Raw genomic sequence first — 57,671 nt, 5'->3', positions numbered from 1 at the left:
GCAGAATTTTTTGAGAAAATTAGACAGACGCAAGGTGGAACTCTTTTCGGGATTATGAATATGTTTAGCGGCGGTGCCATGGAACGTTTAACCATTTTTGCTTTAGGCATTATGCCTAATATCTCTGCTTCCATTATCTTACAGTTGCTTACAGCAGTAATTCCTTATTTTGAGAAATTAGCAAAAGAAGAAATGGGTAGAAAAAAGATTGTCCAATATACACGCTATGGGACGGTGCTTTTGGGTATAATCCAATCTTTTTTTATAAGTTTGTGGTTAGAAAACCCCGCGCATTTTCAAGGTATGCAGATTGTTCCTCATCCTGGTTGGGGTTTTCGTTTTCTTACTTTAATAACTTTGACTACCGGAACTATATTCCTTATGTGGTTAGGAGAGCAGATTAGCGACCGTGGGATAGGTAACGGCATTTCTTTGATTATTACCGTTGGTATAACTTCGCGTATTCCTACCGCCGTATATCAACTTTTTCTTCTCCTTTCACCATTTTCACCAACGAGAAGACAGCTCCAACCGATTGTATTGGTTATAATGGCAGTGATGTTGATTGCAGTAACTGTAGCGGTTATTGTAATTACTCAGGCACAGAGAAAAATACCCGTCCAATATGCAAAGAGGATTATTGGTCATCGTATGTATGGAGGGCAAAGTACTTATTTGCCTTTAAGAATAAACCAGGCAGGAGTTATCCCTATCATTTTTGCTCAATCAATAATCCTTTTCCCTGCGACCTTAGCAGGGTTTATCCCTAATCCAAAATTTCAGGCATTAGCCGCACAACTTTTGCGTGGACATTGGTTATATACTATTCTTTATACTCTATTGATAATTTTCTTTAGTTATTTTTATACAGCAGTAACCTTTAATCCTATAGAGATATCGGAGAATATGCAGAGGTTTGGTGGTTTTATCCCTGGAGTAAGACCGGGGAAAAGTACTTCTGATTATTTGGATTTTATAATGACGCGTGTTACTTTGGCAGGGGCAATATTTTTAGCAGGTATTGCAGTTTTTCCAGACCTTATTGGTGCCTGGCTTAAGGTGCCTTATTTAATTGCCAGTTTTTTTGGAGGGACTGCTCTATTGATTGTTGTAGGTGTGATATTAGATACGATGCGTCAGATTGAATCACACCTTCTTATGCGTCATTACGAAGGTTTTATGAAGAAGGGTAAAATACGCGGAAGACGATAGATGAGGTTAATATTACTAGGGCCACCGGGGGCAGGAAAAGGTACACAGGCAGATTTGCTTAAGAATAAATTAGGGATTCCTCATATTTCTACCGGAGACATTTTGAGACAGGTTTTAAAAGAAGATTCTGACTTAGGTAGGCGGGTGAGAAAGATTGTGGAAACAGGTGAACTTGTGCCAGATGATATCATCGTCGAAATCATGTATAACCGTTTAGCATATCCAGATACAAAGAATGGTTTTATCTTGGATGGTTTCCCACGGACAATAAAACAAGCTGAGCAACTTGATGTGCTGTTGGAAAGATTAGATAAAAAGATTAACTTGGTTTTATATTTCTCTACCTCTACGAGTAAGATAATTGAACGGTTATCAGGAAGGCTTGTTTGTTCAAATTGTGGTATGAACTACCATATAAAGAATATGCCTCCCAAAAAAGAAGGTGTTTGCGATGGATGCGGTGGCAAATTATATCAGAGAGAAGATGACCGGGAAGAAACCGTGCGTCGCAGGATAGATGTATATTTGAAACAGACTGCGGAATTAATAGATTTCTATAAATCAAAAAAGATTTTGCATACAATAGATGCTAACAAGGACGCACAAGAGGTGTATAAGGACCTCCGTCTTCTTTTTGAGAAAGAAGGGTTTAGCATAAAAAATAATGATTTCCATAAAGTCACTGAAAGAACTGAGCCTCATGCGTGAAGCGGGAAGAATTGTCGCTCGGGTAATTGAGGAATTGGCTTCCATGGTAAAAGAAGGAATTTCTACATATGAACTGGGAGAAAGAGCAGAAGAAATTTTTGAACAATTCGGAGCTATTTCTGCATTCAAGAACTACCGTGGTTTTCCAGGAGTGATATGCACTTCGGTAAACGAAGAACTTATCCATGGTATACCGAGGAGAGAAAAAGTTTTAAGAGAGGGAGATATCCTGAGTTTAGACGTAGGGGTAAAATATAATGGTTTTTTTGCAGACGCGGCGGTTACTATAGGTTTGGGTAAAATCAGTGTAGAAGCAGCTAAGCTTATAGAAACCACGCGGAATGCGCTCTATACAGGTATAAGATTAGCCAAATCCGAGGTGCATCTCGGAGATGTTTCACATGCTATCCAGCAGTATGTAGAGGAACATGGTTTTAGCGTGGTGAGGGAATTTGTGGGACACGGGATTGGGAGTGGAATGCACGAAGAACCCGAAATTCCTAATTTTGGTGAGCCTGGGTATGGTCCAATCTTAAAGAAAGGGATGACCATTGCTATAGAACCGATGGTTAATTTGGGTAGGCCGGAAGTAGAGATATTGTCTGATGGATGGACAGTGGTGAGCAAGGATAGAAAGTTAACCGCCCATTTTGAACACACTATTTGTATAGATGATAGGGAACCAATTATTCTGACTTCTCATCATCTATCCTAAATATATGGCTAAAGAGGAGCCCATAAAAATTGATGGAATAATAAGAGAGACATTACCCAATGCGATGTTTAAAGTAGAGATAGAAGGTGGTCACCTTGTATTGGCGCATGTGTGTGGGAAAATGCGGATGAATTATATAAAGATTCTTCCCGGCGATACAGTTGTTTTGGAACTTTCGCCCTATGATTTAACGCGGGGAAGGATTATTTATAGGAAAAAATAAATCTAAGTATTGTAAATAATCTAAAAAATTTAAGTGGTATAAGGATAGGATTAAAACAAATCATAATGAAATGAAAGTAAGGCCTTCAGTAAAGAAAATTTGTCCAAGATGTAAGATTGTAAGAAGAAAGGGAGTAGTTAGAGTTATTTGTGCTAATCCTAAACATAAACAGAAACAGGGGTAATTAGTTTCTTAAAATAGTTAAATGATTAAATAGGAAAAGTGAGGGAAAAATGCCAAGGATTTTAGGATTAGATATACCCAAAGAAAAAAAGATAGAGATAGCTTTAGCCTACCTTTATGGTATTGGGAGGTCTTTAGCTAAGCGCATATTAAAAGAGGCCCAGATTAACCCTAATATTCGTGCTAAGGATTTAAGCGACGAACAGATTTCCAAGATCACTAATATAATCCAGAAGAATTATAAAGTTGAAGGAGATTTGAGAAGAGAAATTTCCCAAAATATAAAACACCTGATGGAAATAGGTTGCTATCGAGGCTTGCGTCATCGCAAAGGATTACCGGTAAGGGGGCAGAGGACGCGTACCAATGCTCGCACCAGAAAAGGCCCTAGTAAAGGGGTGGGTATGCGTAAGAAAAAGACCGTAACACCCGTAACAAAAGAGGTGAAATAAATGGCTAAGACAAAACGAACGAAGAAAAAGAAGATTATCCGCACAGTAAGTAAAGGAATAGCCCATATTCAGGCAACTTTTAATAATACTATTATTACGATAACTGATGCCAGAGGTCAGGTTGTTTCTTGGTCAAGTGCAGGTTCTGTTGGTTTTAAGGGTTCGCGTAAATCTACACCATTTGCTGCACAGATAGCCGCTACCGATGTAGCAAAAAAGGCTTTGGAGTATGGGGTAAAAGAGATAGATGTTTTAGTAAAGGGTCCCGGTTCGGGAAGAGAAACTGCTATAAGAGCATTACAGGCTTCGGGATTAAAGATAAATTCTATAAAAGATGTAACCCCTATTCCCCATAATGGGTGTCGACCACCCAAACGAAGGAGAGTATAGTTTAAACAAATTAGCAGCAAACTGTAAATTCCCGATTTAGAGGAGGGATAATGGCAAAATATAAAGGACCAGCATGTAGATTGTGTCGCAGAGAAGGGATAAAGTTATTTCTCAAAGGTGAACGTTGTATGAGCGATAAATGCAGCATTTCTCGTCGCCCCTATATCCCTGGTCAGCACGGAAAAACTAAGCCGAAACTTAGTGAATACGCTCTCCAACTCAGAGAGAAACAGAAAGTTAAACGGATGTATGGCATATTAGAGAGACAATTCAAGAGTTATTTTCGTAAGGCTTCACGGGCAAAAGGAGTGACAGGTGAAATTCTCTTACAGTTCTTGGAGAGGAGATTAGATAGTGTTATTTATAATTTAGGTTTTGCAGTTGCAAGACCACAGGCGAGACAAATAGTTAAACACGGACATGTGCGGGTTAATGGTCACAAAGTAGATATTCCTTCATACATGGTTAAACCGAACGATGTGATAAATTTAGTTGGTAAAGAATCTTTTGTTAATTCTATAAAACAGAATCTTGAAATATCGAAAGAAAGGGCTATACCACAGTGGTTAGAATTATCAGCAGATAAATTAGAAGCAAAAGTATTACGTTTACCTCTGCGGAGCGATATTGTGCTTCCTGTCAAAGAAGCGCTGATTGTAGAGTTATATTCTAAGTAAATATTATTTAGTAATACAATTAACCCTTGAAGGAGGGTAGAAATATGGGGATTAAATGGCGTGATTTTGAGATGCCCAAGAAACTGGTATTTGATGAGAAAACATATACCGATTTCTATGGAAAATTTATTGCTGAACCTTTTGAGAAGGGTTATGGAGTGACTATTGGTAATTCTTTACGTAGAGTTTTACTTTCCTCCATCGAAGGAGCAGCGGTTACCAATGTCAAGATAGAGGGAGTATTGCATGAGTTTTCTACCATTCCCGGTGTTTTGGAAGATGTTCCCCAAATTCTTCTTAATATAAAGAATTTGGTAGTCAAAACAAATACTCGAACCCCCCACACCATTACTCTAAAGCGGGAAAAGAAAGGTGAAGTCACTGCTAAAGATATTGTTACTGATGAAACAGCAGAAATTATTAATCGCGATTTATATATCGCCACCCTAACCAAGGATACTAAATTTTTTGTAGAGATGGAAGTATCAAGGGGTAGAGGATATGTTCCTGCGGAGAGAAATAAAAAAGAAGAACAGCCCATTGGGATAATACCTATTGATGCCATATTTAGCCCGGTGAGAAAAGTGAATTTTGAAGTAGAGAATACACGCGTGGGGCAGATGACGGATTATGACAAATTGATTCTGGAGATATGGACTAATGGTTCTATGACTCCAAAAGATGCTCTGCTTTATGCAGCTAATATTCTTCAGAGACATTTGGATATATTTGTCAATTTCGGAGAATTGCCTGAAGAAGAAATTCATGAGGAAGAAGAGGCAGAGACGGAATTGTCAGATAAGCTTAATACGCCCATAAGCGAGCTTGAACTTTCGGTAAGGAGTGAGAATTGTCTTAAGGAAGCAAATATTAAGACGATAGGCGATTTGGTGAAGTGCACAGAACAAGACCTGTTAAGGTATCGTAACTTTGGAAAGAAATCTTTAGCGGAGATTCAGGGTATACTTAAAGGGATGGGACTTTCCCTGGGAATGGGTGGGGACAAGAATAAGAAATCTTCTAAGAAAGAGGAGAAATGAGACACAGAAAAAAACATCGTCGTCTTTCTCGTTTTGGCAGTAGTAGGAAGGCTTTATTACGGAGTATGGCGAGGGCTTTTTTCAGTTGTGAAAAGATAACTACTACTTTAACCAAGGCTAAAGAAAGCCGGCGTATTTTTGATGAACTTATAAAGTTGGGTAAGAAGAATGATTTTAACAGCAAACGCTCTGCCTTCAGAATCTTACAGGATAGAGATTTGGTAGATAAGTTGTTTAAAGACATTGCTCCTCGTTTCAAAGACGTCGATTCTGGATTTACACGCATTGTTCACTATAAAAACAGAAGAGGAGACGGTGCTCCCTTAGCGATTATTGAATTAACCATCCAAAAACCAAAAGAGAAAAAGAAGATGCCTCCTAAGAAAAAGAAGAAAGCCACAGCCGATTTAAAGAGAGAAAAAGAGGAGAGATTAGAAAAAGAAATTTCTCCTCAAGAGGCAGAAAAAGATAAGGAAGTATTACCTAAGAAAGAAGTTAAACCAATTCAGAAAGAAAAAGAGATAAAAGAGATTAAAAAAGAAGAACCTGCCCCAGCTCTTCGAGAAGAGAAACCCAAGAGTTTCTTGGAAGGAATTCGAAGTCTGTTTAAAAGAAAAAAAGATAAAAAAGAGCTTTAAACTCTATAAATTTTTCTTTGAAATTTAAATGGGTCAAACAATAAGCGAGAAGATATTTTCACGCCATAGTAGAAAAAATGTTAAATCCGGCGATATTGTTATAGCAGATGTTGATTTTTCTTTTAGCCAGGATGGAACATCTCTTCTTGTTATAGAGAAGTTCAATTCATTAGGAAAAGAATCTCCTGCCAAGAATAGGGCTTTTGCGATGGTCATAGACCATAGTTCTCCCAGCCCGAATCAGAAGATTTCTGAAATTCATAATGTAATGCGTAATTTTTGTGACGGAAAAAGAATACGGCTTTATAATATCGGCGAAGGGATTTGCCATCAGGTTATACCCGAAAGTGGTTTTGTCATGCCAGGTGGTTTAGTTTGTGGAGCGGATTCTCACACCTGTACCTATGGAGCATTGAATGCCTTTGCCTCTGGAATGGGATCCACTGACATCGCCATAATTTTAGCGTATGGAAAGAACTGGTTCCTAGTGCCTGAGTCCATAAAATTCATTGTTGAGGGCAACCTTTCTTTTGGTTGCTTTGCTAAGGATGTTATTTTATATATTATTGGTAAGGTTAAAGCAGATTATGCTAACTATAGGGCAGTGGAGTATACGGGTAATGTAATAAGCGGGTTAAGCATGGATGGCCGTTTTACCATTGCCAATATGTCCGTGGAGATAGGGGCAAAGGCAGGGATTATGCTTTTTGACAAAAAGACAGAAAATTGGCTTAAAGATAAAACCAAGAAGAAATTGAATCCTGTTTTACCCGATAAAGATGCAAAATACCTCGAAGTGAAAGAATTTGATATTTCTAAAATTGAGCCACAGGTTGCTTGTCCTCATAGCGTAGATAATGTCAAGCCTATTTCAGTAGTAAAAGGTACAGTTATTAATCAAGCTTTTTTAGGTACCTGCACCAATGGTAGATTAGAAGATTTAGAAATTTCTGCAAAAATTTTAAGAAACAAGAAAATTCATCCCGAAGTTAGATTTATTGTAGCTCCTGCCTCGAAGAGAGTATTCCTAGAAGCATTGAATAAAGGGATAATAGAAGTGTTTATTAAAGCAGGGGCAGTAGTTATTTCTCCGGGTTGCGGTCCTTGTGTGGGTACCCATGCAGGAGTTCCTGCAGATAATGAAGTGATTATCTCCACCGCCAATAGGAATTTTAAAGGAAGGATGGGAAATCCCAATGCAGAGATATACTTGGCTTCTCCGGCAACGGTTACTGCTTCTGCAATAGAAGGGAAAATCACCGATCCAAGAAAGTATCTTTAATAATATGCAGGGAAAAGCACATAAATTTGGCAATGATATAAACACTGATTATATCATCTCAGGAAGGTATAAATTTTCTATTACCGACCCAAAGGAATTGGCAAAACATATATTTGAGGATATTTCCCCCGGTTTTTTTCAGAAGATTAAAGATGGAGATTTTGTTGTTGCAGGGAGGAATTTTGGTTGTGGTTCTTCTCGGGAACAGGCTCCTTTAGCCATAAAGGTAAGTGGTGTTAAGGCGGTGCTTGCCAAGAGTTTTGCACGGATTTTTTACCGCAATGCCATAAATTTAGGGCTTATGCTTATTGAAGCGGATACCTCAAGAATAGATGATAGCGATGAATTAGAAATAGATTTAGAGAGTAATAAAATAAGGAATATTACTAAAGATATAGTGATAGATATAAAACCTTTGCCCTCTTTGATGCAGGAGATTCTTAGAGCAGGGGGAGCGATAGAATATTTTAAAAAACACAAAATATAATAGATAAAATTCGAAAGCCAAATATTGAAATTCTAAATTTATTTAATTAGAATTTGTTCCAAAGTTAGGAGGCGGCACTTTTATTTTTTTTAAATATGTCCTACAAGGTTACTTTAATTCCGGGAGATGGCATAGGTCCAGAAGTAATTTCTGCGGCGAAGATGTGTATTTCTGCCACCGGAGTTAAAATTGATTGGGAGGAACACGTTGCAGGAGAAAAAGCGATAGCGAAGTATGGCACCCCGCTTCCAAAAGCAGTTTTAGAATCTGTACGCAAGAACAAAGTTGCTCTAAAAGGTCCTATCACTACACCTGTAGGTAGTGGTTTTCGGTCGGTAAATGTTGTTTTGAGACAAGAACTCAACCTATTTGCCTGTATAAGACCTTGCAAATCATATCCAGGAGTAAGAACGTATTATAAGGATTTAGGGATTGATTTAGTGATAATTCGGGAAAATAGCGAAGACTTATATGCCGGTATAGAACTTAAAGAAGGGGATGAAGAAACCATAAAATTGATTGAAGAGATAGAAAAATTTACAAAGAAAAGAATAAGATTTGATTCCGGGATAAGCATAAAACCTATTTCCCGTTTTGCCTCTAGACGTATTGTGCGTTTTGCTTTTGAATATGCTCTACAGAATAAACGCAGAAAAGTTACCTGTGTACATAAAGCAAATATTATGAAATTTACTGACGGTCTTTTCTTAAAAACAGCAGAAGAATTGTCCCAAGAATATAAAGGAAAGGTTGATTTTGATTCTGTCATTGTGGATAATCTTGCCATGCAGCTTGTTCAAAGACCGGAAAATTTTGATATTCTGGTTTTACCTAATCTTTATGGAGATATTATCTCTGACTTATGTGCAGGGCTTGTGGGTGGTTTAGGGTTGGCTCCGGGAGCCAATATCGGAGAGGGTATTGCTCTTTTTGAACCCGTTCATGGTAGTGCTCCTAAATACACTGGTCAGAATAAGATAAATCCTAGTGCGACTATCCTTTCGGGAGTATTAATGCTTAGGTACTTAGGAGAAATGGAAGCTGCGTCAAAATTGGAACAGGCAGTAGCCAAAGTTATTAAGGAAGGAAAGTTTGTAACCTATGACTTAAAACCTCAGCGGAATGACCCTACTGCTGTAGGTACACTGCAGATGGCGGAAGCAATTTGCCGAGCTATCAAATAATTCATCCAATTTCCTTGACCATCCCGATTCCTTTATGTTAAAATTCCTCTATTAGAAATAATTTAATAATTTACGATGGAAAAGACAAAAATTTCAATTATCGGCGCAGGTAATGTAGGGGCACAAACCGCAATGCGTATTTTGGAACTTGATTTAGCAGATGTTGTTTTATTAGATATCCAAGAAGATTTAGCGAAAGCAAAGGCTTTTGATTTAACGGATGCAGGTGCGATTATGGGCTATAGAGCAAAAGTTACTGCAACGGGAGATTACGCAAACATAAAAGATTCAGATATTGTGATAATTACCGCAGGGTTTACGCGCAAACCAGGGATGGCCCGAGAGGAACTTCTGGAAAAGAATGCCCAGGTAATTAAGGAAGCAGTATCCGGAATAAAAGAGTATGCAAAAAATTCTATCATCATCGTCGTAACCAATCCCCTTGACATTCTTACGCATCTTACTCTAAAATTAAGCGGTTTTTCCTCAACACGGGTAATGGGAATGGCAGGGGTATTAGATTCTGCACGGTTTTCTGTCCAATTAGCAGATTTTATAAAGACTCCACCTCGAGATATAAAAAGTGTAGTTTTAGGTAGCCATTCAGATAAAATGCTTCTTCTTTCGCGTTTCTGTAGGTATAAGAAGAAGGGGATAATTAATATCTTAAGAACTGAAGATTTAAAAACTGCAGAAGAAAGAACAAGAAGACGCGGTTCGGAGATTGTAGGATTACTTAAAGGAGGCAGTGCTTTTTTTGCTCCTTCTGCTGGAGTTATGAGGATGGTTGAAGCAATTGTCAAAGATAAAAAAGAGATTATGCCTGTTTGTTGTTATTTGGACGGTTATTATGGTTTAAAGGATGTTACCTTAGGCAATTTAGCAAGGATTGGGAGGAAGGGAATTGAGGAAATAATTGAATTGGATTTAACTTTTGAAGAAAAAAAATTACTTCAAGAACAGGCAGAAGAAATTCGCTTTTCTATACAAAAATTATCAATTTAGTAGTTTAACAACTTAGTTATGCAGGGATACGATGTTGTTGTTATTGGGTCAGGACCAGGGGGATATGTAGCGGGTTTGCGTTCAGCGCAGAAGGGTTTTAAAACCGCAGTTATTGAGCAAGATAAGGTAGGAGGAGTTTGCCTTAATCTTGGTTGCATCCCCACGAAAACCCTTTTGGAATCCGCCCGTCAGATTGACTCTCTTCGCAAAGCAGATGAATTTGGGATAAAGGTCAATCAATTTGAAGTAGAAAACGCAAAAATATGGGAGCGTAAAGAACGTGTAGTTGACAATTTGCGTAAAGGCATAGAGTATCTTTTTAAATTAAAAGGAGTAGATTTGATTAAAGGAAGAGCAAGACTGGTTAACGAGGAAACGATAGCGATAGAAGAGTGTTCGGAGGAGGTAAAAGCAAAAAACATTATTCTTGCCACGGGCTCTTTGCCTCTCGAGTTACCCCATTTAAAATTTGACCATAAAACAATTCTTTCAAGTGATGATATTTTGGAGAAAGGTAGTTTGTTTTCTTCTCTTATTATCGTGGGGGGAGGAGCCATAGGTTGTGAATTTGGTTCTTTATTTAATTCTCTGGGAGTAAAGGTTACAATAGTGGAATTATTAGAGAATATTCTTCCTCATGAAGATTGGGAAATATCTCATGCTTTAGAATTAAGTTTTAAGAAAAGAGGGATCAATATTTTTACTGGACGGAAAATAGAGGAAGTTAATTTCGGAAAGGAAGAGGTTAAAGTATCTCTTTCTGATGGCAAAAGTATTGAGGCGGAAAAAATACTCGTAGCTGTGGGAAGGATTCCAAACTCTCGCAATCTGGGGCTTGAAGAATTAGGAGTTTATTTAAGGAAAGGATGGATTGTTACAGATGATTATTTAAGAACAAGTGTCCCAAACATCTTTGCTGTTGGTGATGTAATTGGCGAGGTTCTGCTGGCTCATGTAGCTATGTTTCAGGGAGAAAGGGTTGTTGAGAATATTGAAGGTAAAAACATAAAGATTGATTATAAAATAGCACCAAACTGTATTTATACTTTTCCCGAGATTGCTAGCGTAGGGATTAAAGAAAGTGATTTAAAGAAGATGAATTTTGATTACAGCGTTGGAAAGTTTCCTTTTCGTGCATTAGGAAAGTCCCATGCTAGTGGAGAAACGGAGGGTTTTTTGAAATTAGTAGTTGATAAAAAAGAAAATATTATTTTGGGTGCTCAGGCTATTGGCCCTGATGTTACAAATATTATTTCTGAATTGGTACTTGCGATTAAGAACAGGATTAAAATTAAAGACATTTTAGAAACCATTCATCCCCATCCCACTTTTTCTGAAATAGTCCCCGAGACAATTCTTGCTTCTTTGAACTTTTCTCTACATCTGGTATGAAGATAAATTTTATTGATTTGGGTCTAAGAAAATTTAATGAAGTTCAATCAATCCAGGAGGATTTCTTAAAAAAAAGAAAAGATAGTTTGTGTGGAGATGTTGTTTTATTCAGCCAATTTTATCCGGTGATTACACTGGGCAGAAATGCTAAAGAAACCGATATTCTTGTTGCTAAGAAGACATTAGAAGAAAGGGGGATTGATATTTACACTCTTAATCGGGGTGGAGGAGTTACCTTGCATCTTCCCGGCCAATGGGTAATTTATCCTATTTGGAATTTAGAGAACTGGAAAAAAGATATTAGTTTTTATCTTAAATTTTTGCAAAATTGGGTCGTAGATTTCCTGGATTGTTTTAAACTTAAAGCAACAGTTGATAGGAAGCTACCCGGTGTTTGGATAGGAGAGAAAAAAATTAGTTTTATCGGCATTGGCATAAGTAGATGGGTTACTTTTCACGGATTAAGTATTAATATCAATCCTGATTTAAAACTCTTTGAATATATAATTCCTTGTGGAATAAAAAATCTCAAAGTTACTTCTCTAAAAGAAGAGATTAAGAATCTTTCTTCTGAAGAGGTGATGAAAAAAAACCTATTAATGGCTTTGATAAATTTGATGAGAAAGGAAAGGTTTAGTTATGAAATTTTGCCAGTATCCTCATTGGCTGGTCAAACGTTTTTACAATACGAGAGAATTTAATCAGGTTAGACTAATTTTAAGAAAGTTTAATTTAAGGACTGTTTGTGAAGAGGCACGTTGTCCAAATATGAGTGAGTGTTTCTCTAAGAAAAGATTCACTCTCCTTATTTTAGGAAATAAATGCACCAGGAATTGTCGTTTCTGTTTTGTTAAAAAAGGTAAGCCCATCTTATTTTACGAAGAAGAAGTGGACAATATTTGTCAGGCAGTCATTTGTTTAGGAATAAAACATCTTGTGCTTACCTCGGTCAGTCGTGATGACTTACCCGATAAAGGCGCAGAGCATTTTGCACGGATAATTAGGAGGATGAAATTTCTACAGCCCTCGGTTGTCGTAGAGGCATTAATTCCCGATTTTGGGAGTAAAGAGGCACTTATTGAATTGGTTGTAAAAAGTGGTTTAGATGTGCTCAATCACAATATCGAAACCGTTCCCCGTCTCTATCCCCAAATAAGACCAGATGCAAACTATCATACCTCATTGAAAGTCTTGAAAATAGCGAAAAAATTTGGTAGTTTAACTAAATCCGGTCTTATATTAGGTTTGGGGGAAAAGAAAAAGGAAGTGAAGCGAGTAATGAATGATTTATCTAAAATAGGAGTGGATATTCTTACGTTGGGACAATATCTAAGACCAGGAGAAAACAGTTTAGAAGTTAAGGAGTATATTAATCCCCAAACATTTAGTTACTATCGAGAAATTGCCGAGGGAATTGGTTTTAAATATGTTCTAGCAGGTCCTTTTGTAAGGAGTTCTTATTTGGCGGAAGAGATTTTTACAGCAATAAAGGATAAATTTAGAAGCATCTGAATATTTTTGTTTTTTAAAAAAGGAGGATAGAATGCCTGAAATAATCTTACCTGAATTGGGAGAAGGAATCACACAAGCAACTATCTCTTACTGGTATTTTGAAGAAGGAGAACATGTTGAAGAGGGGGTAGATTTAGTGGAGCTGGCTACAGAGAAGACGACTTTTAATTTGCCTACACCTTGTTCAGGAATATTAAAAAAAATTTATGCCAACGTAGGAGAAATTGTTAAAGTTGGTGATCTTTTGGCTATTATTGAATAGTGATGAATAAGAAGAGAATTCTTTTAATGTACATTACTCCCAATTCTGGGCACCACCGCGCAAGTCTTGCAATTGAGAAGGCCTTGCGTGAATTTACTTCTGATAAGGTTGAGATATTTAATATTGATGCTTTTACCTACACTAATCCCATACTTGCACGGATTATTAACCGCACATATATGTCGTTGATAAAAAACAAGCCCGAAGTTTGGGATTATCTTTACGATAACCCTAAAATTGTGAAAAACACCCAGAAATTTAGAGAGATTATTCACCGTTTTAATTCTGGGAAACTAAAAATTCTCTTGGAAGATTTCCGTCCCCATGCAGTGGTTTGTACACAGGCTTTTCCTTGTGGTATGATTGCAGATTATAAAAAAACCTATGGTTTTAATACCTCTCTGATTGGGGTTTTGACGGATTACGTTGCTCATTCCTATTGGTTGTATGATTCAGTAGATTTCTATGTTGTTCCTTCAGAAGATACTGCTCATCGTTTAAAAAGTGAAGGGGTACCTGGAGAAAGAATAAGGATATTGGGCATTCCGGTGGCTCCTGAATTTAGAAAAGAAAAAGACAAGAGTAAAATTTTTGAGAAGTTAAATCTTAATCCACAATTACCCGTTATACTTATTATGGGTGGGAGTCAAGGGTTAGGGCCCATAAATAAAATAGTAAATATAATTTCTCATCTCCCCACTCCTTTACAGATGGTAGTTATTTGTGGTAGGAACAAATTTCTTTACAAAAAACTTTCCCTAAGGAAAAGAAATGTTAAAAAACCCTTGCTTATTTTAGGCTATATAGACAATATTGACGAGCTAATGGAGATATCTACTGTCCTCATCACGAAACCAGGAGGGTTGACTACCGCAGAAGCGCTGGCAAAAGGAATTCCTATGGTTATTATCCGTCCACTTCCTGGACAGGAGGCAAAAAATACCGATTTTTTGCTTAAGGCGAATGTTGCCCTTAAGGCAAATGATGAGTTGGAAGTGGGGATACTGCTTAGAGAATTACTTACTAATCCTTTAAAATTAGAACAAATGCATCGTGAGGCTATTCGCTATGGTTATCCCGACTCTTCATTGCAAATAGCGAAATTGATTATTGAGAACGCTTTGTAGTGATGAAAAATCAATATTTTTTTTATAGACTGGCTCAAGATTTAAGTATCGGGTTGCCACGCGGTTGTGCTTATAGAATTGCTTCTTTTATTGCAGATATTTATTACATCTTTTACTGTAGAGAACGCAAAGCTTTAAGGCATAATCTAAAAATTATAGGAATTAAGGAAAAAGATATTGATGAATATAGCCGTCAAGTTTTTCGCAATTTTGCTAAGAACTTGGTAGACTTTTTTAGGTTCGGTCTAATAGACAAGCGTTTTTTAAGAGAAAAAGTGCGCATCGTCGGTTTAGAGAATATGGACAATGCTTTTAAAAGAGGTAAAGGCATTTTGGGGCTTACTGCGCATTTGGGTAATTGGGAGCTTGGCGGTATAATTATGGCGCAAAAGGGATATCCTGTAAATGCAGTTGCTTGGGAACACAATGACCCGCGTATAAATAAGATATTTATCTATCAGCGACAGAGAAAAGGGATTAGAGTTATTCCCTTAGGTATTGCTTTACGTCGCTGTTTTGAGGCACTGAAGAATAACGAAATGGTAGCGATGTTGGGAGATCGTGATTTTAGTCCCCATGGTAATAAGACGGAAATCAATTTCTTAGGTAGGCCTTTTCGGGTTCCCCGTGGTCCCGCTACCTTATCTTTAAGAACAGGAGCAGTAATTGTTCCTGGTTTTACCATTAGAGAGAAAGACAATACTTTTACCCTTTATTTAGAAAAGCCGATTCAATTTACTCCCTCAGGAGATTACGAGAAGGATATTTTGAGACTTACCCAGGATATTATGGATATTATAGAACAATATGTAAGAAGATATCCCGAGCAATGGTTTATGTTCAGGGAATTCTGGGAACAACAAAAGATTTTAAATGTTTAACCAATTAATTAGTATGCATATCGGAATTCTTGGAGACGGGGGATGGGGGACTGCTTTAGCAATCCTTCTCGCTAAAAAAGGATATTCTGTAGGTTTATGGGGTGTTTTTCCTGAATATTTAGAAATTCTTGAAAGGAAGAGAGAAAATATTAAATTTCTTCCGGGGAAAAAGATTCCTTCTTCAGTCAGAATAATCAAAGATAAGGAAAAGATTATAAACACTTCTTCAATAATTGTCGTTGCCATTCCTTCAAAATACTTACGTTCTACTTTACAAGAATTTTCTCATTTTGATTTTAGAAATAAAATCATCTTAAGCGTGGTTAAGGGAATAGAAGAAGATACTTACTTAAGGCCATCGGAGATTATTGACCGTGCTTTAGGTATGGTAAATTCGGCAGTTCTTTCCGGACCAAGCATTGCCCAAGAGGTTGCAGGGGGAATTCCTACTGCAGTAGTTATTGCCTCTTCTGATTTAGAATTGGCAAAGAAACTTCAAGAAATATTCTCTACAGAAAACTTTCGGGTATATACTTCTTCTGATGTGATTGGCGTAGAATTAGGAGGGGCGTTAAAAAATATTATTGCTCTTGCCTGTGGGATAAGCGATGGCTTAGGATTTGGAACAAATACAAAAGCTGCTCTGCTTAATCGGGGATTAGTAGAAATGATTCGTTTAGGGACTTGTTTGGGAGCAAGACCAGAGACCTTCTGGGGTTTGAGTGGTTTAGGAGATTTAATTACTACCTGTTTCAGCCCTTATAGTCGAAACCGTGGGGTAGGAGAGGAAATCGGAAAGGGAAGGAAACTAAAAGAAATCATAAAAAGAATGGAGATGGTTGCCGAAGGCATTTTGACCACACGCGCGGTTTACGAATTGGCAAAAAGAAGAAATATTGAAATGCCCATTACTGAGCAGGTATACAGAGTCATCTATGAAGACAAATCCCCCAAAAAGGCTGTTAAGGAACTTATGACCCGTGAGCTTAAAGAGGAAGTTGTAAGCCGCAATCCTTAAATCGTAATAAGTAATATACTGCTCCCCATTAAGAAATAGGTGCAAATTAGGAGAAAATTTCAGTAAAATGATTATAGCACTTAACAAAGGGGGAGCCAATGAAATACCGTAAATGGGATCCAAAAACAAAATTAAACATAGTCTTATAAGGTTTACAAAACAAGATCCCTTTAGCCCAACTTTGTAATCATTATCAGATAACACAAAGTATGTTTTATTACTGGTTAAACGAACTACAATCTAAAGGTCATAGAATCTTTGAATCCGAAAAACAGTCTAAGAAAGAACAAAGGCTAATACAAGAGGACGAAAAATTAAAAAAGATTATTGCTGAACTTACCATTGAGTTAAAAAAACCGAATTAGAATTAAAAGAGCTAAATCCATGAAGATAAAGCTAAAAAATAAAGAACTCCTTGAACAAATCCAAAATCTAAAACTTGAACATCCTTTTTGGGGTTACAGGCGCGTCTGGGCATATCTAAAATATCGCAAAGGCTTAGTTGTCAATAAAAAGCGTATCTACTGGCTGATGAAAGAGAATAATTTCTTGATTGTGCCTAACACAAAGCTCAAAGCCTTGAGAGCAAAATATCTAAATAGAAGTAAGCCTAAGGCTATAAGGCCTAACCAATTCTGGGGTATCGATATGACCAAACTCTTACTTAAGTCCTTTGGTTGGCTGTATCTTGTGATTGTCCTTGACTGGTTTACCAAGAAAATCATCGGCTATTCTCTTAAGATGCATTCTAAAACTCAAGATTGGCTTGAAGCTTTAAATAACGCAGTTAATAACCAATTTCCCCAATGGATATTGTCAAAGAGCCAGGAACTTTTCTTAATCTCGGACAATGGTTCACAACCAACCTCAGAAAAATTTATGCAAGCCTGTTCCGTCTTAGAAATTAAACAGATATTCACCTGCTATGATAATCCCAAAGGCAATGCCGGTACCGAAAGAGTTATCCGGACATTAAAAGAAGACTTAATCTGGTTAAGACAAGAACAATGGGAGACACCCTTTGATGTCGAAGAAGACCTTAAAGTCTGGATAGAGCGTTATAATACAGATTATCCACATTCTTCTTTAGGTTATAAAACATCAGTTCAATATGAGAAAGAGCAGTTGTTACTCACTACTAAAATTTAGCTTGACAAATGGGGGTCAGTACAAAAAACACTTGACATAAACATTCTTTTTTAGTATATTAAATACCAAACCTGTAATTTGCCTTACTCTTACAATTTGCGAATTGGGGTTTATTTTTATATAATCTTTCTTTCTTTCTTTCAGACTTCAGATAATGAGCCGAGAAAATTATAAATGCGGGTTGTTTTTTCTCATTTTTATTCTAGTTATTTCTTCTTCTGCTTTTACCTCAAATAGTCCTTCAGATAAAAAAGATTTTTTCCGAGATTATCAAAAAATTGAATTTAATCTTCCCCGTCGAGAAGCAGATTTGGTTTATCTAGGTTTAAAAGGGTTAAACAATAGAACCTTTAAACTTAGCGAGATAAATGCCAAGGTGGTTATCCTGGAGATAGTTACTGCCTATTGCCCTTATTGTAGTGGAAGTATTCCTGAGATAAATGGATTATGTGAACTTATTAAGCATTCTCCTTATGCTCAGCAGATTAAATTATTGGGTATAGGGATGGCAAATTCAGAAGAAGAAATTGAAGCCTTTAGGGATAAATATGCGATTTCCTTCCCGGTTTTTGCCGATGAGGATAACAAAATTTATAAGGTTATGGGGAGAATAGATTTACCTTACTGGACAGTGCTTTATCACAATCCCCAAGGAGTATGGGAAGAGATTTATGCTCAGAGCGGGAAATTGCCGGAAGCGGAAAAACTTCTAGATTTAGTCTTGGAAAAAACAGGCTTGTCCCGTAACCAATAAGGACTATTTGCTCTGAAGAAGTTAAGTAAGGATAAGCGGTTTTTAAAATTTTTTACCGAAAGTGGGGGTAGAAGAGGAACAAGAAACATATTACAGCTTGCCATATTTTTCGCTACGCACAGGGATGTAAATTTATTCAAGTAGCGAAAAGGGCTTTAAATAAAGTAATTAGTTTGATTAAAATTTAAGAAAGGAGGGATAAATGAAAATAGGTGTTGTTATTTTATGCATCTTGTTAGCATTTGCTGTCCTACCTTCTCTTGCTTTTGCAAGATGTTGGGGTGGGAAATGCGCAGAGGAGCCAGTGGTGGTTGGGGAAAAAGCCAATGTCTGTGATACCTTCACTTTTGATGCTACTGCATCCTATGACCCAGGCAAAAGGAAACTTTCCTATCTCTGGGATTTTGGTGATGGTGAAACCAGCGAAAAGCCAATAGTTACGCACACTTACAAAAAGTCAGGAACTTATCGAGTTACCCTGACGGTAAAGAATGACTCTGGGTTAGATTGCGATACCGCCATAACCACTACCACCGTGAAAGTAAATACCGCTCCTCAGGTAGTATTTACTGCTCCTGATGAGGTCTGTAAGGGAGAAAACATTGTTTTTGATGCTAGTGGAACTACCGACAATACTCCCGAAAAATTAACTTATTATTGGGATTTCGGTGATGGTACAAAAGGAGAAGGCAGAATAGTAAACAAGTCTTATGACAAAGGTGGTACATATAAGGTTCTTTTGGCAGTAGATGATAATGAAGGAACTTCCTGCAGTAAAGGAGTATTTTCTAAAATGGTTTCCGTAAATAGCGCTCCTGTAGCCAATGCAGGAGAGGATATTGCGCTTACTTTTAATGCCAGCCAGGAATACAGAGTTAATTTGGATGGCAGTAAATCCCGTGATCCTGACGGCGATACGCTTACCTACCGTTGGGATTTTGGAGACGGAGAAAGTGCTACTGGTGCAAGAGTTACGCACGTGTATAAAAAGGGAGGAACCTATACCGCACGTCTAACCGTAGATGATGGCAAAGGTTCGCGTTGTAGTTTAGATACGGATACAGTAAATATTTCCCTGAAGAAAGCGCCTTTAGCAGATGCTGGTCCAAATTTAGTTTGCTGTGTGGGTGTAGAAAATATTTTTGATGCCTCTAATTCCTATGACCCCGATGGGGATGCTTTAAGTTACTCCTGGGATTTTGGTGATGGGGATAAAGCAGAAGGCATTAAAGTAAAGCATACCTATACTAAATCAGGAACTTATACGGTTACGCTTACGGTAAAAGATAGTACAGGACTTACTTCGGTTGATTCCTTTGTGGCTACAGTAAGCAGTGGCCCAGTTCCTGATTTGAAAGTTAGGTAATAAACTAAGTTTGGGAATATTGTGTTGAAAAAAAAAGAAACCCCGTTAGGTTTTTTGGCTGACGGGGTTTCTTTTTTATAAATTACTTGACATCTAAATTCTATTTGTGATAATATTTTGCAACAGAGATGTGCAGAAGGAGAGTTTGTGTTTTAATAGTTTTATTTTTATTATTTCTTTCTTGGTCCATCCCTTTATACGCCGAGGAGAGTTTCTTCTCTGAAGAGGTCAAGGAGTATCGTAAGGCAGGTTATAAGGCTTACAGAGAAGGCAATTTAGATAAGGCATATCAGTTTTTTAAAAAAGCAGTTCTTCTAGACCCAGAGAATTCTCTTTTACATAATGACCTGGGTATAGTTTACGAAAGGCGGGGGTTGAAAGAATTAGCCATAAAAGAATATCTGGAGGCAATAAGAATTAACCCCCAGTATCCTGCACCTTACATGAATCTCGCCCTTTTGTACCGTGAGTTAGGAGAAATAGAGAAGGTAATATTTTATTTAAAAGAAAGAGTGAAGTTAGGAAAAAGCAGAGACCCTTGGTATAAAAAAGCTTTGGCGATGTTAAAAAGCTATGAAGAAAATGTTCTTTTTGTCGAGGAGAAGAATGAAGAACCTATGGTCGTTGCTGGCGAAGAGCTTTTAAATAAAACCCCAAAAACTTTTTTATTAGAGAAAGATGAGAAAATGCGTCGAGAAGAAACTTTTGAAACAAATGAGGTAAATGAAGTTGAAAAAATATATCAGGAAGGGAAAAATGCTCTTTCCGGAGGTAATTTTGGTTTGGCGGTTGAGAAGATAAATCAACTCCTTATGCTTAATCCTTTATACAAAGCAACTGAGGAAGTTTTGATAAATGTAGAAAAAGACCGATTGATGCAAGAGACACGGGAGGAAGAACCTATTGTATTATACATTCCCTGATTTAAATATCCATTTCTAAAAAGAATGGGAGAGATGTTCAGGAAATTAAGAGAATATAGATTACTTTTTGTGTTAACAGTGGGAATGCTCTTCTGTGCGAGTCTCTGTCAGGCTCAAGTTCTTCAAAAAGAGGCAGTAGAATATCGTAACCGTGGTTATACTGCTCAACAGAGCGGGGATATTGAAACTGCACTTGTCTACTATCAGAAGGCGGTCTCTCTTGACCCTTATTATGCGGTTGCCTATAATGATTTGGGGATAATTTATGAGATTAAGGGATATGTAGATAAAGCCGAAGCCGCTTATCTTAAAGCCGTCTCCATTAATCCTAATTTTGCTGAAGCGCATTCTAATCTTGCCTTTTTCTACGAAGCAAGAAAAAAATATGATAAAGCGGTAGCCCATTGGGCGAGGAGGATTGAATTGGGTAATAAAGATGATTTCTGGACCCAGAAATGTTGGGAGAAGATGTGGCAGTATGCTCCAGATAAAGCAAAAGAATTAGAAGCAAGACTCCTTGCTCAGGAAGTAGCGATTCAAATGGAAAAAGATAAGGAAGTGCGGATAGTTAAAGCAAAAAGGTTATACCAAGAAGCAATGGTATTTTACAATAAAAGAGATTATTTACAGGCACTTCCTCTTTTCCAAGAAGCTTATGAGCTTTTACCCAACGACCCAGAACTTTCCCAGATGTATCAGGAAGTTTTTGCTAAAACCCGAGAGATGAATATCTGTCTTCACTTTGAACAGGCAATGACCTATTATCGGCAAGGAAATTACGCTCTTGCAAAAGAGGAATTTGAAAAAATCCTTGGGCTCATTCCCCAACAATAGAAAAATACCCATTAAGCATCAATTCACAATAATTGCATAAATTCCTTGTTCATTCAAGACCATAATACTTATTATTAATGGAAAAAGAAAGGTTATTTATTCTTGATGGAAACTCTTTTTGTTATCGCGCATATTATGCCATAAAAGGACTTTCTACCTCTAAAGGTATGCCGACAAATGCAATTTATGGTTTTGTTAACATGTTGAATAAAATAATCAGGGAAGAAAAACCTCAATACTTAGCAGTGGCTTTTGATATGAAAGGTCCAACCTTTAGGCATAAATTATTTGAAGATTACAAAATTAAACGACCGCCTATGCCCAATGACCTGGTGGAGCAGTTGGTTATCATAAAAGATATAGTACAGGCATATAACATTCCTATTTTTGAAAAAGAAGGATACGAAGCAGACGATATTATTGCAACTATCGTGAATAAATTAAAAAATAACCCGCTTCTTATTTTTATAGTTACTGCGGATAAAGACGTGTTGCAACTGGTGGAAAATGGAATCTGTGTTTACAACCCTTACAGTAAAGATAATCCGATTTATGACCTTAAATATGTACACGAGAAATTTGGAATTATGCCTCAATTTATACCTGATTTTCTTGCCTTAACCGGTGATGATACCGATAACATTCCTGGGATTAAGGGAATTGGGGAAAAAACCGCAAGGCAACTTTTGGATAAATTTCATTCCCTCGATAATCTTCTTTCTCAAAGCAATAAGATAGCTAATGATATTCTGCGTAAAACAATAGAAACTGAGAGAGAAAGAATCGTTTTAAACAGGAAGCTTGCTCTTTTAAATAGAGACGTTCCTTTAGAATTCAACTTTGAAGAAATGAGGGTAAGTTCCCCCGATAAAAATAGACTCTTATGTATTTTTAAAGAATTGGAGTTTAAAAATTTACTTAAGGAATTAATAAAAGATGAAGTCCATAAACCAGAAGCAGAGATTTTGGAAATAACAGATAGAAAAGGTTGGAATTCTTATTTGAATATTATCAGAGAAAAAGGAAAATTCTCCTTTATCCTGGATATGGAAGAGCATTCTGTTTTGGGTGGCGTCTATGTTTATTATGGAGAAAAGATATTATTTATAAATCTAGATAAGAAAAATTCAGAGCTTACCATTGAAGATATTTCTTGTATTTTTTCCGATGCTTCTTTAGTTAAGATATGTCATGATTTAAAACGAATAAAACCCTCTCTTGAGGGAAACGGTATTTTGATAAAAGGTTATGTGTTTGATATTATGCTTGCGAGTTATCTTTTGAACCCTTCAGCTAGTGATTACACAGTTGAAAATATTGCTTTAGATTATTTAAATGTTTTGCCTCCTTTGGCTTCGCAAAAATTTTCAGAAGGAATTTATAGCAAGGAAACAACAAAGATTATCTTTGCACTTTTTGGTATATTAGAACAACAACTTAAAGAAAAACAGCTTTTAGACCTTTATTTAAACCTGGAACTTCCCCTTGTAGATGTTTTGTGTTCTATGGAGAATAAAGGAGTTTTTATAGACCTTAATTTCTTGCAGAATCTTTCCCAGGATTTAAGGAAAAGAATTGAAGAAATAAAAAGAGAAATTTTTCACATTGCGGATGAGGAATTTAATCTTGATTCTCATTTGCAGTTACGTAAGATTCTTTTCGAAAAGCTTAAACTTCCGGTAATAAAAAGAGTTAAAACTGGCCCTTCTACCGATGAAGAAGTTTTGGTTAAGTTGTCTGATACTCATCGGCTTCCCCAGTTAATTTTAGAATACAGAGAGGTTGCCAAGTTGAAATCGACCTATGTAGATGGTTTTTTCGCCTCCATAAACCCCAAGACGGGCAGAATACATTCTAACTTTAGCCAAATAAATACTGAAACAGGGAGATTGAGTTCGAGTAACCCTAACTTACAGAATATTCCTATAAAAACCGATTTTGGTCGCCAGATTCGCAGAGCGATAACAGTTCCGGACAAGGAATATTTGCTTCTGTCTGCAGACTATTCTCAGATAGAATTGAGAATCTTAGCGCATCTTTCAGGGGACAAAACCTTGGTAGATGCTTTTAATAATGGAGTAGATATCCATACTCATACTGCTTCCACTATTTTTTCTCTTCCCATGGATAAAATTACTTCCCAGATGCGTAGTTTTGCTAAGACAATCAATTTTGGGATTTTGTATGGGATGAGTCCTTTTGGGTTAGCTAAAGAATTGAACATCGACTTAAAGGAATCAGAGCGTTTTATAGAAGCATATTTTATGCGTTATGCAGGGGTAAAATCCTACATAGAAGAGAAAATTAAAGAGGCGCGGGATAAGGGCTATGTAACAACCATGCTTAATCGGAGAAGGTATATTCCGTATATCAATAGTCCAAATCAAACCTTGAGACAGCTATCAGAAAGGATAGCGATTAACACTCCTGTTCAGGGTTCAGCGGCAGATATTATTAAGTTAGCGATGTATAGAATATATAAAGAAATTTCTAATCGTGGGTTAGAAGCATCTATCATCTTACAGATACATGATGAACTTCTTTTTGAATTCCATCAAAGATTTATCGTTGATTTGTTAGAAATAGTTAGAAAAGAGATGGAAAATGTGATAAAATTAAACATTCCCTTAAAAGTCAGTATGAAAACTGGTCATAACTGGTTAGAGATGCAAGAACTGAATATTCATTAGGAGTTAAGAAGAAAGAAAGGAGGACAAATTGGCAGAAAGTCTAAAAGTTTTGTATGTGGCAAGTGAAGTAGAACCTTTTGCTAAGACAGGAGGATTGGCAGATGTAGCCGGTTCTTTACCTATTGCGATGGGAAAATTAGGGGTGGATATAAGGGTGGTTATGCCCCGTTATAAGAACATGAAGGCAAATGGTAATAAAGGTTTTCTGAGTAATAATGTGATAGTCTATTTTGTTAATCACCGTGAATATTTTAATAGAGATTATCTTTACGGAACTTCTGAAGGTGATTATCCTGACAACTTGGATAGATTTGCGTATTTTTCCAAAGAAATATTTAATATCGCTAAAGAAAACAACTTTGCTCCGGACATAATCCACTGTAACGATTGGCAGACTGCACTGGTTCCGGTCTATTTAAGAACCATTTTTAAAGAAGACCCTTTCTTTAAAAATACTAAAACAATTTTTACTATTCACAACCTTGCTTACCAAGGTATTTTTCCTAAAGAGCAATTTCCTCGTACCGGTTTAGACTGGTCTTTCTTTAATATAGATGGTTTTGAATTCTACGATAAAGTAAATATTATGAAAGGTGGTATAATATTTTCTGACTTTATTACTACAGTAAGTCCTACTTATAGTAAGGAGATACAGACAAAAGAATTCGGTTGTGGTTTAGATGGACTCCTTGCCAAAAGGAAAGATAATTTAGTAGGCATACTTAACGGTATTGATTATAGCATTTGGAATCCTCTTAAAGATACGGTTATACCCTGTAGATATTCTTATAACACCATTCAGAATAAATATGTAAACAAGGAGTATCTTCAGTTAGAAGCGGGTTTGGAGATTAATAAGGATGTTCCTCTTTTAGGGATTATAACTCGTTTGGCTGACCAAAAAGGTTTAGATATTTTGGCTCCGATAATTGAAACTCTCTGTAAGATGGATTTACAATTTATCCTTTTGGGAACGGGCGATAAAGTCTATCATGATCTTTTTGAACAGATTAAAGCCAGATATCCTCGCAAAACATCCATAAATTTAAAATTTGATGCTGACTTAGCAAGAAAGATTTATGCAAGTTCTGATATCTTTCTTATGCCTTCTCGCTTTGAGCCCTGTGGTTTGGGACAGATGATAAGTTTAAAATATGGGACAATTCCCGTGGTAAGGAAAACCGGTGGTTTGGCAGATACGATTATTGACTATGAGCCTCGTTCAGATACAGGTAACGGCTTTACTTTTACTACCTACAGTTCTGTAAGTTTGTTAGAAGCGATAAAACGCACGCTGTCAGTATACAAAGATAAGAAAGCATGGATGCGGTTAGTAAAGAGAGCAATGGATTCAGATTTCTCTTGGAAGGTTTCAGCCCAAAAATATTTAAAACTCTATCGCAATGTTTTAGCATTAACTAATTCCCTCCTTCCGATTTAAGAAATCTTTTTGTCTTTATGATAATTGTGGGAGTCACAGGGAATACCGGCTCAGGTAAAAGTACCGTAGCAAATTTTTTATCACGTCGAGGCGCAAAGGTTATTGATGCAGATAAAATTACCCATCGTTTACTCAATCTGAATACCACCGTTGGTAAAAAAATTCTTAAAGGTTTTGGCAACGATGTGCTAGCTTCTACAGGTTTAATAGACCGTAAAAAATTAGCCAAAATTTGTTTTAGTAATTTTAGAAACTGGCGCCTTCTATGCAAGATTGTCCATCCGGAAGTTTTAAAGATTATAAAGAAAGAGATTAAGAAGGCGCGTAGGCAGGGTTTAGAGTTTTTAGTGATAGATGCTCCTTTGCTTATAGAAAGTGGGTTGGACAAGCTGGTTAATTATGTGATATTAACGAAGGCAAATTTAAAGCAGGCTTGTCAAAGGGCACATTTAAAACTGGGTCTTTCAGAAGAAGAGTTTAAAAGAAGAGTTAAGTTTCAATTGTCTTTCCAAGAGAAATTTCCCAAGTCGGATTTTGTTGTAGACAACACTAAAACCTTAAATTTTACAGAAAGGCAGGTAGATGAGATATGGAAAAGAATAATCAGCAATCAGAGCAAATGAATGAAACAAATAAATCAGAGAGACTGGATATTGCGCGGCTTAAAGATATGAAGATTTCTGAATTAAATAAGTTAGCCAAGGATCTAAATGTTAATGGCGTTAGTGGTTTGAAGAAGCAAGACCTTATTTTTAAAATCCTACAGGGGCAGGCGGAAAGGGAAGGATTTATGTTTGGTGAAGGGGTTCTGGAAGTCCTTCAGGAAGGGTTTGGTTTCTTGCGAAGTCCGAATTATAACTATCTACCTTCACCCGATGACATATATGTTTCTCCTTCACAAATAAGGAAATTTGATTTAAAAACAGGAGACATTGTAAGCGGACAGATTAGACCTCCTAAAGAAGGCGAACGCTATTTTGCCCTGCTTAAGGTAGAGGCAATAAATCTCGGAAATCCCGAGGAAAGAAAGGATAAGATATTTTTTGATAATTTAACCCCTCTCTATCCCCAGAAAAGAATTATTTTAGAAAATGCTTCTGATGAAATCTCCACCAGGATTATTGATTTACTTGCACCCATTGGAATGGGGCAGAGGGGTTTGATTGTTGCTCCTCCTTATAGTGGTAAGACCATTCTTTTGCAAAAGATCGCTAATAGTATTACTAAAAACTATCCAGACATTGTTCTCATTATTCTGCTTATTGATGAACGTCCAGAGGAAGTAACCGATATGCAACGTTCGGTTAAAGCCGAGGTGATCTCTTCAACATTTGACGAACCGGCAGAGAGGCATATTCAGGTAGCAGAGATAGTCTTGGAAAAAGCCAAGAGGTTAGTAGAAAACAAAAGAGACGTTGTAATTCTTTTGGATAGTATGACTCGTTTAGCACGCGCCTATAATACCGTTGCACCTCATAGCGGAAGGGTTCTTTCTGGAGGTATTGATGCCACTGCGCTCATTAAACCGAAACGCTTCTTTGGTTCGGCGCGGTGTGTAGAAGAAGGAGGGAGTCTTACAATTATTGCTACCGCCCTGGTAGATACAGGTAGCCGTATGGATGATGTTATCTTTGAAGAATTTAAGGGGACCGGAAATATGGAACTTCAGCTAAATAGGGAACTTTTCCAGAAGAAGATATATCCTGCAATAGATATCAGTAAATCTGCTACACGAAGAGAGGAATTAATTCTTGACCCGGAAGAATTAAAACGGATGTGGATTTTAAGAAAAGCCTTGCACACCCTTAATCCTGAAGAAGCAATGCAATTTCTTATTTCTAAACTTTCCAAAACCAAGACCAATGCCGAGTTCCTTATGAGCATAAGAACAGAGGATTTTGAAATTTAGAAAAATTAGATTTAAATAAAAAATGCGTTTTGGTCTTTTTATTTTTTATAAGAATTGCATAATAAAAAGATGGTTAATTACCTTAGGGATTAATGGGAAAGGTTTATAATCCAAAACCTGTAAAATTAATTATGGGGATGATTTCCTCCAAAATTGAGCTTTTTGATAAAATAAAGAATGTCTTAGAACAGAAATTTGGTAAAGTGGATTTAGAAAGTGATATTTTCCCCTTTAATAAAACTGATTATTACGAACAAGAAATGGGTAAGGATTTGAAACGCAAATTCTTATCTTTCAAAAAATTGATTAGCCCGGATAAGATTGCAAGAATTAAGATTTTTACCAATAAATTAGAAAAAAGGTTTGCTTTAAACGATAGACGCCAAATTAATTTAGACCCTGGTTATCTCACTGATTCTAAGCTTGTGCTTGCTACGACTAAAAATTATTACCATCGGATTTATTTAGAAAAGGGGATATATGCAGAAGTTACACTCTATTTTAAAAAAGAAAGTTTTTGCTATTTTGAGACGACTTATCCGGACTATCGCACTTTCCCATATATTGATTTTTTCAATACAGTGAGGAAAATATATCTCGGGGAAGTTAAAGATAGTTAAATAGTTAAATAGTTGAATAGAGTATTAGAAAAATTTATTTAACCTTTCAAATAAATTACCATTTAAACAAATCCCGAACGGAGTAAAGGAAGATGTTACCCGATAAGAAGGGATATTTTGGAGATTTTGGGGGAAGATTTATTCCCGAGACGCTTGTTTTTGCCTTAGAAGAACTTGAACATGCCTACAGTAAAGCGAAGGTAGAAAAAGAATTTCAAAGGGAATTAAGTTATTATTTGCGTGAATATGCTGGACGTCCTACTCCTCTTTATTTTGCTAAAAATTTGACAAAATTTTTAGGAGGGGGGAAGATATATTTAAAAAGAGAAGATCTTTTGCATACTGGTGCGCATAAGATAAATAATACTCTGGGGCAAGCTTTACTTACTTTACGCATGGGGAAAAAACGAATTATTGCCGAAACCGGTGCAGGACAGCATGGCGTAGCGGTTGCGACAGTGGCTAGTTTGTTTGGTTTAAAAGGTGTAATTTATATGGGAGAGGAAGACATAAAAAGACAGGCATTGAATGTTTTTCGCATGGAACTTTTAGGGGCAGAAGTAATACCTGTAAGCACCGGAAGCAAAACTTTAAAAGATGCTATAAATGAAGCGTTGAGAGACTGGGTAGGCAATGTGAGAAATACTCATTATTGTTTAGGTTCGGTAGTAGGGCCACACCCTTTCCCAATGATGGTTAGAGATTTTCAGTCGGTAATTGGCAGAGAAACCAAAAAGCAAATTCTGGAGAAAGAGAAGAGGCTTCCTGATTATCTCATTGCCTGTGTAGGTGGGGGAAGTAATGCTATTGGGATATTTTACCCTTTTTTTAAGGATAAACAAGTTAAGTTCATCGGTATAGAAGCAGGAGGTTTAGGACTCTCTTCAGGAAAGCACGCTGCTACTTTAGAGAAAGGGGAGGTAGGGATATTGCACGGAAGTAAAAGTTTTTTTCTTCAGGATAAATCAGGGCAGATTAAATTGGCTCATTCTGTTTCCGCCGGCTTGGATTATCCCGGAGTGGGACCGGAGCATGCTTATTATAAAAAGATTGGTCGGGCGAAATATATTGCGGTTACCGATAGGGAAGCTCTGTTAGGCTTTAAAATGCTTTCAGAAACCGAGGGCATAATTCCTGCTTTGGAACCGGCCCATGCTATCTATTATGCTTCAAAATTGGCCCCTAAGTTGTCAAAAAAAGAGATAATTGTCATTTGTCTTTCGGGAAGGGGGGACAAAGATGTGGAAATAGTATCTAAGATAAGCTCAAATATCACTTAAGATTGTGGTAAGTAACTATCAAAATAATAATGGAAAGCTTAGGATTAAATCATAGATTCAAAAATTCACATTTGCAAAGTATTAATTTCCTAACATCCAAAAATTTTTGTTTTGTGTTATGAGTTTATTTATGGTTTAGAGTTTTAATTTTGAGAGGTAATTTTTATTTTTGCATTTTTTAATTTGTTATATGAATCGCATTGAAATTAAATTCAAGAATTTGAAAGAAAATGGAGAGAAGGCGTTTATTGCGTATATTATGGCAGGGGATCCAGATTTAGAAACAACCTACAATTTAGTTTTAGAATTAGAAGCCTCTGGAGTAGATATTGTGGAATTAGGGGTTCCTTTTTCTGACCCTGTAGCTGATGGGCCAATCATTCAAAAAGCAGGATTACGGGCATTAAGAAAGGGAATAAATTTATCCCATATTCTAAACTTAGTTTCTAAGTTACGCAAAAAAACAGAGATTCCCATTATTTTGATGAGCTATTTTAATATTATTTTTCATCAGAGGATAGAAAGATTCGTCAAAGAATCAAAAAGTAACGGGGTAGATGGCGTAATTATTCCTGACCTTATTCCTGAAGAGGCAAACGATTTGCTAAAGGTAGCTAAAAGATGTGATTTTTATCCCATCTTTTTGGCTTCGCCCACTTCTAATTCAGAAAGGTTAAAAAAAATCGTTAGAGCTTCAGAGGGCTTTATCTATTATGTCTCTTTGACAGGAGTAACGGGTATAAGGGAGATGCTTCCTTTGGGATTAAAGAAGGAAGTTCTGAATGTTAAAAAATTTACCTCTAAACCGCTATGTGTAGGATTTGGAATTTCCCATCCCCAGCAGGTAAGGAAAGTTTTAGAATTTAGTGATGGGGTAGTTGTAGGCAGTGCTATTGTGAGTATTATTGAGAAGAATTTAGGAAAATCTTTCCTCGTAAGTAAAGTGGGAGCTTTCGTGAAATTAATGCTCAACAAATAAACTATCGAATAATTAATTACTATGTTTTCTAATTTTCATGTTCTAATCCTTGCAGGGGGAAGAGGAATAAGGCTTTGGCCAAAATCAAATAAAAAATTTCCTAAGCATACGCTTTCTTTGAATTTCCGATATTCTTTATTACAGAACACCTATAAACGTTTACAGGGTTTTATTCCCGAGGAAAATATTTTCGTAATTACTTTAGAAGAACAGGCTAAAAAAATAAAAAAACAGCTACCTTCCCTGCATAAAGAGAATTTAATCATTGAACCAGAGGGGAAAAACACCCTCCCCGCTATATTGTTAGGAACAATTTGGATAAAAAGAAGATTTCCCCAGGCAATAATCGCGGTTTTACCATCAGACCATTTCATTAAGCCAAAAAGAAATTTTTTAAACGTCCTTAGGAAAGCCAAGGAAGTTGTAGAAAGAAAAGATTGTATACTTACCTTGGGAATAAAACCCAATTATCCTAATACAGACTACGGATACATAAAAATAAAATCAAAAATTAAAGAACTTGCCCAGCATGGTAAAGAGGAATTAGAAATTTACAAGGTAGAAAAATTTATTGAGAAGCCCTCTTTAGAAAGAGCTATTATTTTCTCTAAAGACAAAAAATTCTTTTGGAATTTGGGGATATTTGTTTTTGGAGCAGATAAGATTCTAAAAGAAACAGAAGAATTTTCCCCTCTGGTATACAAAGAGTTTAGTTATTTGGCAAAATTCGCTAATCAGAAAAAATTTAATTTATTACTTAAGTGCATCTACAAGAAAGTCACCTCCATTTCTATAGATAAGGCAATTATAGAAAAATCCCCTTCTGTTTATATGCTCAAGGCAAATTTTTCTTGGCTCGATTTGGGAAGCTGGGAGTCTTTGGCAAGCGTTTTAAGAAAAGATAGAACTGGTAATGTCTGTTTAGGTGAAAATTTTTTGTATAAAACAAAAGATTCAATAATTATCAACGAAGATAAAGGACATCTTGTCGCTACTTTGGGTTTAGATAATCTGATAATTATACACACTCCGGATGTAAGTTTAATTTGCCCCAAATTTAAAACTAAGGATTTAAGAAAGATGGTTCATCTTTTAGAGAGAAATCAAAGAATTAGAGAATACATTTAATTTTACATTGCATTTTGTTTAGTTTTGCGTATATTTATGGGGAGAATTCTGGGGATTGATTTCGGAGAAAGGCGGATGGGTTTAGCGATAAGCGATGAGTTAAAGATTACTGCCCAAGGGATTAATGTTTGGGAAACCAGGAATCAAGATGAGGATCTCTTATTCTTAAAGAGTATAATTAAAAATTATGGCGTAGATAAAATTGTCATCGGGATACCTTTAGATAAATATGGAAAATCAACACAATCTTCGTCGGTATCAGAGTTTATCAATATTTTGCGAAAGAATCTTAATTTACCTATAGAAACCTGGGATGAAAGGTTTACAACATTAGAAGCAGAGAGAATGCTTATCCAGGCAGATGTTAAAAGGAAAAAAAGAAGGCAGGTAATAGATAAAATTTCTGCCCAGATAATATTACAGAGTTACCTTGATTATAATGCAAATATAAAGAATCATAATGAATAACGCATTTTGGTTTTAGCAAATTAATTTACCTATGGCGGCTTACACAAAGATAGAGTTGGAAAATGGGTTGAAAGTTGCCTGTCTCCCTATGCCTAATATGGAATCAGTTTCACTGGGCATCTGGCTTAACGCTGGTGGGAGATATGAAGAAGAATCGCTTTCCGGTGTTTCTCATTTTTTGGAACATCTTGTTTTTCGGGGAACTAAAAAAAGAACTGCGCGTCAGATAAAAGAGTCCATCGAAGGCATCGGAGGCATGCTTAACGCCTTTACCGCAGAAGAAATGACTTGTTATTTTGTGAAGATTCCTTCACGCTATTTAAAATTATCTTTAGATGTGCTTTCGGACATGGTCCTCAGTGCCCGCTTAGATTCAAATGATATAGAAAAGGAAAGGACGGTGATTTTAGAGGAGATAAAGATGTATATGGATTTACCAATGCATTATGTTCAGGAACTGCTTAGTCAACTCCTTTGGCCAAAGCATCCTTTGGGAATGTTCTTGTGCGGGACATTCGAGACTATTTCCACGATGAAAAGAGAAGATATTGTTTCTTATCGGGACAGATTTTATCAGCCCCAGCACATAAATGTGGTTGCTTGTGGAAATCTGGAGAAAGATAAATTTCTTGAATTGGCTAAAAAAATATTTTCTCGAATTAGAAGGGGGGCAAAGATTAATTTTAAAAAAGCAGGGCTAAAACAAAATGGCGTTCAGACAAATTTTACAGAAAAAGATACCGAACAGACTCATGTTGCCTTGGGGGTCCACGGATTACCACGTGGACATCGGGATAGGCATGCACTTACTCTTCTGCATATTATCTTAGGAGCAAATATGTCTTCTCGTCTTTTTCAAGAAGTTAGAGAAAAGAGAGGTTTGGCTTATGAGATTGGGACACATTTGAAAAAGTTTCAGGATACAGGAGCATTCATTGTCAATGCGGGAGTTGAGCATAAAAAAACAAGCCAAGCGATACAGGTAATTATTCAGGAGTTAGTAAAGATAAAAAATAAACCGGTTACTCAAAGTGAATTCAAACGTGCTAAAGAATATTTTACGGGACAATTTTTGTTGGCTTTGGAAGAGACAATGGAACACATGCTTTGGTTAGGAGAGAATGTGGCGATGATGGATAAGGTCTATACTCCCAGTGAGGTTCTGAGAGAATTAAACCGTGTAAATATGGATGACCTTCAACGGGTGGCAAGTAGTATTTTTAAAACAAACGGACTTAATCTGGCACTCATCGGACCGATTTCCGATAAAGATAGAAAAGATATAGTAGAAGCTTTAGTTCTTTAAATACCATATTTATGGGGATAGAAGATGAAAGGTTCAGTGCGTTTATTTAAAATCTTGGGTATAAATCTCGAAATTCATATTACTTTTTTGCTTCTTCCTCTTATCTTTGGCCTTAGTTATGGTTTAAGGGGGATATTTATTATTTTCTTTGTATTTCTCTGTGTTACGGTACATGAGCTTATGCACAGTATCCAGGCAAAGAGGTTTGGGATTAAAGTAGATAATATTATCCTCATGCCTATCGGAGGGGTGGCAGCGATGCGTAAGATGCCAGAGAACCCCCGTGAAGAGTTTATTGTAGCAATATCCGGTCCGCTCTTTAACATCATTTTTGCGCTGGTTTTATTTATTCCTCTGTATAAAATTCTTGGCCCCGAATATTTTTTTACTCCTTCTTTAAATACCTGGCCACAAACCTTTGCCTATGCTTTTTGGATTAATCCCTTGCTGGCATTTTTTAATCTCCTTCCTGCTTTTCCCATGGATGGAGGAAGGGTTTTAAGAGCTTTTCTTGCACAGAGGATGAGTTATCAAAAAGCTACGCGTATAGCAGTTCAATTGGGACATTTTTTTGCTGTTTTGTTTATCTTTTTAGGAATCAGATATAATCATCTTCTTCTCATCGTTATTGCTTTTTTTGTTTATTTTGCTGCTTCTCAGGAAGGAGCACAGGTGGATTTGAGAATGGTTCTAAAGAGGTTTTTTGCTCGGGATATTTTGAACCCCAATTTTATAACCATTTCTCCCCAAACAACCATAAATGAGATTTTAGGGTTAATTTTTCATACTCATCAGGAAGATTTTCCTGTAGTAGATGATTATAGGCTTGTAGGTTTTTTGCCGCGGGGAGAAATAATCTCTGTTTTGCATCAACGCGGAAAAGAGGTTTTAGCCGGTGAAATAATGTGGCATGATTTTCCTCTCGTTAGCCCCGATAATACTCTATACGAGGTTCACAATAAATTAGAACTCTCGGGATTAAGAGCCATTCCGGTGGTAAAAGAAGGAAGACTATTGGGTATTATCAGCGTAGAGGATATAGGAAGAATTTATGGATTAGTGGTTAACAAATAAAATTATAAATTTAAGTTTCAGAACAAAATAAGGAGGTCAAAAGGAATGATTAAGTTTGGAACTGATGGCTGGAGGGCGGTTATTTCTGATGATTTTACTTTTGAAAATGTTGTCCTTGTTTCCCAGGCAATAGCCGATTACTTTAATAAAAGAGCGCAACTGTCCCAGAGAAAAGATGCACCCGAGATAGTGGTAGGTTACGATACGCGTTTTCTTTCCGAAAGTTATGCCCAGATGGTTGCTGAAGTTCTTAGTGGTAATGGAATTAAAGTCTATCTTATTAATAAGCCAAGTCCCACACCGATGGTTTGTTTCTTTATTAAAAAGCACAAACTGTCAGGAGGTATAATTATTACTGCCAGTCACAATCCTCCTCAATATAACGGAATAAAAATAAAAATGGATTATGCAGGTCCTGCGGAACCAGAGGTTACAAAGGAGATTGAGTCTTTTATCGGCCAAAGTAAGATTAGGCGAATTAATCAAAAGGAAGCTATAGAAAAAAAACTCCTTGAACTAATTGACCCTTCTCAAGAGTATGTAAAATTTTTACGCAGTTATTTAAATCTTTCACTCTTAAGACGCAGAAGTTACCGTATTCTTGTAGATGTAATGTATGGAACCGGAGATGACTTTATCCCGCGGATTTTAAAAGGGACAAAGTGCAAGGTAACGCTTTTACACCAAGAGAGAAATCCGCTCTTTGGGGGGATAAATCCAGAGCCAATACCTAAAAATATGAAAGAAGTGGTTGAAAAGATGAAAAAAGGGAAATTTGACCTGGCGATTGTTAATGATGGAGACGCAGATCGTGTTTCCTGTGTTCGTCCCGACGGTAGAATAATTAATGCAGGAGGAGTGCTTGCTTTGATTATTTTACATCTTTTGGAAGATAGAAAGTGGCTTGGAGGAGTGGTTAAGACTATCTCTAATACTACTTTAATCAATAAAATTGCTCAAAAATATAATCTTAAGTTGTATGAAACAGCAGTCGGTTTTAAATATGTTGCAAAGATTATGCGGGAAGAAGATATTTTGGCCGGGGGGGAGGAATCTGGAGGAATTGGAGTAAAACACTACCTTCCAGAAAGAGATGGGATGCTTACGGGATTGCTTATTCTGGAAATGATGGCTTATCGGAGGAAGTCTATAATCGAGATAATGAACGATATAGATAGGGAATTTGGTAAGTTCTATTATGTTCGCGAAGATATACATTATCCCCAAGAGCTTAAAAATAAATTATTCTTAGTATTAAAAGAAAAACCCTTTGAAAACATTCTCGGTAAAAAGGTTTTAGAAGTAAAGGATTTTGATGGAATAAAATTTATTTCTGCTGACGAAAGCTGGCTACTCTTTAGGCTTTCAGGAACTGAACCTATTTTAAGGATATATGCAGAAGCCCATACACAGAAAAGAGCAGATATGTTACTTAAATTCGGCAAGGAATTCGCCTTGAACCTCTAAACATTTTGCAGTGGGGTTGTCTGGTTTTTAAATAAGGCCACAAACCTAACGAGCTTAACGAGTAAAACGAAATAATGAATATTTCTTTAATCCGCAACTTCTGTATCATTGCTCACATTGACCATGGTAAATCTACTTTGGCGGATAGATTTCTTCTCCATACAGGAGCAATTAATGAAAGAGAATTTCATAATCAGATGCTTGATGATATGGAGTTGGAACAGGAGAGAGGTATTACTATTAAAGCTTCCGCAGTAAGAATTAACTACAAATCTAAGGATGGCAACACCTATTGTCTTAATTTAATTGATACTCCCGGCCATGTCGATTTTTCTTTTGAAGTAGCCAAAAGTCTATCCGCCTGTGAAGGAGCAATATTGGTAATAGATGCTGTCCAGGGAGTAGAAGCACAGACCGTTGCCAATCTTTATCTTGCCCTCGAACATCATTTAAAGATTATTCCCGTGATAAATAAAATAGATCTGAGCAATGCCGAACCGGTTAAAGTAGAAGAACAAATTCGTAAGATTTTAAATTTAAAAGAAGAGCCGATAACCTTTGCTTCTGCCAAAGAAGGTATTGGTGTAGAGGAAATTCTTGAACGCATTGTTAGAGAAATTTCTCCCCCCACAGGGGATAAGAATTCTCCTCTTCAGGCATTGATTTTTGATTCTTCTTTTGATAATTATAAAGGAGTGGTAGTTTATGTACGTTTGGTTAACGGCTTTCTCAAGAAGGGGATGAAGGTGATGTTGATGGGAACAGGTAAGATTTACGAGGTTCAAGAGGTAGGCGTGTTTCAGCCTCGCCCCGTGAGCGTGGAGGAATTATCCGCGGGGGAAGTGGGCTATTTCACCGCTAATATCCGTCAGCCTAAAGAAATAAATGCAGGTGAAACAGTTACTTATGTAGATTTTCCTGCAAAAGAACCTTTGCCTGGATATCGCAGTATGCATCCGATGGTATATTGTGGAATTTATCCAGTTAATCCCAAAGATTTTCCTCTTCTTCGTGAAGCGGTGGAAAAGTTGAAATTGAACGATGCCAGTTTTATTTTTGAACCAGAATCTTCTTCTTCCCTTGGTCCGGGTTTTCGTTGTGGTTTCTTAGGTTTACTGCATATGGAAATAGTCCAGGAACGTTTAGAACGGGAATATGGTTTGAATTTAATTCTTACCACTCCTTCAGTAAAGTATAAAATAAAAACCCGCAAAGCGGAAATTATGGAAGTGGATAATCCTTCACTTTTCCCGTCTTCCGTGAATATTGCCGAGATTTATGAACCATATGTTAAAGCGCATCTTATTATTCCCCAAGATTTTTTAGGGTCCATAATGGAATTTGCTCTTTCTCGTAGGGGAATTTATAAATCCACAGAGTACTTAGGTGATGGGAGGTGTAGGTTGGTTTATGAAATTCCCCTTTCTGAAATAATTGTGGATTTTTACGACAAAATAAAGTCTATGACCCGTGGCTATGGTTCTCTTGACTATGAGTTCACTGATTATCGTGCTACCGAACTGGTGAAGTTGGATGTTCTTGTTAATGGTAAACCCTGCGATGCGCTTTCCAGTCTGGTGCATAAAGATAAAGCCCAGTTAAAGGCGCGTAATCTTGTAACCCTTCTTCGGCAGCTTATTCCCCGTCAATTATTTGAGGTGGTGATTCAGGCTGCCATTGGTAGCCATGTGGTGGCAAAAGAACGGATTCCCCCTTTACGTAAGGATGTAACTGCTAAATGTTATGGCGGAGACATAACCCGTAAAAGAAAGCTCTGGGAGAAACAAAAAGAAGGCAAAAAGCGCTTGAAACAATTTGGAAACATCGAGATTCCGCAGGAGGCTTTTATGGCGGTATTGAAACTGACATAAGTCTATTGACAGGAATGAGAAAAAATAATATACTACATAAAAAAGAGATGAAGAAGACAAAGTTACATAAGGACATAGTCTTACATAAAAAGCCTGTTTTGGAAAGCCCTTTTCTTATTGCCTCTTGGCCGGGTATGGGTGAGGTAGCGATTAAGGCAGCGCATTTTCTAAAAGATAAACTGAAGGCAGAAGATTTTGGGATGATTCTTCCCAAGAACTATTTTAATCCCATTGGAGCCTGGGTAGAAGGGGGGAGAATACAACCGACACAGCTTCCTCAGTCGCGTTTTTACTATTGGAAGAATCCTAAGAAAACAAATGACTTAATATTCTTTCTCTGTGAAGCACAGCCTTCTTTAGAAAAAGGTTATGCCTTTGCTGAACGTGTTGTTGAGTTGGCTAAAGAGTTTGCAGTCAAGCGTATTTTTACCTTTGCTGCTCTTCCCCAACCGATAGACCATACTCAGGAACCCGAGGTCTGGGTGACCGCTACTTCTCAGGCAATATTAGAGGAATTTAAAGATTATAAAGTAAAGTTTATGAATTCCGGCCAGATTGCTGGGCTTAATGGGCTTCTTCTCTCTGTGGCAAAGGATAAAAGCGTGGAAGGATTATGCCTTTTGGGTGAAATACCTCTTTACACTATTCAATTAGAAAATCCGAAGTCAAGTCTGGCCATTTTGGAAGTAATGCAGGAAGTTCTTGATATAGAAATAGATTTGAATGAACTCGCCGGTCGTGCAAGGTCTATGGAAGAGGAAATTGATAAACTGGTGGAATATTTGAAAACAGGAATGACCGGTGTTGAAGGTATTACAGATGAGGATATCGAGAAACTTAAAAAGGGGCTTTCTTCCTTAACCAAACTTCCCAAATCTGCGCAGGAGAAGATCGAACGCCTTTTTGAAGAGGCAAAAAAAGATATTTCTAAAGCAAATGAATTAAAGAAAGAACTTGACCGTTGGAATGTTTATAAGGAATACGAAGACAGATTCCTTGATTTGTTTAAGAAACCGGGCAGAAAAGAAGAAAACGCTTGACAATTTAGGTCGATTATTTTAAAATAATTTAAAACAAGGAGGAGAAATGACTCTTACTAAGAAAGACATTGTGTTAAAAATTGCCCAAGATACGGGTGTAAAACAGGTTGCGGTTAAAAAAATCGTGCAGAGAACCTTAGATATGATTGTGGATGCTCTCGCTAAGGGAGAGAAAGTGGAATTGAGGAATTTTGGAGTTTTCAAGGTTAAATCTCGTCGTCCCCGCACAGGAAGAAATCCGCGCACCGGAGTAACCGTTCCTGTACCTCAACGCAAAGTTGCGGTATTTAAAGCAGGAAGGGTTATGAAACAGCGTCTTAAAGGATAGATAGTTTTAAAGCTAGAGTTGGCTTTTTTAAAGATATTTTAAGCAACCCCCTATACTCGTTGGGGGTTTTTATTGCATCTTATTTTATAATAAGATATAATAAAAAAAATGGAAAAATTTACCTACAGAGCACTACGGGGGACAAAAGATATTCTTCCTCCCCAAAGTTTTCTCTGGCGCACTTTAGAGAAGAAAGCGGAAGATATTTTTTCTTTTTATAATTATAAAGAAATCCGCACTCCCATCTTGGAAGAAGTGAAACTTTTTGTGCGTTCAGTAGGTAAGACTACCGATATCGTTAGAAAAGAGATGTTTTCCTTTCGTGACCGCGGTGGGAGGGAAGTTTGTTTACGTCCAGAAGCAACCGCATCCGCGGTAAGAGCTTTCTTGGAAAACAATATTCATCTCTCAGAATCATTAGCTAAATTTTATTATATTGGCCCGATGTTTAGAGCAGAACGTCCCCAGGCGGGAAGGCTACGTCAATTTCATCAAATCGGGGTAGAAGTAATAGGTTCTTACAGTTATGTTGTGGATGCAGAGGTTATTATCCTCTTAGTAAAAATGGTTAAGGAATTTGGTTTGGAGGATTATTTACTAAAGATAAACAGTTTAGGATGCGAAAGGGATAAAGCAAATATTACTAAACAATACCAAAAAGTCCTTGGTAAGCAGAAAAATAGACTATGTTTACTTTGTAAAGAGAGAGTTAAGGTTAATGTCTTAAGAGTGCTTGATTGTAAAGAAGCCAAATGCCAGGAGACCGTTAAATCTTTACCCTCAACCCTTGATTTAATTTGTGGAGATTGCAAAAAACATTTTGAGTCTTTACTGAATACACTTTCTTCTTCGGGTATAAATTATGAAATTCAGCCTCGTATTGTGCGCGGTCTCGATTATTATACCCGTACTGTATTTGAATTAGTTTCTAAACTTCTGGGTTCTCAAGATGCTTTAGCCGCAGGCGGACGTTACGATAATCTCGTTGAGGGTTTAGGTGGTCCATCTTTAGGAGCAGTAGGCTTTGCTTTGGGAATGGAAAGAGCAATACTTGCTTTGGAAAAGACTGGAAAATTTAATATAGCAGATAGTCCTCTTGATGTTTTTTTAATTACTTTAGGAGAAGAGGCAGAGCGCTTTGGTTTTTTACTTATGAGAGATTTAAGAGAAAAAGGAATCTTTATTGATATGGATTATACAGAGAAATCTCTCAAAGCGAAAATGCGCAAAGCAGACAGGCTTAAAGCCAGATTTGTTTTGATTATTGGAGAAGACGAAATTAAAAAAGGTGAGTATATTCTACGCGATATGGTTTCAAGCCAACAGACTTTTCTTAAAAAAGAAAATATAAGAGAGGAATTAGCAAAGAGGTTGAATTCAAATATTTAACCTAAAAATATTGGAATCACGAGGCGCATTGTATTAAGCAAAGGTCAAATATCAAAAATCAAATAGCAAATTTAAAATTTTGAGGCAGATATGTATCGGACACATCACTGTGGTGAACTGAATCTAACCGCGGTAGATAAAGAGGTGATGCTTTGTGGCTGGGTTGCTTCTCGGCGTGACCACGGAAACATCATCTTTATAGACTTGCGTGACCGCGAAGGCATTACGCAGTTAGTTTTTCATCCTCAGACCAATAAAGATGCTTATCAGAAGGCTAAGGATTTACGTAGCGAATATATTATTCAAATCAAAGGAAGGGTGCAGAAGAGGCCCAAAGGGACAGAAAATCCCCGTTTACAGACTGGAGAGATCGAGGTAGCAGTTTCCTACTTAGAAATCATTAATTCTTCGCTTACCCCTCCATTTGAAATCTCCGATGAATTTACTGTTACTCCTTCGGAGGAATTAAGACTTACTTATCGCTTTCTTGATTTGCGAAGAAAGCAGATGCAAACAGCATTAATTCTGCGGCACAAAATATGTAAAGGTTTTCGCGATTTTCTCGATGCAGAAAATTTTATAGAGGTAGAAACGCCAATGCTTACAAAATCTACTCCCGAGGGTGCACGTGATTTTCTTGTTCCTTCACGTCTAAATCCCGGGAGTTTTTACGCCTTGCCTCAATCGCCCCAATTATTCAAACAGATTCTTATGGTTGCGGGTTTGGAAAAATATTTTCAGATTGTTCGTTGTTTTCGTGATGAGGATTTGCGGGCAGACCGTCAGCCTGAGTTTACACAGTTAGATATAGAGATGTCCTTTGTTGAAGAAGAAATAATTTTTCAACTTGTAGAAAGAATGTTTAAGTTTGTCTGGGAGAAAGTTCTAAAAAAGAATTTATCCATACCATTTCCACGTTTGTCCTATGAAGAAGCAATGGATAAATACCATACTGACAAACCTGATATAAGAGATAAAAAAGAAGGTTTTTCTTTTGTGTGGATTATTGATTTTCCTCTTTTTAAATACAATGATACAGAAAAACGCTGGGATTCCGAACACCATCCCTTTACTTCACCCCGCGAAGAAGACATTCCTTATTTAGGAAGTGACCTAGGGCGGGTTAAAGCTCGTTCCTATGACCTTGTAATAAATGGAGTAGAAATAGGTAGTGGAAGCATCCGTATCCATAAAAGAGAACTCCAGCAAAAAATTTTCAATATGCTGGGTATTTCACCAGAAGAAGCGGAGAGAAGATTCGGTTTTCTACTTAAAGCATTTGAGTATGGAGCTCCCCCTCATGGAGGCATTGCTTTTGGAATAGATCGCCTGCTCTCCATTATTCTTGACCGAGAGAGTATTCGGGATACTATTGCTTTTCCTAAAACCCAGAAAGGCGTTTGTCCTCTGACTTTAGCCCCTGATGAAGTTTCCGAGGCACAACTTAAGGAGTTGGGAATAAAGAGAGTTTTGCCCAAGATTTAGAATTTTTCATATATTTCTATGGAGAAGAATATTCAATTTCAAAACATTCAGGAAGCACAGGCTATCTTTGGTAAGTATGACGAGAACATAAAACTCATCGAGGGTTCTTTGAATGTGAGAATAATTGGTAGAGGAGAGTCTGTCAATATTGTAGGGGAAGAACAGGAGATTAAAAAAGCGCTCAGTTTATTTGAAGAACTTTTAGCAGTAGTGCGCAAAGGAGGGATAATTAGAAAACATGAAATAATTTTTTCTCTTCGAGCAGTAAAAGAGGGAAAATCCACGCAAATACAGGATATCTATCTTGACCGTATAGAGGTTTCTTCGAAACGCAGATACATAACTCCCCAGACTAAAGGTCAGAAGGAATATATTGATGCCATCAGGCAACACGACATTGTTTTCTGTATTGGGCCTGCCGGAACAGGAAAAACTTACTTAGCAATGGCTATGGCGGTAAGTTCTTTGCAGAATCAGGATGTTTCGCGCATTATTCTTGTCCGTCCCGCGGTAGAAGCAGGAGAATCTTTGGGATATCTGCCAGGAGATATGTATGAGAAGGTCAGTCCTTATCTCAGACCGCTTTATGATGCCCTTTACGACATGATGGAAGTGGAAAAGATTGAACGTTATATAGAACGGGGAATAATTGAAGTAGTTCCTCTGGCTTATATGCGGGGTAGGACTCTGAATGATTCTTTTATTATTCTTGATGAAGCACAGAATTCCACCCCAGAGCAGATGAAGATGTTTCTTACGCGTTTAGGGTTTGATTCCAAAGCAGTGATTACCGGAGATATTACACAATCAGACCTTCCCACCGGCAAAGAATCGGGATTAATCCAGGCTCAGCATGTCTTGAAAGAGATTGAGGGAATTAGCTTCGTTGTTCTTACAGACGAAGATGTGGTTAGACACGAACTGGTTCAAGAAATAATTAAGGCGTATGCCAGGTTTGATTCATCTAAAAACGTATGAAAAGACTTACTGTTAAGAAAAGTATTTTTTCCAAATTTTTAGAAAGGTATCTTCGTGCTTTTTTGAGTGCATTATTTTTTGTTGCCTTTATTTTGATTTTTTATTCACCTCAAGAGCATTTTGGAAAAGGGTTTAAGGAAGGAGGAATTGCTCCCTATGACCTCTATTCTCCATTGGACATTATAGTTAAAACGGAGATTGACCAAGAAAAGTTAAGGTTAGATAAACAAAAAGCCAGAGAAGGTGTTCTGGAGGTATATGATTATGATGCCAGTAAAACAGAAGATAGGATAAAACTTGCAAAAGATTTTCTTAACCAGATAGCGATTATAAGAACATCTTCCGAAGAATCTCTTCCAAACGATGCCGAAATTTCCCGCCGTTTTTCTGTATCTTTGAATTTGGTAAGAAATCTTATAGAGATAGATAATTTCAATCAAATAGAGAAATCTTTTTTGGAATTGTTAGAGCAGTTTTTCCCCCAACCCCTCATTCCTTATTCCGTTAAACAAGAGTTGTTAAAAGACAATAAGTCCAAGATTCTTATAAGGGATGTGGGGATAAATACTATTACCGAAACCGGCGTTATCTCTATTTCAACCCCTGAAGAAATTAACGCAAGAATGGGAGAGTATTTAGAGAAAAGGGAGCCAGGTTTAATAAAGGCTAAAGGTTATTTAGAGGAACTTCTTAAGTTGGTTATTCAGCCGAATATTTCCTATAATCGTGATATTACGTCGAGATTTAAGACAGAAGCAGAAGAGCGTGTTCGTCCTTTTTATAAAGAGGTTGATATTAAAAAGAATGAATTAATTTTATCCAAGGGGCAGAGGATTACTCCCAAAGAAATAATGATTATAGAACAGGTTAATAAGGAATTGGGCAACATTAATCTTATTTACGACATTGTAAGCGTCGGCATTATTGTTTTGCTTTTGTTTATTCTTGGGGGGCTGTATCTCCGTCGTTACGAACCTTTGATATATGCAAATCTTAATGAGTTATTTTTTATAGAGGTTTTAGTTTTGCTTGCCATTTTGTTAACCCGTATGGTGTACGACAAAGGGCTTTCCCCGCTTTTAACCCCCATTCCTGTAGTAGCCATGCTTATAAGCCTTCTATTATCGGGGAGGGTAGCGATTAAGGTAAACATACTGGTGAGCATTATGATTGTTTTTATTCTTGATTTAAATTTTAAATATACACTGATTTTTCTTGTGGGTGGCATAGGAGGGGCTTTCTTGGTAGAGAAGGCGAGAAGGCGTTCTCATGTTTTAAAAGGAGGTTTGGGAATAGGTCTATTGCAGTTTATTTCTATTTTTGCTTTAGGTGTTTTAGAACAGTTTAATCTTTACGATTTAATAAAAGAAGCAGGTTTGGGATTGCTTAATGGGATTATTTCGGCATTTATTGTTTTAGGAAGTCTTCCCCTTTTTGAATTCTTCTTCCGTCTCATTTCTAATATTACTCTTCTGGAATTATCAGATACAAACCATCCTATTTTAAAAGACTTGATTCTCAAGGCTCCGGGAACCTACCATCACAGTCTTATTGTTGGTAATCTTGCCGAAACAGCCTGTGAAGCTATAGGTGCCAATTCGCTTCTTGCCCGCGTGGGAGCATATTATCACGATATAGGGAAAATAGAAAAAGCAGAATATTTTAATGAGAATCAACCTCATCCGTATTCTAATAAACATACGAAACTCACGCCGGAATTAAGCAGCATGGTTATTATTAACCATGTTAAGGATGGCTTGGAGAAGGCAAGAAGGCATAAATTAAATCACAGAGTTGTTGACTTTATTGCCCAGCATCATGGAACGAGCAAGGTTTACTATTTTTATCAGCGGGCAATTTTGAGAGGAGAAGAAGAAAAAGAGATTGATGAAACACGTTTTCGTTACCCCGGACCACTTCCTCAGACTAATGAGACAGCGATAGTTCTTCTTGCTGACTCAGTAGAAGCAGCGTCTCGTGCTCTCGACGAACCAAATCCTGCCAGTATTCGTAATCTGGTAAAAAAAATCTTGAATGATAAATTTGTCGAAGGTCAACTTAATGAATGCAATCTCACGTTGCGCGACCTAAATAAGATCAGCGAATGTTTTATCAAAGTATTATTAGGAATATTTCATACAAGAATAAAATATCCCGAAGTAGTTCAAAATGGAAATAAAGGTAGTAAAAACAATAAATAAAAGACTTCCGTTTTCGGTTTCAGAAGTAGAGGAAAAAACGCTTAAAGTTTTAGATTTGTTAAAAATAAAAGACGGGGTTTTGGATGTAGTTTTAGTAAGTGATGTTTTTATAAGACGCCTCAATCGCCGTTTTTTAAAAAAGAACAATTATACCGATGTGCTTGCTTTTGGTGAAGCTTTTGATAACCAGGGGCATAAACGGAAAAATATTTTTGGAGAAGTGATTATTTCTGTAGACGCTGCTAAGCGTTTTGCTAAAAGATATGGGCAAAGAACAGAGAGAGAATTTTACCTATATTTAATTCACGGCATATTGCATCTTTTAGGATATAATGACCATACGTTAAAACAGCGTAAAACAATGGAAGAACTACAAAACGTTCTTCTCTCCCGTATTATACCTAATGAGAAATAGTAATTTAATCGAAAGTTTTAATCGGGCTATAGAAGGGTTTTTACATACCTTGCGGTTTCAACGCAATATGCGCATACATTTTATAGTTGCGGGTTTAGTCGTTGTTTCTGCATTATACTTAGATTTTACTCGTTTGGAGTTGGCCTTGCTTGTAACTATTGTAACTTTTGTGCTTTTTGCTGAGATGTTAAATACAATTGTAGAATCATTACTGGACATATATAAAAAAGATTCCGACAACTTAATAAAGACGATTAAGGACATATCTGCTGGTTCAGTTTTATTAGCTTCAATTTTGGCGGTAGGAGTAGGTTATCTTCTTTTCTTTAACCGCGTCCATTTACCCTTAGATTCTGTTCTGGTAAGGATAAAACAATCAGAATGGCATATTAGTCTTATTATCTTAATTCTGCTGTTCTTTTTGGTTGTAACTATAAAATACTATTTTCGGCGTGGAAGTCCTTTGCGAGGAGGGATACCCTCCGGGCACAGTGCTTTTGCTTTCTCGGTCTGGACGATTACTTTTCTTTTGCAAAAGAACAATATAGTGAATTTTCTGGTTTTTCTTCTGGCAGTCCTTATTGCGCGGAGTAGAATAAAAACAGGTATTCACAATATTTACGAAACAGTTATAGGGGCAATTTTGGGAATTGTAATTACCATTTTGATTTATCAATTAATGACTTAAAATGGAAACTTTAATACGTAAATTAAGAAATAATTTTATCAGTGGTCTTATTATTCTGTTTCCTTTAGTTATCAGCTTTTTATTTATACGCTTTTTATACTTTAAGCTAGACCAAATCATTCTTGAACCAGGGATAAAATACCTTTTTAAATTCTTTCCTTATACTTATTTAGTTCCTCTTTTTAAAATTTTTATTTTCATTCTTGTAATTCTCATTATTTCTTTACTAGGTATTGCCACAAAAAATATCTTTGGACGGCGTTTTCTATTTTCTTTAGAACACTTTCTTTCACGTCTTCCTTTAATTGGTAAAATTTACAGCGGTACGAAGGAAATTTCGGATGCTTTATTGTTGAGTAAAAAGGGGGCGTTTCGCAAGGTAGTGCTGGTAGAATTTCCCAAAGATGGTTCTTATGCATTAGGTTTTATAACTTCGGAGACAAAGGGAGAAATTCAAAAGAGCACAAAAGAAGAGGTGGTAAGTGTTTTTATTCCGACAACCCCCAACCCCACGAGCGGTTTTTTGCTCTTTGTCCCTATAAATAAAACAATTCCCTTAGACATATCCGTAGAAGAGGGGATAAAACTAGTGATATCTTTTGGTATAGTATCACGATGATACGGAAAGCCGAAGCCTTGGTTTTAAAAAGATGTGAATTTCGCGAAACAAGTTTTATCCTTACACTCTTTACTAAAGATTTTGGGAAAATAAATGGCTTAGCAAAAGGAGTACGTGTTTCCCCACCTAAATGGAGGACTAGTTTTCCTCTCTTCAGTTATAACACCGTAGTTTTCTATCCTCGCCGTGGACTTAATCTTATTACTGATGCAGAACTACTTAAAGATTTTGGTGAAAAATTTTCAATCTTAAATAGACATATATTTGCTAGCTATCTGGTAGAACTGATAGATTTGTTTATGCCCTTAGAGGAGAAAAATGAGCGTATTTTTGAAATGCTTTTAAAAATTTTCACACTTATCGGAGATGCAGAAGACCTGGAACGCATAGTGAGAATATTTGAGATAAAACTTCTTCAATTGACGGGATTTTCACCGCGTATTGATAATTGTATTAGATGTAAAAAACCCATTATAAAGTCTGCTTATTTTAGCCATAGAAATGGGGGGCTTCTTTGTAAACATTGTGCCTTAGAAGACGGTAATTCCTCTTTTATTCAACCGGGAACGATTTCTACTTTGAAACACATACTGAGCGGTTCTGAAGAAAATCTCTTTTCTCGCCTCAGAATGGGCAGGTTAATTCGGGAAGAATTGCGGTTAGTTTTAGAAAAATTTCTAGTTTACCATCTGGAGAGGGTTCCGCGTGCTTACGAATTAGCCCCGAAGGCGTAAAGCGCTTGCTTATTTATAGATTTTATGTTAAAATTTTAAACCTATGTCGGAAGTAACGATAGAAAAGATTGTTTCTCTCTCTAAGCGTCGAGGATTTATTTTTCAGAACAGCGAACTTTATGGCGGGTTGGCGAGTTCTTGGGATTATGGACCGTTGGGGGTCGAGTTGAAAAAGAATATTAAAGACGCTTGGTGGAGAGCGATGGTTTATGAAAGAGATGATGTTTTTGGGCTTGATTCTGCGATTTTAATGCATCCGCGGATATGGGAAGCTTCCGGCCATGCCCAGAATTTTGCAGACCCTTTTCTCAGTTGTTCCCATTGTGATAAATATTATCGTCAGGACAATCCTGAGATTGTAAATGGTCTTTGTCCTTCCTGCGGAAAACCTTTGTCGGGAGAGGTTACTTACGCAAATTTGATGTTAAAGACGCATCTCGGCCCGATAGAAGAAACTGCTTTAAAAGTCTTTCTGAGGCCTGAAACTGCTCAGGGAATCTTTGTAAATTTTGCCAATATTCTTGCCGCCAAACACCCTAAACTTCCTTTTGGCATCGCTCAGATAGGCAAAGCATTTCGTAATGAAATTACGACAGGAAACTTCACTTTCCGTTCTCGCGAATTTGAACAGATGGAATTGGAATATTTTGTCCGTCCCGAAGAAGATAAAGAATATTACGATTTCTGGATTCAGGAACGTTTTAACTGGTATATAAGACTGGGAATAAACAGAGATAATCTACGTTTACGGGAACATGCCGAAGATGAACTTGCACATTATGCTAAAGCCTGTACCGATATAGAATATCATTTTCCCTTTGGTTGGATGGAGTTAGAAGGGATTGCTAACCGCACCGATTTTGACCTGCGCCAACACAGTAAATTTAGCGGTATAGAACTTTCTTATTTTGATGAGCAAAAGCGAGATATTTTTTTTCCCTACATCATTGAACCATCGGGAGGGGTTGACCGTTCGCTACTTGCTTTTCTTATCGATGCTTATCGGGAAGAGAAAGTGAAAGGAGAGAAAAGGGTTGTTTTAGGATTAGATAAAAAACTAGCTCCCATTAAGGTCGCAGTTTTGCCTTTACTAAGCAATCGGTCGGAAATAGTAGAAATGGCAAGAAAAATATATGAAGATTTACGTGCGTATTTTGTGGTTACCTATGATGATACAGCCAGCATTGGTCGGCTTTACCGCCGTCAGGATGAGATAGGCACTGTTTATTGTGTAACTGTAGATGTTCAATCTCTCGTTGATAAACAGGTTACGATAAGAGATAGAGATACAATGCTTCAGGACCGTATTTCCATAGACAAGTTAAAAGAGTATCTAGATTCTAAATTTAATATTGGCTAAAGCTGTTTTGTTCAGTTCTTTATGTGATGTGCATTTTTGTTTACCGGAATTGACGAAACTAACAAACACAACGAACCTAACGAACAAAACGAACACACCAGAGTTAACGTAATTTTTAGAAAGGAGGGGTTTTCTAACGATGAGTAAGAAATATGTTTACTTTTTTGGAGGAGGTAAAGCTGATGGAAATGAGAAGATGAAAGAACTCTTAGGAGGTAAGGGAGCAAATCTCGCGGAGATGGCAGGGCATCCTGACTTAAAACTTCCTGTTCCTCCGGGTTTTACTATTACAACCGAAGTCTGCACTTATTATTATAAGCATAAAAAGAAATATCCTGAGGGGCTGAAAGAACAGGTCGATAAAGCTATGCGGAATATAGAGAAACTTATGGGTAGGAAATTCGGAGATTCGCAAAATCCTTTACTTGTTTCTGTGCGTTCGGGAGCAAGACGTTCTATGCCGGGTATGATGGAAACAGTGCTCAATGTTGGACTAACCGAGAAAACCATTCCCGGATTGATTAAACAAAGTAAAGGAAATGAACGTTTTGTTTATGATGCCTATCGCCGACTTCTTATGATGTATTCAGACGTGGTAATGGAAAAGGCTCAGGGTATTGAACCCGAAAGTGAAGAGTTGGGTATTCGCAAACAGTTAGAGAGGATTATGCAAGATTTAAAGAAAGCAAAAGGAATTAGCTCCGATACCGACTTAGATGCTGAAGACTTGAAAAAGTTATGTTCTCTTTTCAAGGCAAAAATAAAGGAAGTCCTTAAAAAAGATTTTCCTGATGATCCCAATGTTCAACTCTGGCAGGCAATAGGTGCAGTTTTTGCTTCTTGGAATGGAAAGCGAGCCGTAGCTTATCGTAAAATCGAACATATTCCTGATGATTGGGGTACTGCTGTAAATGTTCAAACTATGGTTTTTGGAAATTTAGATGATACTTCTGCTACGGGTGTAGCTTTTACCCGTAATCCCGGCAATGGTGAGAACCAATTCTACGGAGAATATCTCATTAATGCCCAAGGAGAAGATGTGGTCGCGGGCATACGTACCCCCGCTCCCCTAAATGAATATTCACGGAGTGAGTATAATCGTCATTTAAAGACCCTAGAAGAAGCGATGCCTAAACTTTACCAACAACTTTTTCAGATTCAGAAAAGGTTGGAGAAACATTATCGGGATATGCAGGATATTGAATTTACAATCGAAAAAGGAAGGCTTTTTATCCTTCAGTGTCGTGTGGGTAAGCGTAATGGATTAGCGGCGGTAAAAATGGCAGTCGATATGTATAAAGAAAGATTGATTACTAAAGAAATGGCAGTTTATCGGGTTACACCCCAGCAGTTGGATGAATTACTTCACCCTATAATTGACCCCAAAGAAGAAGCAAAACGCAAGCCTTTGGCTAAAGGACTTCCTGCTGGTCCCGGAGGAGCAATGGGACAGGTGGTTTTTTCCGCTCAGGAGGCAGTAAATTGGGTAAAGGAAGGGAAGAAGGTTATTCTTGTTAGAGAAGAAACCAATCCCGAAGACGTAGAGGGAATGCGTGCTGCGGAGGCAATTCTCACTGCTCGCGGAGGAATGACTTCTCACGCTGCTCTGGTTGCCCGCGGTTGGGGAAAATGTTGTATTGTAGGATGCGGAGAGATAGAGATAGACTATGAAAAGAAAGAATTTAACGTGGATGGTAAAACGATTAAAGAAGGTGATTGGATTACCCTTAACGGAACAAAAGGATACGTTTACGAAGGAAAGCTTGCGATGATTGACGCCTCTAGTGAGAACGAACTTCTTAACAGTTTTCTTAAAATCTGTGATAAGGTGAGGAGATTAAAAATCCGTACCAATGCAGATACCCCTGAAGATGCTAAGCGCGCTCGTTCTTTTGGGGCAGAGGGGATTGGGCTTTTCCGCACCGAACATATGTTTTATGGAAAAGGTTCAGAAATTCCACTCTTTATTTTAAGAAAGATGATAATTTCCCGTACAGAAGAAGAACGGCGTTCTGCTTTGCAAGAACTGTTTCCTTATATGAAGGAAGATATAAAAAATACCCTTCTTGCGATGGAAGGACTTCCGGTAACCATCAGACTTATTGATCCGCCTCTTCACGAATTCGTTCCTCATCAGAGAGAACAATTGGAGAATTTAGCCAAAAGTTTAAACATCTCATTTGAAGAATTAGAGAAGAGAGCGGATGGTCTAAAAGAGTCAAATCCGATGATGGGGCATCGGGGGGTGCGTTTGGGCATAACCTATCCCGAGATTAGCGAGACACAGATAAGGGCAATTTTTGAAGCCTCTTGTGAATTGATAAAAGAAGGTAAAAGAACTTATCCTGAGATTATGATACCCGTAGTTTCAGATATGAAAGAATTTGTTCATCAATTTGAGATTGTGAAACGAGTTTACAAAGAAGTCATTACCAAATTTAATGTCAAAAAGATTGACTATTTGGTAGGAACGATGATTGAAATTCCCCGTGCCAGTCTCCTTGCTCACAGGATTGCTGAAGTAGCAGAATTTTTCTCTTTTGGAACTAACGACCTTACCCAAATGGGGTTTGGGTTCTCTCGTGATGACATCGGAGCTTTTTTGCCTGATTATCTGGAAAAGGGTATACTCAACAATGACCCTTTCCAGACCATTGATGAAGAGGGTATAGGTGAACTTATTAGGACAGGAATTGAACGTGGCAGAAGAGTCAGACCTAACTTAAAAGTCGGGATTTGTGGCGAGCATGGAGGTGAGCCACAATCGGTTAAATTCTGTCATCGGGTAGGCATGGATTATGTGAGTTGTTCTCCTTTTCGGGTTCCTATTGCTAAGTTGGCTGCAGCACAGGCGGTTCTTGAGGATGCGAGAAATAAGTAGTAAGGTAAGATATGGAGCCGATTAAAGCTTATTTAAGGGATATAAAGAATGTAGAACGCTTGAGTGCGGAGGAAGAGTTTAAAATTGCCCGACGTGCAAAACGTGGAGATAGAATTGCACGTGATAGGCTTATTCATGCTAACTTACCTCTGGTGATAAATATGGCAAAGAAATACAGCTATTTGGGACTGCCTTTGACTGATTTGATCGAAGAGGGTAACATTGGGTTGATGCGTGCGGTGGCAAAGTTTAATCCCAATAAGGGATACCGTTTTTCTACCTATGCTGCTTGGTGGATAAGACAGTATATAACAAGAGCGATAGCTAATCAGGCAAGAGTAGTGAGACTTCCTGTCTACATGAACGAGATGATTAGTAAGTTGCGAAAGATTAATGAGAAACTTTCTCACAAATTTGGGCGCAAGCCTACGGATAAGGAAATTGCTAAAGAGATGGGAATCTCGGTGCAGAAAGTAAAAGAGATAACGGAACTTTCCGTTCGTTCAAGTTCGCTCGATCGCATGGTCTTACCTGAAGAAAGCTCTACAGAATTTGTTGACCTTCTGGAAGATCTTACTTCAAAGAATGCCATAGATGAACTAGTAAGTTTATTCCATCACGAGAAAATAACTGAGCTATTGGGTATGATGCCTGACAGAGAAAGGGAAATTTTGAGCATGCGTTTTGGTTTTATAGGAGGAGTAACACATTCTTTAAGTGAGGTGGCGAAGAAATTCTCTATAAGCAGGGAAAGGGTGAGACAGATTGAAGAGAATGCGCTCAAAAAGTTACACAAACTACTAACTTCGGAACAAATAAAGAAAATCTCTTATGTAGAAAAAAGACTTAGAGAAGAAGAGAAAAAAGAACTATGTAGACGTAGAGAAAAAGGATTAAAGATAGTTAAAAATAAAAATAAAAATAAAAATAAAAGGGTTTATGGGAGGAGATAATCTTAAAAAATATATTCGTAATATTGCCAACTTTCCTAAAAAAGGAATTATTTTTCGTGATATAACTACGCTTTTAAAAGAACCCTCTATTTTTAAAAAAGTCATCGATATCTTTTATCGGCGTTACAGAAATAAGAACATAGAATTGGTGGTAGCGGTAGAGGCAAGAGGGTTTATCTTTGGTTCGGTATTGGCTTATAAATTAGGGGCGGGGTTTGTTCCTATAAGGAAAAGAGGGAAACTTCCTGCTAAAACTGTGGAGGTTTCTTATTCTTTAGAGTATGGTGAGGATACTCTGTGTGCACATAAGGATGCTGTAAAGAAGGGACAGCGTGTGCTCATTGTTGATGACCTTTTGGCTACTGGAGGGACAGTAAAGGCAGTCACGGAATTGATGAAAAAACTTAATGGGAATATTGTGGAATGTGCTTTCCTCATTGAGCTTACTGCACTCAATGGCCGTGAAAAACTAAAGAAATACCCAGTTTTCTCTTTGATAAAATATTAAAAAGCAATTTAACAATTTATTTCCGCCCCAGTAGCTCAGATGGATAGAGCAGAGGTTTCCTAAACCTCGTGTCGGAGGTTCGAATCCTCCTTGGGGCAATAGAATAATTAAAATTCTGATTTTTGTATTTTAAACTTTGAACCATGGCGATATTTAGAAGACCAAAATATACTCTGGTTAAAGTTGCTAAACGTAAAGAGATTCCTGAGGGGCTCTGGACAAAGTGCGAAGATTGCGGAGAGATTATTTATAATAAGACGTTGGAGGAAAATTTCAAGGTTTGTCCTAAATGCAATTATCATTTTGTGCTCACTGCACCTGAACGCATCAATCTTCTTTTAGATAAAGATAGTTTTAAAGAATTGGATGGTGCGCTTTCTTCGGTTGATGCTTTGGAATTTAAAGGTCCCGTTAGTTATAGTGAGAAATTATTAAAGGACCAAAAGGCTACAGGTCTAAAAGATGCGGTAGTTAGTGGAGAAGGAACCATAGAGGGTAGAAGGACGGTAATGGCGGTTACCGATTCTCGGTTTATGATGGGTTCGATGGGGTCGGTGGTAGGAGAGAAAATTACCCGTAGTATAGAGCATGCGTTGAAAAAAAAATGCCCTTTGATTATAGTTTCCGGTTCAGGCGGTGGTGCAAGGATGCAGGAAGGGATGATTTCGCTGATGCAAATGGCTAAAACCTCTGCGGCGCTTTCTCATTTTCACCGTGCAGGACTATGTTTTATCTCTATTTTGACCAATCCTACGATGGCAGGGGTGCTTGCTTCTTTTGCCAGTTTAGGTGATGTATTGATTGCTGAACCACGAGCTCTCATTGGCTTCACTGGTCCGCGGGTTATTGAACAAACAATTCATCAAGTATTGCCTCCTGGATTTCAACGCTCAGAATTTCTTCTGGAACACGGACTAATTGATATGATTGTGCATCGTCGTGACTTGAAACAAACTTTAATAAATCTCATTGATTATTTTGGCTAAAGGTAGCAAATAATTTAGATAGTTTTTTAGTTAAAAGATTATCAGCGAAGGAGGGATATGGCGCAGGTAAGTTTAAGACATGTGCATAAAATTTTTCCCGGTGGAGTAAATGCAGTAAAAGATTTCAATTTAGGTGTGGAGAGTAAAGAATTCATTGTGATTGTTGGGCCTTCCGGTTGTGGGAAATCTACCACTTTGAGAATGATTGCAGGGTTAGAAGAAGTTACCTCGGGCGAGATTTATATTGGAGATAAGTTGGTTAATGATGTTCCTCCTAAGGATAGAAATATTGCCATGGTTTTTCAAAACTATGCTCTTTATCCTCATATGAGTGTTTACGATAACATGGCTTTCGGTTTAAGATTAAGAGGTTATGCGAAATCCCAGATAAAGGAACGGGTAATGGAGGCAGCGAAGATTTTAGGAATACACCAACTCCTCGGCAGAAAACCCAAAGAGCTCTCTGGCGGAGAGAAACAACGCGGGGCGGTAGGAAGAGCAATTGTGCGTAAGCCTTTAGTCTTTTTGTTTGATGAACCGCTTAGTAATCTCGATGCTAAGTTGAGAGTTCAGATGCGTGCTGAATTGAACAAACTGCATAATCGCCTACAAACAACAATGATTTATGTTACCCATGACCAGGTGGAAGCAATGACTCTTGGTTCACGCATTGTGGTCATGAAGGATGGAATTATCCAGCAGGTAGCCGATCCATTGACCTTGTATAGTCATCCCGTGAATAAATTTGTTGCCTCCTTTATTGGAACTCCTCCGATGAATTTTATTCAAGGAAGATTAGTGGAGCATAATGGCAAATACTTTTTTGATGAAGGTGGATTTAAGGTGAGGATTCTTGAACATATGATTGAAGCTTTAAAGAACTATGTGGGTAAAGAGATTATTTTGGGGATAAGGGCAGAGGACATCTACGATAAATTTTTTACCACCCATTCTACTCCCGAGAATACAATAAATGTCTTGGTGGACATTGTAGAACCAATGGGTTCAGAAATTTATCTCTACCTTAATACAGGTAGAAATATACTTATTGCCCGGATAGGAGGAATAACTCAACCCCCTCAAGTAAATCAGAAGATAGAAGTAGTTTTAGACATGAATAAGGTCCATTTCTTTGATAAAGATACCGAGAAAGCATTGGTTTAAATTATAATGGCATTAAAATGGTCAAGGTTGCTAAACGGCTTTATCGTTCTATTTTCTTCTTTTCTTATTTTTTTTCTCATAGAACGAGAACTTTGGATTCAAGGTCCTGGATTAGAAGATAAAGTGATGGCTTTATTTATTTTGTTTGCACCATTGATTTCCTTTACCGTCTTTACCTTTGGGAATATTTTTGGTTTTTTTTATTTTTTAGTAATTATTCTTTTCAGCCAGAGGTTTCTCCAGTATTATCAAACAAATTACATTCTCCCTTTAATCGGGATAGCTTTTAGTGCCGGAGTTTTATCCGGTATCAAACGCGTGGGGTTTGTTTCCCATATTAAAATTTATAAGGGAAAAATTAATAATTTAAGAAATAGAATTGCTCTTTTATCCGCTGATATCGAGGATAAAAACAAAGTTAAATCAGCACTCACAAAGAGATTTGAGAGATTTTACCGTTTGAAACTCATGGCAGATGAATTTAGCACGACTTTAGATCTGGTCAAGATAATCCAATCGGCAGGTGCAAGAATTGGCGAAATAATCCCTAAAGCAGAAAATGTTCTGATATATTTAGTAGAAGAAGAGGGCATAGAGATAGAGAATCCCAAGGTTGTCTCCTTTTTCTTAAAAACCGATTACGGCCCTCAGGATAGAGAATTACAGCTTGATATATTTGACCGTTGGCTACTTAGAGAGAAAGGCAATTTAATAGTTAACGATGTCCAAAAGGATTTTCGTTTTTCTTCCGCGGTAGAAGAAACTAAAAGAGATTTTCGTGCTCTGCTTGCCTGCCCTTTAAGTTCTGAAGATAGATTATTGGGGGTGGTGCGTTTAGAATCTTCTTTGCCAGCCAGTTTTACTCCTGACGACTTAAGAATGTTGGATATTTTTTCTGATTTGGTGTCGGTAGGAGTAGAGAATGCCTATCTTTATCAGAAGACAGAGGAGTTAGCTAAACGCGACGGTTTAACTAATCTCTTTTTACCCCGATATCTTTATAGCCGTTTAGAAGAATTAATGGTTAAATCAAAAGAATTTTCTGTTTTAATACTGGACCTTGATTATTTTAAAGATTACAATGACCGTTATGGGCATATTGCGGGAGATATTATGCTTAAGAAGATAGCAAGGATACTTAGTTCTAATATTACCCAGAATGATTTTGCAGTGCGTTATGGTGGAGAGGAATTTTTGGTGGTTTTGGGAGATTCAGGAAAAGAAAGAGCAATCAGATTTGCCGAAGAAATAAGGGAAAGAGTGGACAGAGAGATTTTTTACCTGCGTCGGGAAGCAACGCATGTAACTATTTCTATAGGAATAGCAATTTATCCCTATGATGGTAAAACCAAAGAGGAAATTATACATAAAGCAGACGAGTGTTTATATTCTGCTAAAGCACAAGGAAGAAATCGTATTGCTTACCGAGGGATAAAATGAGCTACGGCATATTTTTAATTCCCATTCTTTTCTTGTTGAATTTTATTGTGCGGGGCAAGAAGATTTTTCTTATCACTGCCATATTTTGTCTAGTCATTTTATTTTTAGAATTTATGCCCAATAGAAAGGTAGAGGGGGGTACGTATTTTTTAAGCCTCTCTCTTGTATTATTTACCTTTCCCGTCTTGGTAAACAGATTTGAGAAAATGTCTCTTAATTTTTCGGAAGAAGCGGAGAAAGAATTTCTCCATTTAGAAGTTGTTTGTAAGGATATGGAGAAAAGAATTGAAGATGTCGAAGTTACAATTAGGAATTTAGAAAAAGACAATTTTACGATGTTAGATTTATATGAAATAACCAAGGAGATGTCCGGAGTTCTTTCTTTTGAAGACATATTTAGATTCCTTCAGAAGACTTTGCGAAAAAATTTTTCTTTTGAGAAAGGTTTTCTGGTTATATTACGCCATAATTTTAGTGCGTTGGAGATAGATAAGATATATGAAATTTCCTCACTTTTTACGGATGATTTAAAGGAAAGTTATCTTTCTCGTAGGGAACACTATAAAGTTCTGGAAAGAATCTACCGTGAAAGAGGCTCTTTTTATCTGGATAAGGATGACGATGATGTTAAACGGCGTTTCGGTATAGAAGTAGATGTTCCTTTTGCCGTTTCTGCTTTGCATTCGGGAAATACCGTAATTGGTTTTTTGCTTTTAGAAGGTCTAAAAAAGGAAGATTTTTCCAAATTTACCATCTTCTCCACGCAAATATCTCTGGAATTAAGAAAGGTTATTCTTTACGAAGAGATAGAAAAGATGGCAACGACGGATAGTCTTACGGGGCTCTATGTGCGTA

Annotated in this window: 57 protein-coding genes and 1 tRNA gene (2 of these 58 running past the window's edge); all 58 read left to right on the top strand. The window is 37.2% G+C overall.

The window, feature by feature from the left end; translation table 11 throughout:
- Positions 1-1,212: the 3' portion of a preprotein translocase subunit SecY gene (gene secY / locus NC818_01820; protein MCM8783507.1), read on the top strand. Its footprint begins 132 nt before the window's first position; the window shows 1,212 of its 1,344 coding nt (coding positions 133-1,344); its start codon lies beyond the left edge, outside the window; its stop codon occupies positions 1,210-1,212.
- A complete protein-coding gene (locus NC818_01815) occupies positions 1,213-1,920 on the top strand; it encodes an adenylate kinase (GenBank protein MCM8783506.1) in 708 nt (235 codons plus the stop codon).
- Positions 1,877-2,635 (top strand): type I methionyl aminopeptidase, encoded by a 759-nt coding sequence (gene map, locus NC818_01810; GenBank protein ID MCM8783505.1) that lies wholly within the window; start codon positions 1,877-1,879, stop codon positions 2,633-2,635. The genes NC818_01815 and map overlap by 44 nt, the downstream gene beginning before the upstream one ends.
- Before the next feature lie 4 nt (positions 2,636-2,639).
- The gene (infA, locus tag NC818_01805; GenBank protein ID MCM8783504.1) at positions 2,640-2,858 is read left to right on the top strand and encodes a translation initiation factor IF-1; all 219 of its coding nucleotides are present in this window, start codon (positions 2,640-2,642) and stop codon (positions 2,856-2,858) included.
- A 70-nt stretch (positions 2,859-2,928) separates the two neighbouring features.
- Positions 2,929-3,042 (top strand): 50S ribosomal protein L36, encoded by a 114-nt coding sequence (rpmJ, locus tag NC818_01800; protein ID MCM8783503.1) that lies wholly within the window; start codon positions 2,929-2,931, stop codon positions 3,040-3,042.
- A gap of 49 nt (positions 3,043-3,091) precedes the next feature.
- A complete protein-coding gene (gene rpsM, locus NC818_01795) occupies positions 3,092-3,493 on the top strand; it encodes a 30S ribosomal protein S13 (protein MCM8783502.1) in 402 nt (133 codons plus the stop codon).
- Entirely contained in the window at positions 3,494-3,883 is a 390-nt protein-coding gene (gene rpsK, locus NC818_01790; GenBank protein MCM8783501.1) for a 30S ribosomal protein S11, read from the top strand.
- A gap of 50 nt (positions 3,884-3,933) precedes the next feature.
- Complete coding sequence (gene rpsD / locus NC818_01785; GenBank protein ID MCM8783500.1) at positions 3,934-4,560, top strand: 30S ribosomal protein S4; 627 nt, start codon at positions 3,934-3,936, stop codon at positions 4,558-4,560.
- A gap of 71 nt (positions 4,561-4,631) precedes the next feature.
- On the top strand, positions 4,632-5,600 hold the full coding sequence (locus NC818_01780) for a DNA-directed RNA polymerase subunit alpha (protein MCM8783499.1): 969 nt from the start codon (positions 4,632-4,634) through the stop codon (positions 5,598-5,600).
- A complete protein-coding gene (rplQ, locus tag NC818_01775) occupies positions 5,597-6,238 on the top strand; it encodes a 50S ribosomal protein L17 (protein ID MCM8783498.1) in 642 nt (213 codons plus the stop codon). The genes NC818_01780 and rplQ overlap by 4 nt, the downstream gene beginning before the upstream one ends.
- 28 nt (positions 6,239-6,266) lie before the next feature.
- Positions 6,267-7,520, top strand: a complete 1,254-nt coding sequence (locus NC818_01770; GenBank protein MCM8783497.1) for a 3-isopropylmalate dehydratase large subunit — start codon at positions 6,267-6,269, stop codon at positions 7,518-7,520.
- Positions 7,521-7,524: 4 nt separating this feature from the next.
- Positions 7,525-8,007 carry a 3-isopropylmalate dehydratase small subunit gene (locus NC818_01765; GenBank protein MCM8783496.1) on the top strand — a complete coding sequence of 161 codons (483 nt, stop codon included), beginning with the start codon at positions 7,525-7,527 and terminating at the stop codon, positions 8,005-8,007.
- A 95-nt stretch (positions 8,008-8,102) separates the two neighbouring features.
- On the top strand, positions 8,103-9,191 hold the full coding sequence (locus tag NC818_01760; GenBank protein ID MCM8783495.1) for an isocitrate/isopropylmalate dehydrogenase family protein: 1,089 nt from the start codon (positions 8,103-8,105) through the stop codon (positions 9,189-9,191).
- Positions 9,192-9,266: 75 nt separating this feature from the next.
- Complete coding sequence (locus NC818_01755) at positions 9,267-10,196, top strand: malate dehydrogenase (GenBank protein ID MCM8783494.1); 930 nt, start codon at positions 9,267-9,269, stop codon at positions 10,194-10,196.
- A gap of 18 nt (positions 10,197-10,214) precedes the next feature.
- Entirely contained in the window at positions 10,215-11,588 is a 1,374-nt protein-coding gene (gene lpdA / locus NC818_01750) for a dihydrolipoyl dehydrogenase (protein MCM8783493.1), read from the top strand.
- Positions 11,585-12,289 carry a lipoyl(octanoyl) transferase LipB gene (gene lipB / locus NC818_01745; protein MCM8783492.1) on the top strand — a complete coding sequence of 235 codons (705 nt, stop codon included), beginning with the start codon at positions 11,585-11,587 and terminating at the stop codon, positions 12,287-12,289. Before lpdA ends, lipB begins: the two co-directional genes overlap by 4 nt.
- Positions 12,228-13,100: a lipoyl synthase gene (gene lipA / locus NC818_01740; protein ID MCM8783491.1), complete on the top strand. Its 873-nt coding sequence runs from the start codon at positions 12,228-12,230 to the stop codon at positions 13,098-13,100. The genes lipB and lipA overlap by 62 nt, the downstream gene beginning before the upstream one ends.
- A 31-nt stretch (positions 13,101-13,131) precedes the next feature.
- Positions 13,132-13,362: a hypothetical protein gene (locus NC818_01735; GenBank protein MCM8783490.1), complete on the top strand. Its 231-nt coding sequence runs from the start codon at positions 13,132-13,134 to the stop codon at positions 13,360-13,362.
- A gap of 2 nt (positions 13,363-13,364) precedes the next feature.
- Complete coding sequence (locus NC818_01730; GenBank protein ID MCM8783489.1) at positions 13,365-14,489, top strand: glycosyltransferase; 1,125 nt, start codon at positions 13,365-13,367, stop codon at positions 14,487-14,489.
- Between the two features lie 2 nt (positions 14,490-14,491).
- On the top strand, positions 14,492-15,370 hold the full coding sequence (locus tag NC818_01725) for a lysophospholipid acyltransferase family protein (GenBank protein ID MCM8783488.1): 879 nt from the start codon (positions 14,492-14,494) through the stop codon (positions 15,368-15,370).
- A complete protein-coding gene (locus NC818_01720) occupies positions 15,363-16,388 on the top strand; it encodes an NAD(P)-dependent glycerol-3-phosphate dehydrogenase (GenBank protein MCM8783487.1) in 1,026 nt (341 codons plus the stop codon). Before NC818_01725 ends, NC818_01720 begins: the two co-directional genes overlap by 8 nt.
- Positions 16,389-16,772: 384 nt before the next feature.
- Positions 16,773-17,537, top strand: coding sequence for an IS3 family transposase (locus NC818_01715; GenBank protein MCM8783486.1), 765 nt, complete (start codon positions 16,773-16,775; stop codon positions 17,535-17,537).
- Positions 17,538-17,691: 154 nt separating this feature from the next.
- A complete protein-coding gene (locus NC818_01710) occupies positions 17,692-18,291 on the top strand; it encodes a TlpA family protein disulfide reductase (protein MCM8783485.1) in 600 nt (199 codons plus the stop codon).
- A gap of 202 nt (positions 18,292-18,493) precedes the next feature.
- Positions 18,494-19,657 carry a PKD domain-containing protein gene (locus NC818_01705; protein ID MCM8783484.1) on the top strand — a complete coding sequence of 388 codons (1,164 nt, stop codon included), beginning with the start codon at positions 18,494-18,496 and terminating at the stop codon, positions 19,655-19,657.
- Between the two features lie 128 nt (positions 19,658-19,785).
- Complete coding sequence (locus NC818_01700) at positions 19,786-20,580, top strand: tetratricopeptide repeat protein (GenBank protein ID MCM8783483.1); 795 nt, start codon at positions 19,786-19,788, stop codon at positions 20,578-20,580.
- 33 nt (positions 20,581-20,613) lie between these two features.
- Positions 20,614-21,414 carry a tetratricopeptide repeat protein gene (locus NC818_01695; protein ID MCM8783482.1) on the top strand — a complete coding sequence of 267 codons (801 nt, stop codon included), beginning with the start codon at positions 20,614-20,616 and terminating at the stop codon, positions 21,412-21,414.
- A 77-nt stretch (positions 21,415-21,491) separates the two neighbouring features.
- Entirely contained in the window at positions 21,492-24,104 is a 2,613-nt protein-coding gene (gene polA / locus NC818_01690) for a DNA polymerase I (protein ID MCM8783481.1), read from the top strand.
- Between the two features lie 28 nt (positions 24,105-24,132).
- A complete protein-coding gene (gene glgA, locus NC818_01685) occupies positions 24,133-25,545 on the top strand; it encodes a glycogen synthase GlgA (protein ID MCM8783480.1) in 1,413 nt (470 codons plus the stop codon).
- Positions 25,546-25,562: 17 nt separating this feature from the next.
- A complete protein-coding gene (gene coaE, locus NC818_01680) occupies positions 25,563-26,168 on the top strand; it encodes a dephospho-CoA kinase (protein ID MCM8783479.1) in 606 nt (201 codons plus the stop codon).
- 23 nt (positions 26,169-26,191) lie between these two features.
- Positions 26,192-27,454 (top strand): transcription termination factor Rho, encoded by a 1,263-nt coding sequence (gene rho, locus NC818_01675; protein MCM8783478.1) that lies wholly within the window; start codon positions 26,192-26,194, stop codon positions 27,452-27,454.
- Positions 27,455-27,546: 92 nt separating this feature from the next.
- The gene (locus NC818_01670; protein MCM8783477.1) at positions 27,547-28,074 is read left to right on the top strand and encodes a DUF4416 family protein; all 528 of its coding nucleotides are present in this window, start codon (positions 27,547-27,549) and stop codon (positions 28,072-28,074) included.
- 92 nt (positions 28,075-28,166) lie between these two features.
- The gene (gene trpB / locus NC818_01665) at positions 28,167-29,354 is read left to right on the top strand and encodes a tryptophan synthase subunit beta (GenBank protein ID MCM8783476.1); all 1,188 of its coding nucleotides are present in this window, start codon (positions 28,167-28,169) and stop codon (positions 29,352-29,354) included.
- Between the two features lie 190 nt (positions 29,355-29,544).
- The gene (gene trpA, locus NC818_01660; GenBank protein MCM8783475.1) at positions 29,545-30,333 is read left to right on the top strand and encodes a tryptophan synthase subunit alpha; all 789 of its coding nucleotides are present in this window, start codon (positions 29,545-29,547) and stop codon (positions 30,331-30,333) included.
- Between the two features lie 21 nt (positions 30,334-30,354).
- Positions 30,355-31,461, top strand: coding sequence for a sugar phosphate nucleotidyltransferase (locus NC818_01655; GenBank protein MCM8783474.1), 1,107 nt, complete (start codon positions 30,355-30,357; stop codon positions 31,459-31,461).
- Positions 31,462-31,497: 36 nt separating this feature from the next.
- Positions 31,498-31,929, top strand: a complete 432-nt coding sequence (ruvX, locus tag NC818_01650; GenBank protein ID MCM8783473.1) for a Holliday junction resolvase RuvX — start codon at positions 31,498-31,500, stop codon at positions 31,927-31,929.
- A gap of 31 nt (positions 31,930-31,960) precedes the next feature.
- Complete coding sequence (locus NC818_01645) at positions 31,961-33,235, top strand: insulinase family protein (protein ID MCM8783472.1); 1,275 nt, start codon at positions 31,961-31,963, stop codon at positions 33,233-33,235.
- Between the two features lie 24 nt (positions 33,236-33,259).
- On the top strand, positions 33,260-34,309 hold the full coding sequence (locus NC818_01640) for a site-2 protease family protein (protein ID MCM8783471.1): 1,050 nt from the start codon (positions 33,260-33,262) through the stop codon (positions 34,307-34,309).
- A 45-nt stretch (positions 34,310-34,354) separates the two neighbouring features.
- Positions 34,355-35,776, top strand: coding sequence for a phosphoglucomutase/phosphomannomutase family protein (locus NC818_01635; GenBank protein MCM8783470.1), 1,422 nt, complete (start codon positions 34,355-34,357; stop codon positions 35,774-35,776).
- Positions 35,777-35,850: 74 nt separating this feature from the next.
- Positions 35,851-37,647 (top strand): translation elongation factor 4, encoded by a 1,797-nt coding sequence (gene lepA, locus NC818_01630; protein ID MCM8783469.1) that lies wholly within the window; start codon positions 35,851-35,853, stop codon positions 37,645-37,647.
- Between the two features lie 14 nt (positions 37,648-37,661).
- Positions 37,662-38,687 carry a PAC2 family protein gene (locus tag NC818_01625; GenBank protein MCM8783468.1) on the top strand — a complete coding sequence of 342 codons (1,026 nt, stop codon included), beginning with the start codon at positions 37,662-37,664 and terminating at the stop codon, positions 38,685-38,687.
- 46 nt (positions 38,688-38,733) lie between these two features.
- The gene (locus NC818_01620; protein ID MCM8783467.1) at positions 38,734-39,015 is read left to right on the top strand and encodes an integration host factor subunit beta; all 282 of its coding nucleotides are present in this window, start codon (positions 38,734-38,736) and stop codon (positions 39,013-39,015) included.
- A gap of 108 nt (positions 39,016-39,123) precedes the next feature.
- A complete protein-coding gene (hisS, locus tag NC818_01615; protein ID MCM8783466.1) occupies positions 39,124-40,404 on the top strand; it encodes a histidine--tRNA ligase in 1,281 nt (426 codons plus the stop codon).
- Between the two features lie 90 nt (positions 40,405-40,494).
- Positions 40,495-41,889, top strand: a complete 1,395-nt coding sequence (gene aspS / locus NC818_01610; GenBank protein MCM8783465.1) for an aspartate--tRNA ligase — start codon at positions 40,495-40,497, stop codon at positions 41,887-41,889.
- 18 nt (positions 41,890-41,907) lie between these two features.
- A complete protein-coding gene (locus NC818_01605) occupies positions 41,908-42,867 on the top strand; it encodes a PhoH family protein (protein MCM8783464.1) in 960 nt (319 codons plus the stop codon).
- Positions 42,864-45,068, top strand: coding sequence for an HDIG domain-containing protein (locus tag NC818_01600; GenBank protein ID MCM8783463.1), 2,205 nt, complete (start codon positions 42,864-42,866; stop codon positions 45,066-45,068). The genes NC818_01605 and NC818_01600 overlap by 4 nt, the downstream gene beginning before the upstream one ends.
- Complete coding sequence (gene ybeY, locus NC818_01595; GenBank protein MCM8783462.1) at positions 45,037-45,483, top strand: rRNA maturation RNase YbeY; 447 nt, start codon at positions 45,037-45,039, stop codon at positions 45,481-45,483. The genes NC818_01600 and ybeY overlap by 32 nt, the downstream gene beginning before the upstream one ends.
- Positions 45,473-46,171, top strand: coding sequence for a diacylglycerol kinase (locus NC818_01590; protein ID MCM8783461.1), 699 nt, complete (start codon positions 45,473-45,475; stop codon positions 46,169-46,171). The genes ybeY and NC818_01590 overlap by 11 nt, the downstream gene beginning before the upstream one ends.
- 1 nt (position 46,172) lies before the next feature.
- Positions 46,173-46,790, top strand: coding sequence for a DUF502 domain-containing protein (locus tag NC818_01585; GenBank protein MCM8783460.1), 618 nt, complete (start codon positions 46,173-46,175; stop codon positions 46,788-46,790).
- Entirely contained in the window at positions 46,787-47,524 is a 738-nt protein-coding gene (gene recO / locus NC818_01580) for a DNA repair protein RecO (protein ID MCM8783459.1), read from the top strand. Before NC818_01585 ends, recO begins: the two co-directional genes overlap by 4 nt.
- Positions 47,525-47,567: 43 nt before the next feature.
- Positions 47,568-48,884 (top strand): glycine--tRNA ligase, encoded by a 1,317-nt coding sequence (locus tag NC818_01575; protein MCM8783458.1) that lies wholly within the window; start codon positions 47,568-47,570, stop codon positions 48,882-48,884.
- A 139-nt stretch (positions 48,885-49,023) separates the two neighbouring features.
- On the top strand, positions 49,024-51,765 hold the full coding sequence (ppdK, locus tag NC818_01570) for a pyruvate, phosphate dikinase (protein ID MCM8783457.1): 2,742 nt from the start codon (positions 49,024-49,026) through the stop codon (positions 51,763-51,765).
- An 11-nt stretch (positions 51,766-51,776) separates the two neighbouring features.
- Positions 51,777-52,718 (top strand): RNA polymerase sigma factor RpoD/SigA, encoded by a 942-nt coding sequence (locus NC818_01565; protein MCM8783456.1) that lies wholly within the window; start codon positions 51,777-51,779, stop codon positions 52,716-52,718.
- Positions 52,705-53,226 (top strand): adenine phosphoribosyltransferase, encoded by a 522-nt coding sequence (gene apt, locus NC818_01560; GenBank protein MCM8783455.1) that lies wholly within the window; start codon positions 52,705-52,707, stop codon positions 53,224-53,226. The genes NC818_01565 and apt overlap by 14 nt, the downstream gene beginning before the upstream one ends.
- 24 nt (positions 53,227-53,250) lie before the next feature.
- A tRNA-Arg gene (locus NC818_01555) sits at positions 53,251-53,324 on the top strand.
- A 45-nt stretch (positions 53,325-53,369) separates the two neighbouring features.
- Complete coding sequence (gene accD, locus NC818_01550; protein ID MCM8783454.1) at positions 53,370-54,212, top strand: acetyl-CoA carboxylase, carboxyltransferase subunit beta; 843 nt, start codon at positions 53,370-53,372, stop codon at positions 54,210-54,212.
- Positions 54,213-54,269: 57 nt separating this feature from the next.
- Entirely contained in the window at positions 54,270-55,376 is a 1,107-nt protein-coding gene (gene ugpC / locus NC818_01545) for a sn-glycerol-3-phosphate ABC transporter ATP-binding protein UgpC (GenBank protein MCM8783453.1), read from the top strand.
- A 6-nt stretch (positions 55,377-55,382) separates the two neighbouring features.
- A complete protein-coding gene (locus NC818_01540; protein ID MCM8783452.1) occupies positions 55,383-56,816 on the top strand; it encodes a sensor domain-containing diguanylate cyclase in 1,434 nt (477 codons plus the stop codon).
- Positions 56,813-57,671: the 5' portion of a GGDEF domain-containing protein gene (locus NC818_01535; protein ID MCM8783451.1), read on the top strand. Its footprint extends 464 nt past the window's final position; 859 of the gene's 1,323 nt are visible here — the first part of the coding sequence; the start codon lies at positions 56,813-56,815; the stop codon falls past the right edge of the window. Before NC818_01540 ends, NC818_01535 begins: the two co-directional genes overlap by 4 nt.

Source organism: Candidatus Omnitrophota bacterium (assembly GCA_023819145.1).
Taxonomy (GTDB): Bacteria; Omnitrophota; Gorgyraeia; order DTHP01; family DTHP01; genus JBFWKV01.
This window is presented reverse-complemented; position numbering and strand designations above follow the sequence as displayed.

Bases quoted from the DNA above. Each gene is read 5' to 3' on its own strand.
- trpB (MCM8783476.1), top strand. From the start codon at position 28,167: ATGTTACCCGATAAGAAGGGATATTTTGGAGATTTTGGGGGAAGATTT.
- lpdA (MCM8783493.1), top strand. From the start codon at position 10,215: ATGCAGGGATACGATGTTGTTGTTATTGGGTCAGGACCAGGGGGATAT.
- NC818_01815 (MCM8783506.1), top strand. From the start codon at position 1,213: ATGAGGTTAATATTACTAGGGCCACCGGGGGCAGGAAAAGGTACACAG.
- NC818_01705 (MCM8783484.1), top strand. From the start codon at position 18,494: ATGAAAATAGGTGTTGTTATTTTATGCATCTTGTTAGCATTTGCTGTC.
- accD (MCM8783454.1), top strand. From the start codon at position 53,370: ATGGCGATATTTAGAAGACCAAAATATACTCTGGTTAAAGTTGCTAAA.
- lipA (MCM8783491.1), top strand. From the start codon at position 12,228: ATGAAATTTTGCCAGTATCCTCATTGGCTGGTCAAACGTTTTTACAAT.
- NC818_01565 (MCM8783456.1), top strand. From the start codon at position 51,777: ATGGAGCCGATTAAAGCTTATTTAAGGGATATAAAGAATGTAGAACGC.
- rpsK (MCM8783501.1), top strand. From the start codon at position 3,494: ATGGCTAAGACAAAACGAACGAAGAAAAAGAAGATTATCCGCACAGTA.
- rpsD (MCM8783500.1), top strand. From the start codon at position 3,934: ATGGCAAAATATAAAGGACCAGCATGTAGATTGTGTCGCAGAGAAGGG.
- NC818_01725 (MCM8783488.1), top strand. From the start codon at position 14,492: ATGAAAAATCAATATTTTTTTTATAGACTGGCTCAAGATTTAAGTATC.
- NC818_01760 (MCM8783495.1), top strand. From the start codon at position 8,103: ATGTCCTACAAGGTTACTTTAATTCCGGGAGATGGCATAGGTCCAGAA.
- NC818_01635 (MCM8783470.1), top strand. From the start codon at position 34,355: ATGATTAAGTTTGGAACTGATGGCTGGAGGGCGGTTATTTCTGATGAT.
- NC818_01700 (MCM8783483.1), top strand. From the start codon at position 19,786: ATGTGCAGAAGGAGAGTTTGTGTTTTAATAGTTTTATTTTTATTATTT.
- NC818_01625 (MCM8783468.1), top strand. From the start codon at position 37,662: ATGAGAAAAAATAATATACTACATAAAAAAGAGATGAAGAAGACAAAG.
- NC818_01720 (MCM8783487.1), top strand. From the start codon at position 15,363: ATGTTTAACCAATTAATTAGTATGCATATCGGAATTCTTGGAGACGGG.
- NC818_01765 (MCM8783496.1), top strand. From the start codon at position 7,525: ATGCAGGGAAAAGCACATAAATTTGGCAATGATATAAACACTGATTAT.
- rpsM (MCM8783502.1), top strand. From the start codon at position 3,092: ATGCCAAGGATTTTAGGATTAGATATACCCAAAGAAAAAAAGATAGAG.
- NC818_01730 (MCM8783489.1), top strand. From the start codon at position 13,365: ATGAATAAGAAGAGAATTCTTTTAATGTACATTACTCCCAATTCTGGG.
- NC818_01670 (MCM8783477.1), top strand. From the start codon at position 27,547: ATGGGAAAGGTTTATAATCCAAAACCTGTAAAATTAATTATGGGGATG.
- coaE (MCM8783479.1), top strand. From the start codon at position 25,563: ATGATAATTGTGGGAGTCACAGGGAATACCGGCTCAGGTAAAAGTACC.
- NC818_01540 (MCM8783452.1), top strand. From the start codon at position 55,383: ATGGCATTAAAATGGTCAAGGTTGCTAAACGGCTTTATCGTTCTATTT.
- lepA (MCM8783469.1), top strand. From the start codon at position 35,851: ATGAATATTTCTTTAATCCGCAACTTCTGTATCATTGCTCACATTGAC.
- NC818_01600 (MCM8783463.1), top strand. From the start codon at position 42,864: ATGAAAAGACTTACTGTTAAGAAAAGTATTTTTTCCAAATTTTTAGAA.
- NC818_01695 (MCM8783482.1), top strand. From the start codon at position 20,614: ATGTTCAGGAAATTAAGAGAATATAGATTACTTTTTGTGTTAACAGTG.
- NC818_01755 (MCM8783494.1), top strand. From the start codon at position 9,267: ATGGAAAAGACAAAAATTTCAATTATCGGCGCAGGTAATGTAGGGGCA.
- recO (MCM8783459.1), top strand. From the start codon at position 46,787: ATGATACGGAAAGCCGAAGCCTTGGTTTTAAAAAGATGTGAATTTCGC.
- NC818_01590 (MCM8783461.1), top strand. From the start codon at position 45,473: ATGAGAAATAGTAATTTAATCGAAAGTTTTAATCGGGCTATAGAAGGG.
- NC818_01585 (MCM8783460.1), top strand. From the start codon at position 46,173: ATGGAAACTTTAATACGTAAATTAAGAAATAATTTTATCAGTGGTCTT.
- apt (MCM8783455.1), top strand. From the start codon at position 52,705: ATGGGAGGAGATAATCTTAAAAAATATATTCGTAATATTGCCAACTTT.
- NC818_01620 (MCM8783467.1), top strand. From the start codon at position 38,734: ATGACTCTTACTAAGAAAGACATTGTGTTAAAAATTGCCCAAGATACG.
- infA (MCM8783504.1), top strand. From the start codon at position 2,640: ATGGCTAAAGAGGAGCCCATAAAAATTGATGGAATAATAAGAGAGACA.
- trpA (MCM8783475.1), top strand. From the start codon at position 29,545: ATGAATCGCATTGAAATTAAATTCAAGAATTTGAAAGAAAATGGAGAG.
- NC818_01780 (MCM8783499.1), top strand. From the start codon at position 4,632: ATGCCCAAGAAACTGGTATTTGATGAGAAAACATATACCGATTTCTAT.
- map (MCM8783505.1), top strand. From the start codon at position 1,877: ATGATTTCCATAAAGTCACTGAAAGAACTGAGCCTCATGCGTGAAGCG.
- aspS (MCM8783465.1), top strand. From the start codon at position 40,495: ATGTATCGGACACATCACTGTGGTGAACTGAATCTAACCGCGGTAGAT.
- ruvX (MCM8783473.1), top strand. From the start codon at position 31,498: ATGGGGAGAATTCTGGGGATTGATTTCGGAGAAAGGCGGATGGGTTTA.
- hisS (MCM8783466.1), top strand. From the start codon at position 39,124: ATGGAAAAATTTACCTACAGAGCACTACGGGGGACAAAAGATATTCTT.
- NC818_01770 (MCM8783497.1), top strand. From the start codon at position 6,267: ATGGGTCAAACAATAAGCGAGAAGATATTTTCACGCCATAGTAGAAAA.
- polA (MCM8783481.1), top strand. From the start codon at position 21,492: ATGGAAAAAGAAAGGTTATTTATTCTTGATGGAAACTCTTTTTGTTAT.
- rplQ (MCM8783498.1), top strand. From the start codon at position 5,597: ATGAGACACAGAAAAAAACATCGTCGTCTTTCTCGTTTTGGCAGTAGT.
- NC818_01605 (MCM8783464.1), top strand. From the start codon at position 41,908: ATGGAGAAGAATATTCAATTTCAAAACATTCAGGAAGCACAGGCTATC.
- ppdK (MCM8783457.1), top strand. From the start codon at position 49,024: ATGAGTAAGAAATATGTTTACTTTTTTGGAGGAGGTAAAGCTGATGGA.
- NC818_01735 (MCM8783490.1), top strand. From the start codon at position 13,132: ATGCCTGAAATAATCTTACCTGAATTGGGAGAAGGAATCACACAAGCA.
- NC818_01710 (MCM8783485.1), top strand. From the start codon at position 17,692: ATGAGCCGAGAAAATTATAAATGCGGGTTGTTTTTTCTCATTTTTATT.
- lipB (MCM8783492.1), top strand. From the start codon at position 11,585: ATGAAGATAAATTTTATTGATTTGGGTCTAAGAAAATTTAATGAAGTT.
- NC818_01645 (MCM8783472.1), top strand. From the start codon at position 31,961: ATGGCGGCTTACACAAAGATAGAGTTGGAAAATGGGTTGAAAGTTGCC.
- NC818_01640 (MCM8783471.1), top strand. From the start codon at position 33,260: ATGAAAGGTTCAGTGCGTTTATTTAAAATCTTGGGTATAAATCTCGAA.
- NC818_01715 (MCM8783486.1), top strand. From the start codon at position 16,773: ATGAAGATAAAGCTAAAAAATAAAGAACTCCTTGAACAAATCCAAAAT.
- ybeY (MCM8783462.1), top strand. From the start codon at position 45,037: ATGGAAATAAAGGTAGTAAAAACAATAAATAAAAGACTTCCGTTTTCG.
- ugpC (MCM8783453.1), top strand. From the start codon at position 54,270: ATGGCGCAGGTAAGTTTAAGACATGTGCATAAAATTTTTCCCGGTGGA.
- rpmJ (MCM8783503.1), top strand. From the start codon at position 2,929: ATGAAAGTAAGGCCTTCAGTAAAGAAAATTTGTCCAAGATGTAAGATT.
- NC818_01655 (MCM8783474.1), top strand. From the start codon at position 30,355: ATGTTTTCTAATTTTCATGTTCTAATCCTTGCAGGGGGAAGAGGAATA.
- NC818_01575 (MCM8783458.1), top strand. From the start codon at position 47,568: ATGTCGGAAGTAACGATAGAAAAGATTGTTTCTCTCTCTAAGCGTCGA.